The sequence below is a fragment of the Amycolatopsis sp. WAC 01376 genome, from assembly GCF_003947415.1.
Classification (GTDB): Bacteria; Actinomycetota; Actinomycetes; order Mycobacteriales; family Pseudonocardiaceae; genus Amycolatopsis.
Genome location: NZ_QHKL01000002.1, coordinates 280874 through 337763, shown reverse-complemented (window position 1 = coordinate 337763; position 56890 = coordinate 280874). Strand labels below are relative to the sequence as shown.

The window sequence follows — 56890 nt, the reverse complement described above, 5'->3', positions numbered from 1 at the left end:
CGCGGCCCCGGCCAGTGCGGCGACCTTGACGTACGGACGCATGGATTCCCTTTCCGCAAATAATGTGAGAGTGTTTCGGAAAATCCCCATCCGGAATTCCCGGACGCCGATGACGTTAAAGGCGCCCGAAGCCACTCGGGAAGCGATTCACGGCCGCGAAATGGCCATGGCCGGGGAATCGATGTCCACGCAGGTCAGCGCTTTGGCCACCGGGCCGGAAGGTCAAATCACGCGGACCGAGAAGAACACGGCGCGGGTGTTCGGCAGCAGGATGTGGCCCTGTTCGTCGGCCATCTTCCAGTACACCTGACAGTGCCCGGGCTTGTCGGGCGCGCGCACCTCGACGGAGACCCGGACACGCTCGCCGGGCGCGGTCTGCGGGACGGGTACGCGTTCGGGCGTGCCGCATTCGCCCGGGTTCCCGAAGGAACCGGCGCGGACCAGGTAGCGGCCGACCCATCCGACCGTTCCCGCGTTGCGGAACTCCCAGGTCTTCACGAAGGTCGACCCGGCCGCGACCTCGCTGCCGTCGGGCACGGTCACGTCGGCGACGAACTCCGACGCGTCGCCTGCCGGAGCGGCGGGCTCGGCACCGAACGGGGCGGCGAAGACGAACACGAGCGCCGCGACGAGGACGAGTGCCACGGCTCCGGCGAGGATGAACGCCGTCCGGCGCGAACGCTCCGGAGCGGGGGCGGGTCCGGGTCCGGCGGTCAGCGCGTCCCGCGCGCGTTCCCATTCGCCGCGCCACTCGTGGCGGACCTCTTCCTCGTCACGGCCGAGCACCCCGGCGGCGAGCACACGGACGAACTCCCACGACGTTTCCCAGCTGGGCAGCCGCTCTCCGCGGGCGGCGGCCGAAAGCGCCGACTTCGAAGCGAGCGCGCCGTACTCGTCGCGCATCCGATCGTAGGAAGGGTCACCGGCGGCCCGTTTCAGCTCCCACAGCCGTCGCGCGAACTCGGCGACGGGTCCGCTGTCCTCCGCCGGACCCCGCGCGACCCGGCCGCGGCGTCCGGGCCTCCGCTCGACGTCCATCGGTTCCCACGATATGACCCACCGGCCGGGAAGTCCCGGCGGCGTTCCGCCCCCGATCGAGTGGCGGCGTGCGGTGGTGACGGGACGTCTCCACCCGATCACCCATAAGGTAGGTGGAATGCAGGCTTCCAAGATCGCGCGTGCCTGGTTCGGCGCGACGGCGCTGGTGGTGTTCGCCGGTCTCGCCGCCCAGATCCCGGTGTCCGCGGGCACCACCGGCGGCACCTTCCACACCCCGGCCGGGCGGGTGGCCAACCTGCTGGCCTTCTTCACCATCGACTCGAACATCCTGGTCGGCGTCGGCAGCCTGCTGCTCGCGCTCGGCGTCGCGGGCCGGTCGACCCTGTTCGGCGTGCTGCGGCTCACCGGCCTCGTCGGCATCACCGTGACCGGGGTCGTCTTCCAGGTCGCGCTCGCCGATCTCTACGAACTGCACGGCTGGGCCGTCTTCGCCGACACGATGCTGCACAAGGTGTCACCGCTGATGTGCGTCGCGGGCTGGCTGCTGTTCGGCCCGCGCGGCCAGTTGTCGTGGCGGGTCCTGTCGTGGTCGCTGCTGTACCCGCTGGGCTGGCTCGCGGTCACGCTGGTGCGCGGCGCGATCATCGGGTTCTATCCGTACCCGTTCGTCGACCCGGGCATCAACAGCTACGGCGGTGTCGCGTTCAACTGCGTGCTGATCGGCGTGCTGTTCATCGGCCTCGCCGCGGCCGCGGTCGGCTTCGACCGCACGTTCAGCCGCAAGGACGAAGTGGACGACTATCTAGCCCCGGACCCGCCGGAAGGCGTTGAGCGGATCCGCGACGCCGGCACGTACTAGCGTCCGGACCGCGCCGAGCCGCCGGTCCACCGGTTTCCCGGCGGCCACCCGGTGCATCTGCTGGGTGTGCCACTGGACTTCGAGCAGGCTGTCGGCCAGCCGGATGCCGGTCTTCGGGGCCGTGCGCTGGGCGCGGACGTCCTCGCCGCCCAGCAGGCGGCCGGGCAGTGCCGGGTCGACGATCAGCGGCCTGCCGAGACCGATGACGTCCAGCGAGCCGGAGCGCAGCGCGTCCGCCATTCCCTCCGGGCTGGTGAAGCCACCGGTGACCATCAACGCGACGTCGGTGATCTGCCGCGCTTTCGCGGCGTAGTCGAGGAAGTAAGCCTCGCGGCTTGCGGTGCTCGACTTGGCCGACCCCATCATGGCGGCCTTCTCGTAGGTGCCGCCGGAGACTTCCAGCAGGTCGATACCGGCTTCCCCCAGTTCGCGGACGACTTCGAGCGATTCCTCCTCGCTGAATCCGCCGCGCTGGAAGTCCGCGCTGTTGAGTTTGACCGCGATCGGCACGGCCTCGCCGACCTCGGCGCGCACGCGGGCGACCACTTCCAGCAGGAACCGCCGCCGCCGGAGGGCGTCGCCGCCCCAGCCGTCGGTGCGCTGGTTGGTCAGCGGAGAAAGGAACTGCGAGACGAGGTAGCCGTGCGCGCCGTGGATCTGGACACCGGCGAATCCGGCGTCGACGACGGTCCGCGCGGCCACGCCGAACCGGTCGATGATCGCCTCGATCTCGTCGCCGGTCAGTGCCCGCGGCGTCGCGAACACCGAGCGGATGCCGCGGTCGCCGAACGGCACCGCCGACGGCGCGACCGGCTGACGGGTGAGGAAGCGCGGGCTCTGCCTGCCGGGATGATTGAGCTGGACCCACAACCGGGCCTCGGTCCCGTCCGCCGACCGTGCCCATGGTTTGAATTCGGTGGCGTCCGGCTCCCGGGGCACCGCGACGTTGCGCGGTTCGCCGAGCGCGGTCGGATCGACCTGGACGTTGCCGGTGATCAGCGTGCCGGCGCCGCCGCGCGACCACGTCCGGTACAGCTCGGTCAGTTCGGCGGTGGGCCGGTTACGGCGGTCGCCGAGCTGCTCACTCAAGGCGGCCTTGGCCAGCCGGTTCGGCAGGATCGCGCCGCACCGCAGTTTCAGCGGCTCGGCCAGCAGTTCCTTGGGCTCGCTCATCGCGCTTTCTCCCGCCGTTACCTACTGGGCAGTATCCCTACTCGAAGTAACATACTCGCGGTATGTCGAGTACTCAAGGTGCGCCGACTCCGAAGGGATTGTCGATCACGTAGCGCCAGAACCCGTCCTCGCCACGTCGAGCGACGTCGGTGGCCGTCGCCGCGAGATGCCCTTCGATGACCCAGTCGACGATCAGTAAGGCCAGGTCACCGGCCACGTGCACCTGGCGCGGAGCGACCTTGATGGGCTGCCCGAGCGCGAGGATCCCGCCGTTCGCGGCCCGGCGTTCCGCGCCGGTCACCCGCACCCCGTCCCGGCGGACGAACACGGCGTCCGGCTCGTAGACCGCGTCGAGGATTTCGGCGGATCCGGTGTTGAAGGCGGCCTGGAAGACGAAGGGATGTTCGGCCGCGTCAGTGGTCAAAGGCACACTGGGGGAATGCGTCATGCGGACAGCGAAACCGACCGCGAAGCAGGTCACCAAACGGAAACCTTCGACGGCGAACTCGTCCCGGACGCCCGCGGCCGCACCCGGAGGCCCGAGCCGGACTGTCCCGTCGAGGTCGCGCTCGCCGCGATCTCGGGCCGTTGGACGACGCTGGTGCTGCGGGAACTCATGGGCGGGGCGCGGTCCTTCAGCGTCCTTCGCGCGGCGTTGCCCGACCTGTCCGCGAAAGTGCTGACAGAACGTCTCGGCGACCTGACCGCGCGACGCCTCGCCGTCCGCGAGGAACTGCCGGGCTTCCCGAGCCGGACCAGCTACCGGCTCACCCCGGCGGGACTGGCGCTACGGCCGCTGCTGATCGAGCTGTATCGCTCGGGCTCGGCGCTCCAGAGTCTGATCAGTCAGGCGAAGCCTGGCCGTTGAGGGTGGTGGTGGGGCGGGGTCCGGGGAGTAGACGCGGCGCGACTGGCTCCACCTGGGCACGCGCCTTCACCGCTTCGGCCATCTCCCGCGCCCAAACCTGCAGGCCGGGGATGTCGATCCCGTGCGGGCAGGCGTCGCGGAACGGCTCGATGTTGTCCGCGCCACGCTCCAGCAGCGAGGCCGCGCCGTTCCCGTTCCCCCTGGCCACGTGGGTCAGGCCCACGGCGAGCTGCGCGAGGCCGCGCCAAAGCTCCCGTTCCGGCCCATCGGTGGTCTTCCAAGCGTCCTCGAACACCTCGTGCGCGTGGAACGGGCGGCCCGCGTCGAGCAGGCGCTGGGCCTCGGAGATGGTGTCCTCGGGGCTCCGTTCGATGCCCTCGGGCTGGCGCTCGACACCGTCGGCGCCGTACGGAAGCGGCCTGCCGAGGCCGTCTCGCGGGCGCGCGTTACGGGCTCGTCCGGTTTCGTCACGGTCCCGGTCGGTCATGCCGACATTGTCCCACGCGGGTATCCTGGGGCCTCGTGCGCTTTCTCGACGGGCATCGGCCCGCTCACGACCTGACCTACGACGACGTGTTCCTCTTGCCGAACCGGTCGGACGTGGAGTCCCGCTTCGACGTCGACCTGTCCACTGTGGACGGCACCGGCGCGACGATCCCGATCGTGGTGGCCAATATGACCGCCGTCGCCGGTCGCCGGATGGCCGAAACGGTCGCCCGGCGCGGCGGGCTCGTGGTCCTGCCGCAGGACGTCGACGTGGCCGCGGTCGCCGACATCGTCACCTGGGTCAAGGGCCGTCACACCGTGTGGGACACCCCGCTCGTGCTGACCGGCGGGGACGCGGTGGCCGACGCGCTGAACCTGGTCGGCAAACGCGCCCACGGCGCCGTCGTCGTGGTGGACGAGGACGGCAAGCCCGTCGGCGTCGTCGACGAAGCGGCCTGCGCCGGTGTCGACCGCTTCGCGCGGCTGGCCGACGTCGCGGAGCCCGCGGTCGTCACGGTGCCCCTGAACACTCCGCCACGTGAGGTGTTCGAGCGCCTGCACGATCACGGCGGCCGTCTCGCGCTCGGCATCGACGAGAACGGCAGGCTCGCCGGCGTCCTGACCGAGATCGCGGCGCTGCGTGCGGAGATCTACACCCCGGCCGTCGACGGCAACGGCAGCCTGCGCGTCGCCGCCGCGATCGGCGTGAACGGCGACGTCGCGGCGAAGGCCGAGGCCGTCCTCGCGGCGGGCGTCGACGTGCTGGTCGTCGACACCGCGCACGGCCACCAGGAGAAGATGATCTCCGCGCTCAAGGCCGTCCGTTCGGTGAACCCGCGGGTCCCGGTGGTCGCCGGGAACGTGGTCACCGCGGAGGGCACCCGCGACCTGATCCACGCGGGCGCGGACGTCGTCAAGGTCGGCGTCGGCCCCGGCGCCATGTGCACCACCCGGATGATGACCGGCGTCGGCCGCCCGCAGTTCTCCGCCGTCGCCGAATGCGCGGCCGCTGCCCGTGAACTGGGTAAACACGTCTGGGCGGACGGCGGCGTGCGGCATCCGCGCGACGTCGCGCTCGCGCTGGCCGCCGGCGCGTCCGCGGCCATGGTCGGCTCGTGGTTCGCCGGCACCCACGAATCCCCCGGCGACCTGCGCTACGACGAGCAGGGCAAGCCGTACAAGGAATCGTTCGGCATGGCGTCGAAGCGCGCCGTCGGCGCCCGCACGCGCACGGACAACATCTTCGAACGCGCCAAGAAGGGCCTGTTCGAAGAGGGCATCTCAGCGTCACGGATGGCGCTGGACCCGGCCCGCCCCGGCGTCGAAGACCTGCTCGACTCCATCGGCTCCGGTGTCCGGTCGGCCTGCACGTACGCGGGCGCGCGGACGCTGGAGGAATTCCACGAGCGCGCGCTGCTCGGGATCCAGTCCGCCGCGGGCTTCGCGGAAGGACGGCCGCTGCCGTCGGGCTGGTGATCCGAAGCACCTGAAGTACTAGGGTGCACCGGGTGAGACGCCTGAGACGGATCGTGGCGGCGGCACTGGATCGCCGCCACGCGGAAAACGGGGAAATCGCCGCACTACGGTCCGCGATCGCGGACCAGGCCGCGGAAATCCAGCGGCTGCGCGCGGTGCTGGAACAACACAACGCCTGGCTCGAGGATCACGGCGGGGCCTTGCGCGACGGCGACGCGCGCGCCACCACCGTCGAAGCCAGGCAAGCCGCCCTCGACGCGAGGCAGGAAACGCTCGACGGCTGGTTGAAAAGCCATGACACCGCTTTCGAAGGCCTGCATCTCCGGGCCGAAAGTCTCGAAGCCGCCCGCGACGTCCGCACGTTCACGCACTGGCTCGATCAGCACGAACTCCGGGCCACACCGAAGATTTCGATCGTCCTGCCGACGCACGACCGGGCCGCGCTGCTGCCCCGCGCCGTCGCTTCGGTGCGGGCGCAACGTTATCCGCACTGGGAACTGGTGATCGTCGACGACGCCAGTTCGGATTCCACACCCAAGGTGATCGCCGGTTTCGAAGACCCGCGGATCCGGTCGATCCGGGTCGAACACGGCGGCGTCTGTGCCGCCCGCAACGCCGGGCTCGCCGAGGTCACCGGGGACGTCGTCGCCTACCTCGACGACGACAACACCCTGCATCCGTTGTGGCTCAAGGCCTTGGCCTGGGCGTTCGGTGAGCATCCGGAGATCACGGCGGCCTACGGCGGCTTCGTCATCGACGACATCGGCGGCCTGCCGGAGCTGTTCTTGCGGCGCTACGACCGGGAAACGCTACTGCGGGAGAACCTCTCCGACATCGGCGCCGTCGCGCACCGGGCCGGTCTTCCCGAGGCCCGGTTCGACGAGTCGCTGGTCGAGATGGGCGACTGGGACCTGCTCCTGGCGCTGACCGCGGATCGCGAACCTTTGGTCGTCCCGGCGATCTCCTGCTACTACACGACGACTTCCGGGGACCGGCTCTCCCACGGGCCGACCTACGACGACGACTTCGCCGCCATCCGCCGCAAGCATTCAGGACCGGAGCACCGATCATGACCGAACCCGCCAAGATCCTGGTGGTCGCGCTCGACGCCTGTGACCCCGGCACGATCCGCGATCTCGCCGCGGCGGGTGAGGTGCCGACGTTGGCGCGACTGCTCGAAACCAGCGCATTGGCGACCACGCACAATCCCTACGGCCTGTTCGTCGGCTCGCTGTGGAGCAGTTTCTTCACCGCGCGCACCGCCGCGCGGACCGGATTCCACTGCTGGGAAGAGGTCGACACCAAGACCTACGAACGGCGGCTGACCAGCCCGCTGGAAATCCGGGGCACGCCGTTCTGGGAGACGCTTTCCGAAGCCGGGAAACGCGTCGCCGTACTCGACGTCCCGCATTCCCGTGCGGACAAACCGCTCAACGGGGTCATGGTGAGCGAGTACGCCTGCCACGACCGGCATTTCGGCTTCCACACTTCACCGCCGGAGCTGGCGAAGGAGATCGAAGCCGACATCGGGCTCACTCCCATCCTCACCGCCGAGCCCGATTTGGTCCGCGACTGGGCACCGGACGACTACCTCCACCGCGAAGGTCCACATCGGACACCCGAGGAGGAGCGCGCGCTGACCCACGGCCTCGTCGCCGGGATCGGGCAGAAGACGCAGGTGTCGACCAAGCTGCTCGCCGAAGGTGACTGGGATCTTTTCCTTTCGGTGTACGGGGAATCCCACAGCATCGGCCATCAGCAATGGCATCTGCACGACCCCGCGCACCGCGACCACGACTTCACGCTCGCGACCGAACTGGACCCGATCCGCTCGGTCTACCGGAGTCTCGACGAAGCGATCGGCGGGCATCTCGCACTGGCCGGACCGGACACGACGGTCTTCGTGCTGCTGAGCCACGGCATGGGACCGCGGTACGAGGGAAGCCATCTGCTGCACGAAATCCTGCGGCTTCTCGACACGGTGGAAACCGAAGGACTGCGTGGCGGCGGCGCGATGACGCTGGCCAAACGCGCCTATTCCGCGCTCCCCGGTCCTTTTCGGACGAAACTGGCGTCGGCCGCGATGCCGCTGCTGCGCAAGCGGTTGGCGTCGGCCCCGCTGCCCGCGGTGCCGAACTGGGCGACCGCCGAACAGCGGTCGAAGCAGCGGTTCTACCTGTCCCCCAACAACTTCGTCTTCGGCGGGGTGCGGATCAACCTGGCGGGCCGCGAACCGCACGGCGTCGTCCAGCCCGGCGCGGAGTACGAGGCCGTGTGCGAGCAGCTGACCGAAGACCTGCTCTCACTGGTGAACGTCGCGACCGGGAAGCCGGTCGTGCGCGAGGTTTCCCCCACGAGCGACCACTACGACCGCGAGGCCGACGACACCCTGCCGGATCTGCTGATCGACTGGGCCCGCACCGGTCCGATCGAGACGGTCTGGTCGCCCAAGACCGGCGTCGTCTACGGCCCGGACGAGCACTGGCGCACGGGAGACCACCGGCCCGACGGGCTCCTCCTCGCCAGCGGACCTGGTTTCGAACCGGGCGCGAAACTGCCGGACCTGGACGTCGTCGACCTGGGCGCGACGCTTTCGGCCATGCTCGGCGTCGAACTCACCGACGACGTGGACGGACGGCCGCTCCCCTGGGCGAAACCGGTCACCTAGCCGCCATGAACGGTCCGTTACTTGCAAATTTTGCAAGTAACGGACCGTTCATGGCACGCGCTAGCCGTGATCCTCCAGCATCTCGGTGACGAGTGCCGCGATCGGCGACCGCTCGGACCGGGTCAGCGTGACATGCGCGAACAGCGGGTGACCCTTGAGCTTCTCGATCACCGCCGAAACGCCGTCGTGCCGCCCGACCCGCAGGTTGTCGCGCTGCGCGACGTCATGCGTGAGCACGACCCGCGAGGCCGTGCCGAGCCGCGAAAGCACGGTGAGGAGCACGTTGCGCTCCAAGGACTGCGCCTCGTCGACGATGACGAACGTGTCGTGCAGCGACCGGCCGCGGATGTGGGTCAGCGGGAGCACTTCGAGCATGCCGCGGTCGAAGACCTCGTCGAGGACGTCTTGGCTGACCAGGCCACCGAGGGTGTCGAACACCGCCTGCGCCCACGGCTGCATCTTCTCCGACTCGGAACCGGGCAGGTAGCCCAGCTCCTGGCCGCCGACCGCGTACACCGGCCGGAACACCACGACCTTGCGGTGCTGGCGGCGTTCCATCACCGATTCCAGGCCCGCGCAGAGCGCGAGCGCCGACTTGCCGGTGCCGGCGCGTCCGCCCAGCGAGACGATGCCGACATCGGAGTCCAGCAGGAGATCCAGCGCCACCCGCTGCTCGGCGGAGCGGCCGTGCAGGCCGAAAGCCTCCTTGTCACCCCGCACGAGCCGGATCCGCTTGTCCGCGGTGACCCGGCCCAGCGCGCTCGAACTGCCCGCGAGCAACCGCAAACCGGTGTGACAGGGCAGTTCACCGACTTCGGGCATCCCGAATTCCGCCGGATCCGCGGACGACGCGCCGAACAGCGCGTCGAGCAGGGTCTGCGGGACGTCCACGTCCGCCATCCCCGTCCAGCCCGAGGGCGTCACCTCCTGCGCGCGGTACTCGTCGGCTTCGAGACCGACGGCGCCCGCCTTGACACGCAGGGGGATGTCCTTGGTCACCAGCGTGACCGACGCGCGTTCCGCCGCCAGGTTGAGCGCACAGGCGAGGATGCGGTGGTCGTTGGAGTCGGTGCGGAAGCCGACCGGGAGCACCGTGGGATCGGAGTGGTTCAACTCCACCTGCAGGGTGCCGCCGTGCTCACCGATCGGGAGCGGCGCGTCGAGCCTGCCGTGCTGACGACGCAGGTCGTCGAGCATGCGAAGCGCTTCGCGCGCGAACCACCCCAGTTCGGGATGGTGACGTTTCGCCTCCAGTTCACTGATGACGACCAGCGGAAGCACGACCGCGTGTTCGGCGAAACGAGTCACCGACCAGGGGTCAGAGAGCAGGACCGACGTGTCGAGCACGTAAGTGGACCGCTGGGATTCGGGCGAGATCGAGGCTTTCTCCGGGCCAGGGGCACCGGTCGAAGAACGGCCAGAGGCCTTGCGGGGTGAACGCTGCGCAGTCACGACGGCATCTCCCTCGTGGGCGTGGCACCACGCCCGCACTCGCTGGGCCGGGCACTTCCCTGGCTAACCGTTCCTTCCGACGCTCACCGCGTCAGTCGGCACGGCCACGAGGGCCGGGTGCCGGCCCCCTCGTGCATCCACTGGGCGGCTGTGCCGCCCTGTCGACTACCGCCACGACCAGGGCCTCCCGTGAGAGTCCGCATGGGACGCGAACCCTCACTTCCGGAAGGTACCTGCGTCCGGCCGATCGCGCAGGCAGCCACCACGGTGATTCGCCAAACCGTCATCTCACTGTCGGTCGCGTGACATCAACGCCTCGTCACCGTCACGGTGAGTAGTGATGATCTCCATTCAGGGACGCTCGTAGATGTGACCCGGATGGATTAACGCGACAGAGGGCGTTCACCTGATGGGATCGAGGGTTCTACCACGCTTGGTAGCGGTCCGCATTTTGTGTCCGAGACAGAGAACCGGACCGAGTGAAACGCGCCTTTTTCGCCTCACACAATGGGCTTACGAGACGGTCACAACTCCGGAATAGCGAGTAATTTTCTCACTGCGGGACACCCCCACCGGATTTCGGTGCCCCCCATCCCTGAATATCTCTACCAAGGAGTGCGAAGTGCTGAAGAAGGCTGGTTTCGTTTCCGCCGTCGCCGCGGGCATCATGATGGTCGGCGGGACCGCGTTCGCCGCCACCGGTGACACCACCGGCACCCCGGACCCCACGTTCGGCGACGCCTACAACACGTTCATCGAGGGCGGTGGCGCGCTGGGTTACGGCGCTGCCTCGCTGGTCGCCGGTGCCTACACGGGCGTCGCCACCACCCCGGCCCTGATCCTCCACTCGCTGGAGCACAACCACTGATCTTCAGTGACGACGTCGAAGGCCCCGGAGTGCACGCCGGGGCCTTCGTCATGTCACCGGTCAGGAACCTCAGGAACCGAAGCGCCGGTGCCGCCACGCGTAATCGCGCATGGCCCGCAGGAAATCGACCCGGCGGAACGCGGGCCAATAAGCTTCGGTGAACCAGAATTCCGAATGCGCCGATTGCCAGAGCAGAAATCCGGAAAGCCGCTGCTCACCCGAGGTGCGGATAATCAGATCCGGATCCGGCTGGCCCGAGGTGTACATGTGTTCGGAAATGTGGTCGACGTCCAGTATCTTCGCGAGCTCGCGGATCGACGTGCCCTCGTCGGCGTGCTGGAGCAGCAGCTTGCGGACCGCGTCGGCGATCTCCTGACGCCCTCCGTAACCGACCGCGACGTTGACCTCCATCCCGGAGCGCCCCTCCGTGCGCTCCGCGGCCGCGCTGAGGGCCTTCGCGACCTCAGGGGGCAGCAGATCGAGGGCTCCCACGATGCGGAGCCGCCAGGGCGTGTGCGGCGCGGCGAGCTCGTCTGTGACGTCGGTGATGATCTTCAGCAACGGGCTCAGTTCCTCGGCCGCGCGGCCGAGGTTGTCGGTCGAGAGCAGCCACATGGTGACGACCTCGACGTCGGCCTCGTTGCACCAGCTCAGGAAGTCGGCGATCTTCTTGGCGCCCGCGCGGTGCCCGTCGGCGACGTCGGTGAAGCCCGCTTCGCGCGCCCAGCGGCGGTTGCCGTCCAGCATGATGGCGATGTGGCGTGGATGGCGCCCCTTGGCCTGCTGGATCAGGCGCCTGCCGTAGGCGCTGTATACGACGTCTGACAAGAAGGACCGAAGACTCACGCCACTGGAGAGTAGTCACCCCGCGGGCCCCAGTGGGACGCGCCACGGACACTGGCGAAAAACCTACGGTGCCGTAACCTGGGAAGAGTGAGCGTAGAGTCCGAACAGCAGCCGTCCGGCCCCGCGCCCTTGGTGGACACACGTCCTCGGTTGCGTGGGCACATCCACTTCTGGTCCTTCTTCGTCGCAGTCGCCGGAGCCGTGACCCTCATCAGTCTAGCCGCGTCCACTGTGTCGCCTATAGCCGCTTTGTCCACCTCGGTCTATGGGCTGACCGTGCTCGGCCTTTTCGGTGTCAGCGCGCTCTATCACCGTCGCTTGTGGAGCCCACGAGCATACGAATGGATGAAGCGCGCCGACCATTCGATGATCTTCCTGTTCATCGCCGGCACCTACACGCCATTCACCCTTCTGGCGATGTCTCAGCCGACCGGGTACATCGTGCTGGCGATCGTCTGGGGCGGCGCGATCGGCGGCGTCACCCTGAAGATGCTGTGGCCGAACGCGCCCCGCTGGCTGGGCGTGCCGATCTACATCGCACTGGGCTGGGTCGCCGTCTTCGTCCTGCCCGAGCTGGGCGCCCACGCAGGTGTCGCGGCACTCGTCCTGCTCTGCGTCGGCGGGCTGTTCTACACGCTGGGCGCGGTGTTCTACGCGGTCAAGTGGCCGAACCACTTCCCGGAGACCTTCGGGTACCACGAGTACTTCCACGCCTGCACGGTTCTTGCGGCGACGTCGCACTACGTGGCGATCTGGCTGGCAATGTACTCCTAGCAGGGCTTGAAGGGGTCGTGAGTGGCAATGGTCGTTCTAACGATCATTGCCACTCACGACCCCCCCACCGAGAACCGCACATCTAGCCATCAATCAGACATTTCACCGCTCGAAAGTGTCCCTTGTGGACGCTCAGGGGCTTGACGCGTGCCTCGAGTAGCTCACGCCCCTGAACCGAACAGCGGTGATGCGACTTTGCCGAGACCCTGACCCTGACGGTAAGGAAGGGGCCCTTCACCTCTTCCCCAATACATGAAGCGCAGCAGGTACCTCAGAGGAAGCTCGCCAGAACCGTCCTAGCCACTCACGACCACGGTGACCAGGACGGACACACGCGTGTTCCCTCTGGCACAAGAAAGTGCCTTCTTCCGCGCCCCCACCCGCACGAGCCATGATCACCACCATGGCCAAGAACGCACCGCCCCGCCCTCTCGACGACGCGGCTCTCAGCGACTTCCTCGCCGAGCACGCCTTCGGCGCCCTCGCGACCCTCAAGCGCGACGGCCGCCCTCACCTCTCCACGGTCGTCTACACGTGGGACCCCGAAGCCCGCACGGTCCGGATCAGCACGACCGAAGACCGCCTCAAGGTCAAGCAGCTCCGCAACAACCCCACCGCCTCGCTCTATGTCTCCAGCGCCGACCACTGGAAATTCGCGGTCGCGGAAGGGAAAGCGGAACTCTCCGAGGTCACCCGGACACCCGGTGACACGGCCGGGCTCGAATATCTCGCCGCCCAGAGCCAAAAGCCGGAGGACGAGGCCGAGTTCCTCGAGACCATCGCGGCCGAACGAAGGCTCTACATCACCCTCAAAACCGACAAACTCTATGGAACGGCCCTCGACATCGCTTAACGTGCACCTGGAAAAGGCCAGGTGAGGAGACGCCCGATGTGGGAAAAGCGGATGGAGTGGCCGCTCAACGCCGCCGCCGTACTGTTCCTGGCGGCCTACGCGTGGCCGATCCTCCAGCCCTCGCTCGGCCACACCGGCCGGGTCTGGTGCGAGGTCGTCACCTGGGTCGCGTGGGCGGTCTTCGCCCTGGATTACGTCGTCCGCCTGAAGCACGCCAAGGACAAGCGGGACTTCCTCAAGAAGAACCTCTTCGATCTGCTGATCATCGTGCTCCCGCTCATCCGGCAGCTGCGGCTGCTCCGGCTGGTCACGGTGCTCAACGTCCTCAACCGCAACGCCGGCCTGTCGTTGCGCGGCCGCGTCGTGGTCTACACGGTGGGCGCGACGGCGCTCGTCGTGTTCTGTTCGGCGCTCGCCGTACTCGACGCCGAACGCACTCAGACCGACCCGCCGATCACCGACTTCCCGGACGCGGTGTGGTGGTCGATCACGACGATCACCACGGTCGGTTACGGCGACCGCTATCCCATCAGCGGCACCGGCCGGATCGTCGCGGTCGGGCTGATGGTGGCCGGGATCGCGCTGCTCGGTGTGGTCACCGCGACGCTGGCGTCGTGGCTGATCCGCCGCGTGACCGAGGCCGACGAGAACGCGCAGGCCGTGACACGCGAGCACCTCGACGAGCTGACCCGCGAGGTCAAGGCGTTGCGGGCCGAGCTCGCCGAGCAGCGTGCCGTGGTCAGTCCCGCAGCATCGGAGCCGCTAGGTACTGCTCGGGGATAGCGAAGGCGTCCACGAGTGTCCGCGCGTGCGGGCGCAGGTCGGCGCACAGGGCGTTCACCGCGGCGGTGACGGCCTTCGAGCGCCCGGAGGTCAGGCGTCCGTGTTCGAGGAACCAGCCACGATCCGCTTCGATGTTCGCGAGCGCGTAGAGGTCGCACACCCGCTCCAGCAGTTCGCGGGCCTCGGCGTCGGCGCAGCGCTCGATGGCGTCGACGAACGCTTCCAGCACCACCCGGTCGACGTGCGCGCGTCCGGCACGGAGCACGTGGTCCTGGGCGTCATTGAAGACACCGAAGACGCCGGAGGGGTCCGAGCTACCTTTACGCAGGCGCTGCGCGACGCCGCCGAGTACGTGTTCTTCGCGGTCTTCGAACAGCTTCAGGTGCCACTCGCGCGAGTACAGCACGTCGCCGTCGTCGGCCTCGGTGAGCCGTTCGACCACCTTGCGCGCGGACGTCCGTTCGATCACGGCTTCGACGAGCTGCTCCGCCACGAAACGCGCGGTCGCGAGCGGGCTGAGGTCCTCGAATTGGTCCTTGTAGCTGGTCAGAAGGCCCTTCGCGACCAGCTGCAGCAACACGGTGTTGTCACCCTCGAAGGTGGTGAAGACGTCTGTGTCGGCCTTCAACCCGGGAAGCAGGTTCTCCGAGAGGTAGCCCGAACCACCGCACGCCTCACGGGCGGCCTGGATGGTCGCCGTCGCGTGCCAGGTCGAGACGGCCTTGATCCCGGCAGCGCGCGATTCCAGCTCTCGTTGCTCTTCCTCCGGCGCGTCCTCGGCGATGTCGTTCAGCTTCGACACGAGTGCTTCCTGCGCGAAGTGCAGGGCATACGACGTCGCCAGCGCGGGCAGCAGTTTCCGTTGGTGGGCGCGGTAGTCGAGGATCACGACCTCCTCGCCGCCGGGGCGCGCGAACTGCCGCCGCTGCTCGCCGTACCGGACGGCCAGCGCGAGCGCGCGCTTCGTCGCGCTGCCGGCGCTGCCCGCGACGCTGACCCGGCCGCGGATGAGGGTGCCGAGCATCGTGAAGAACCGGCGGCCGTCGCTTTCGATCGGGCTGCTGTACGTGCCGTCCTCGGCGACGTCACCGAACCGGTTGAGGAGTGCCTCGCGCGGAACCCTCACCTGGGTGAAAGTGAGCCGTCCGTTGTCGACGCCGTTGAGGCCCGCCTTGCGGCCGCAGTCCTCGATTTCGACGCCGCTCACGTTCTCGCCGCGGATCGGCACCAGGAACGCGTGCACGCCGCGTGATTCGCCGCCCGTGATCAGCTGTGCGAACACCACCGCGAGTTCGCCGTCGCGGGCGGCGTTGCCGATGTACTCCTTCATCGCGCCCCGGTCCGGTGTGTGCACGACGAATTCGCGGGTGGCCGGATCGTAGGTCGCGGTGGTGCGCAGATGCTGGACGTCCGAGCCGTGGCCGTGCTCGGTCATCGCGAAGCAGCCCAGCAGCTCCAAATCCTTGATCTTCCGCAGGTAGCGCTCGTGGTGGCGTTCGGTGCCGAGCAGTTGCACCGCGCCGCCGAACAGACCCCATTGGACACCGGCCTTGACCATCAGCGAGAGGTCGCCGAAACCCAGCATCTCGAACGACATCACCGAGCCGCCGACGTCGCCGCCACCACCGTGCGCCGGGTCGAACCCGAGCCCCGGCCGGTCGGTGCGGGCGAGCAGCCGCAGCCATTCGAGCACCTGGGCGCGGTGCGCTTCGACATCCAAGTCGACGGGGTCCTTGAAGTCTTCCGCGGCCATCTGCGCGCGCACCGCGCGACGGAGCCCGGCCCACCGTCCATCGAGGACGGTGGTCAGCGCGTCCGGGTCGATCTTCGCGGGAAGTCCTGGTGTGTCCACGATTCCTCCGATGCGGTGCGGTCTGCGTTCAGCCTGCCGCACCGCATCCGGGGACGCAGCACGAATCCCGGTCGATCGTCGTGACCCCGGCCTCAGGAAAGGTCCGGTCCCTGAGAACGGAGATCGTCCACCTTGGTCATCGCCTCCCGGAGCTCGGCGAGCCAGTCGTCCGCGTGTTCCCCGACCAGCCGGACGGCCCACGCGAGCGCCTCCGACCGCGACCGCGCGACGCCCGCGTCGACGAGGGTGTCGAGGACCAGGCGTTCCGGCTGCCGCAGCCTGGTCATGACCGGCGCCGAATGCGTGGTGAACAGGTGCCTCGTGCCGCCGAGGCTCGCGCCCCAGGCGACCTTGCGCTGATACCGGTGCTCGGCCTGGCGCGCGATCTCGATCCGCTCGTCGCGGGTCTCCTCGCGGAACCGGCTGATCCGGCCGTCCTCGGCCGCCGCGCGGGCGGCAGCGTCGGCGTACTCACCGGTGAGCGGCTGAAGTTCGCCGACGATGACGATCTCCTCGCGATCCACCGTGACCTCGGGATCTCCGGTGAACCAGCCCTCCGGGAGCCGTCCGCCGAACCACGCGGCCGCGTCGTCCGCCGAGGGGATGTCCGCCTGCTGCCAGCCGCCCCGGCCCTTCCAGCCACTTCGTCCCATCTGCCTCGCCGCCTTGAAGTAGGTGTGCATGCTCGCCTCCGCGATTACATGATTACAACGCTATCGACGCTACGCCCGCAATGGCCGAGATTCACTCGTGTTCTCCCCCGGCGAAACCCGAGGCAACCTGATGACCTGCGCCGACGTGTTCCCACCAGCAGATGACGGAAAGGGGAACCTCATGCTGAAAAAGGCCATGATCGGCGCTCTGATGCTCGGAGCGGCCCAGCTGGCGGTGATCGCGCCCGCCACGGCGACCACCGATCCCAGCTGGTACCTCGGCCCGAGTGAAATCGGGCCCGGGGAGCAGATCTACGCCGAGACCAGAGCCGGAGCGGGCGGCTGTACCCCGAAGGGACCGGTGACCTCGCCGGGTCTCGCCGAGCCGATCACGTGGACCATCGGCGGGAACTTCGGGAAATACGGCGGCTACGGGCGGGTGGTGAAGACTCCCGGCAAGTACGTCGCGACCCTCACCTGCTCCGACGGCCGGAAGTCGACCCGGCCGTTCACGGTGACCGGTGTTCCGCCGAGCACCACTACCAAGCCGCCGACCTCCACGAAGCCGCCGAAGCCGACGAAGTCCACCACGACGAAACCGAAGGCGCCGCAGGTCGCGGTGAAGCCGGCGGGGGCTCCGCAGACGGGCGGCGGCGCCTTCGGCCCTATGGCGTGGGATTGGTGAGCTGAGCGCGCAGATCCTCGGCGGTGGTGACCGGGCGTTCGCAGACATAGCCGCGGCATACGTACGCGGCGGCGGCGCCCTCCACCAGCGGCCGGTCGGCGAGCAGTGGCACTCCCTCGGCGTCCGGGACACCACTCACGACGACGGCGCCGTCCGGTGCCGACGCGACGGCCGCGGCCAGCAAGTCCTTGCGTGAAGCGGCATCCGTCCCGACGACCGCCACCTGCACCGGACCGGCGGCCGCGGCTTCGGCGACCGTGAGCCAATGCCCGGCGAACCGCGGCGCGTGGGCGGCGAGCCGTCCCGCGCGCGCCAGCGCCTGTTCGGCCGCCTCGCGGTAGCGGCCCACCTGGTCGTGTCCCGCCAGCACGGACGCGGTCAGCAATGCGTTCGCCAGTGCCGAAGCCCCCGCCGGGCTCGCGTTGTCGGTCGGGTCGGAGGGCCGCTGCACCAGCACTTCCGCGTCGTCGGCCGTGTCGTAGTAGGCACCCGTCGAGTCCGGGACGCCGAAATGGGCCAGCGCGAGGTCCAGCAAGGTGACCGCGTCGGCCAGCCAACGCGGCTCGCCGGTCGCCTGGTGGAGTTCGAGCAGCCCCTCGGCGAGACACGCGTAGTCCTCCAGCACGCCCGCCGTCGTGCCGACGACGCCGTCGCGCGAGGTCCGGCGCAGCCGTCCGTCCACGAAATGGTTGTCCATCAGGAAAGCCGCGGCACGAGCCGCCGCGTCGATCCACTGTGGACGGTTCAGCCGTGAACCAGCTTTGGCGAGCGCGCCGATCGCGAGCCCGTTCCACGCGGCGATGACCTTGTCGTCGCGGGCGGGCTGAGGACGCTCGTTTCGCGCGGTCAGCAGCGTGCGGCGAACTCGCGCATAACGCGTTTCGTCCTCTGGATGCGGCTCACGCAGCCGCAGCGTCGACGCGCCGTGCTCGAAGTTGCCCCGTTCGTTCACCTGGAACAGTTCGGCGGCCCAAGCGCCGTCCTCCTCGCCGAGCACTTCGGCGAGTTGCGCGGGAGTCCAGACATACGTGAGGCCCTCGACGCCGTCGGTGTCCGCGTCGAGCGAAGCGGCGAAGCCTCCCTCAGCCGTCCCGAGGTCGCGCAGTAGGAACTCCGCGGTCTCTTCGACCGTCCGCCGCGCGTACTCGAGGCCGGTCACGCCGTGGAACTGCGCGTAGAAACGCAGGAGTAAACCGTTGTCGTACAGCATCTTCTCGAAGTGCGGCACTTCCCAGCGCGGGTCGACGGAGTAACGCGCGAACCCGCCGGCCAGCTGATCGTTGAGCCCGCCGAGCGCCATCGCCTCCGCTGTGTGCTCGACCGGGGAGAGATCGGAGCCGGTGCGCTCGTGGTGCCGGAGCAGGAAGTTCAACGCCATCGTCGGCGGGAACTTGGGTGCTCCGCCGAATCCGCCGCTCGCGCCGTCGTATTCCTTGCGCAGTGAAGCGACCGCGGACTCCAGCGCCGCACCGTCCACAACGGACTCGGGCAGCGGCCCGCTCTTCTCCGTGAGGTGGGCGATGATCTGCCGGGCGCCGGAACGCAGTTCGTCCGGGCGCTCACCCCAGGCTTCGGCGACCGCGACGAGCAGCTGCGGGAACGACGGCATCCCCGGCCGCGGCGACGGCGGGTAGTAGGTGCCGCAATGGAACGGCTCACCCTCCGGGGTCAGGAAACACGTCATCGGCCAGCCGCCCTGCCCGGTCATCGCCTGGGTGGCCGCCATGTACACCGAGTCGATGTCCGGCCGCTCCTCACGGTCCACCTTGATGTTGACGAAGTTCGCGTTCATCAGCGTCGCGGTGGCTTCGTCCTCGAAGGACTCGTGCGCCATGACATGGCACCAGTGACAGGCCGCGTAGCCGACCGAAAGCAGGATCGGCACGTTCCGCCGTTTCGCCTCGGCCAGCGCCTCTTCACCCCAGGGCCACCAGTCCACCGGGTTCTCGGCGTGCTGCAGCAGGTACGGACTGGTCGCGGCCTTCAGGCGATTCGACATGTCACCAGGGTCGCACGCGGAAAAGCGGGCGCGCAGAACGGCCGTCTGCGCGACACTCATCCGGTGCTCCTGACCATGACGACCACCCGGAACCCAGCCACCGACCTGGGCTTTCTCCTGCACAAGCATCCGGAGAAGGCACAGTCGTTCACGCTATCGGCCGGGAAGGCGCACGTCTTCTACCCCGAGGCGGCCGAGGAGCGCTGCACGGTGGCGCTGCTGGTCGAGATCGACCCGGTCGACCTCGTGCGCGGCGGCGGGACGTCGTTGACCCAGTACGTCAACGACCGGCCGTACGCGGGCGGCTCGTATCTGGCGGTGGCGCTGCGCGCGGTCTTCACCACGGCGCTGGCCGGGCGGTGCGCGAACCGGCCGGAACTGGTCGACGAGGCGTTCCCGCTGGAGATCCGCATGCCGTCGCTGACCGCGCGCGGCGGCGCGGAGGTCGTCCACAAGCTGTTCGAACCCCTCGGCTGGCAGGTCGAGGCCAAAGCCATCCCGCTCGATCCCGAATTCCCGCAGTGGGGCGATTCCCGCTACGTCGACCTCCGGCTGACCGGGACCCAGCGCGTCGTCGACGCGTTGCGGCACCTGTACGTCCTGCTGCCCGCTCTCGACGGCGACAAGCACTACTGGATCGGCCAGGACGAGGCCGACAAGTTGCTGCGCGTCGGCGAAGGGTGGCTCGCGGGACATCCGGAACGGGAGCTGATCACCAACCGGTACCTCGAACGCCGTCGTCCGATCGTTTCGTACGCGCTCACCCGGCTGGCGGAAGCGGACGACGTGCCCGCGGAGGCCGAAGCGCGGGTCACCGAACTACCGGACCGGCCCGAACCGCTGGCCGTCCAACGGCACGGGAGCGTGCTCGCGGCGCTCCGGGCGGCGGGCGCGCGGCGGGTGCTCGACCTCGGCTGCGGCGGTGGCGCGCTGCTGCGCGTGCTCCAGAAGGAACCGTCGTTCACCGAAATCGTCGGAGTCGACGTCTCCGCGAGCGCGCTCGACATCGCAGACAAGCGGCTGAAGGACAAAACGCGGATCACCCTGAAGCAGTCCGCGCTGACCTACGCGGATCCGTCGCTGGCCGGATACGACGCGGCCGTGCTGATGGAGGTGATCGAGCACGTCGACGAGGAGCGCCTGCCCGCGCTGGAGCACGCCGTGTTCGGTGTCGCCGCGCCGCGGACCGTGCTCGTCACGACGCCGAACGCCGAATACAACCGGCACTTCGAATTCCTCGGAGAAGGCCGGTTCCGGCACGCCGACCACCGTTTCGAATGGACACGCGAGCAGTTCCGCGCGTGGGCCGACGGCGTCGCCTCCCGGCGCGGCTACGACGTCCGCCACCTGCCAGTGGGACCCGAGTCCCAAGAATCAGGACCGCCGACCCAAATGGCGGTCTTCACGTCTCGGAAGGAGGCCGTGGCATGAAACTGACCATTCCCGACATGTCCCTCGTCGTGCTCGTCGGGGCCTCCGGCTCCGGCAAGTCGACCTTCGCGCGGACGCATTTCGCGCCGACACAGGTGCTGTCCAGCGACTACTTCCGCGGCTTGGTGGCCGACGACGAGAACGACCAGAGCGCGTCGGCCGCCGCTTTCGACGTGCTCCACTACGTCGCGGCGAAACGGCTCGAAGCGGGCCGGATCACGGTGATCGACGCGACGAACGTCCAGCGCGCTTCCCGGGCCGGTCTTTTGAAGCTGACCAAGGAGTACGACGTCCTGCCGACGGCGATCGTCCTCGACCTGCCGGTGAAGGTCTGCCAGGAACGCAACGAGTCCCGACCCGATCGTGACTTCGGCGAGCACGTCGTCCGGCGTCAGCGCGGCGAGCTGCACCGCTCGCTGAAGTCGTTGGAACGCGAGGGTTTCCGGCGCGTGCACGTGTTGCGGAGCGAGGCCGAGGTCGCCGAAGCGGAGATCGTCGTCGAGCCGCTGCGCAACGACCGGCGTGAGCTGACCGGACCGTTCGACGTCATCGGCGACGTCCACGGCTGCCGCGAGGAACTGGAGGAACTGCTCACCGAACTGGGTTACGCCGACGGCGTGCATCCCGAAGGCCGCACCGCGGTCTTCGTCGGCGACCTCGTCGACCGCGGACCTGACACGCCCGGCGTGCTGCGCCGCGTGATGGCGATGGCCGAGGCCGGCAACGCGCTGGTCGTCTGCGGGAACCACGAACAGAAGTTGGTCCGCGCGCTCGACGGGCGCAAGGTCAGGACGGCGCACGGACTCGCGGAGTCGCTTGAACAGCTTTCCGCGCAGGACGAGGACTTCCGCGCGAAGGCGCACGCGTTCTGCGAAGGACTCATCGCGCACTACGTCCTCGATGGCGGCAAGCTCGTCGTCGCGCACGCGGGCCTGCCCGAGAAGTTCCACGGGCGCGCGTCCGGCCGGGTGCGGAGCACCGCGCTCTACGGCGACACCACCGGCGAGACCGACGAGTACGGCCTGCCGGTGCGGCTGCCGTGGGCGCGCGACTACCGCGGCAAGGCGATGGTCCTCTATGGACACACGCCGACACTGGAGCCGGAATGGGTCAACGGGACCATGTGTCTCGACACGGGCTGCGTCTTCGGCGGCAAGCTGACCGCTTTGCGTTACCCGGAGCGGGAAGTCGTCTCGGTGAAGGCGAAGAAGGTCTGGTACGAGCCGTCACGTCCGCTCGAAGCAGCGCGGCCGCTGGGCGGACGTGAGCCGGCGATCCTGGAACTGGGCGACGTCACCGGGAAGCGGATCGTCGAGACACGGCACCACGGCCGGGTCGGCGTGTCCGCCGAACAGTCGGCGGCGGCGCTCGAGGTGATGAGCCGCTTCGCCGTCGACCCGCGCTGGCTGCCGTACCTGCCGCCGACGATGGCGCCGTGTTCGACGTCCGCCATGGACGACTACCTCGAACACCCCGTGGAGGCCTTCGCCGAGTTCCGCGCGGCAGGTGTCGATCACGTCGTGTGCGAAGAGAAGCACATGGGCTCACGTGCCGTCGTGCTCGTGTGCCGCGACGACGGCGTGGCTCCCGCGCGATTCGGGATCCAGGGTCCGGGCGCGGTGTACACGCGCACCGGGCGGCCGTTCTTCACCCCGGAACAGAACGCGCGGCTGCTCGCCGGTGTGCGGGAAGCGTCGTCGGAGCTGTTCGAGGAGCTGGACACCGGCTGGCTGCTGCTCGACACGGAACTGCTGCCGTGGAGCGCGAAAGCGGGCTCGCTGATCTCGGGACAGTACGCGGCCGTGGGCGCGGCGGCCCAGGCCGTGCTGCCCGCCGCCGTCGCTTCACTGGACGCCGCCGCGGCTCGCGGGGCCGACGTGGCGGAACTGTTGGAGCGGACGCGGGTACGCGAGTCCACTGTGGATGCGTACCGGCAGGCGTACCGGCGTTACTGCTGGCCGACCGACGGCCTCGACGGCGTCCGGCTGGCGCCGTTCCAGGTGCTGGCTTCGGAAGGGCACGCGTACCACGACCGGCCGCACGCCTGGCACCTTTCGCTGCTGGACCGGCTCACCGGCGACCTGTTCACCCGCACGCGGACCCTCGCCGTCGACACCACCGACCCGGCGTCGGTGGCGCGCGGCGTCGACTGGTGGCTGGACCTGACCGGCGCGGGCGGCGAGGGCATGGTCGTCAAACCGGCGGCGAACCTGACCCGCGGCGCGCGTGGGCTGGTGCAGCCAGGAGTGAAGGTGCGCGGGCGGGAATACCTGCGGATCATCTACGGGCCCGACTACACGCTGCCGGAGAACCTCACGCGGCTCCGCAAACGCGGGCTGAACCGGAAGCGGGCACTGGCGTTGCGCGAGTACGCGCTGGGGCTGGAGGCGCTGGAGCGGCTGGCCCGCGCGGAACCGCTGTGGCGGGTGCACGAGTGCGTGTTCGCGGTGCTGGCGCTGGAGTCGGATCCGGTCGACCCTCGCCTTTGACGCGCTTCGGGAATGCTATGAAAGGTCCTTTCCTTGCAAAATTTGCAAGGAAAGGACCTTTCATAGCAGCGCTCAGTCGGACTTGGCGGTCGGCTTCTCCGTCTTGGCGACGGGCTCGGCGTCAGCCTTCGAAGCCTCGGGAGCCTCTTCCGAAGAAGAGGAGGCGGCCGGCTCGTCGAAGCTCTCCGGAAGCCGCTTCAAGTGCTTGGTCATCGACCGCACCAGCAGCGCGACGGCGATCAAGAACAGGATCAGGATCAGGAACCCCACCGGCGACGACTTGCCGAAGTCCTCACCTTGGCCGCCGTTGTCGCCGTTGCCGGGCTGCTGTGCCAGGAACTGCGACGTCGCCGTCACCGGAACGACGGCGAACGCCGGCACCACGAAACTCATTAGCCCTCCTTCAAACCGGCGAACAGATCGTCCTCCGGCAGGGTGCTGTCCACCAGTGAGCGGACCAGCTCGTACTCCTCGGTCGGCCAGACCTCGCGCTGCAGATCGCGCGGGACGGCGAACCAGCGGCTGTTCGGGTCGATCTGGGTGGCGTGCGCCTTCAGCGCGTCGTCACGCTGCTCGAAGTAGTCGCCGCATTCGACGCGGGTGGTCACCCGCTCCATGACGTCCGCCTTCTCCGGGTCCCACGACTTGAGCCACTCCTCGTACGGCGACTCCAGGCCGCGCGCGAGCAGGGCCTCGTGGAACACGGTCATCCTGGCGCGTGAGAACCCGTGCACGTAGTACAGCTTCATCGGCTGCCACGGCTCGCCCGCGTCCGGGTAGCGCTCGGCCTCGCCCGCCGCGTCGAAGGCCGCGACCGAGATCTCGTGCGTGCGGATGTGGTCGGGATGCGGGTACCCGCCGTTCTCGTCGTAGGTGACGATCACGTGCGGACGGAACTCGCGGATGACCTTCACCAGGGCACCGGTGGACTCCTCGAGCGGGATGACCGCGAACGAGCCCTCCGGGACCGGGGGCAGCGGGTCGCCCTCGGGCAGGCCAGAGTCGACGAAGCCGAGCCAGGCGTGGCTCACCCCGAGGATCTTGGCCGCGCGGGCCATCTCCTCGCGGCGGACCTCGGTCATGTTGGCCACTACTTCGGGACGGTCCATGGCCGGGTTCAGCACACTGCCCGCTTCGCCGCCGGTGCAGGTCACGACCATGACCTCGTGCCCTTCGGCGGCGTACCTGGCCATGGTGGCCGCGCCCTTGCTCGACTCGTCGTCGGGGTGCGCGTGCACCGCCATCAGGCGGAGGCGTGACTTCGGCGGTTCATTGGCTAGCACCATGCTCCGAACGTCCCCTTCTCGTTCCCTATTCCCCTGCGACCCTGCCTGACGGCCCGCGCTGCCGGGCGCGGATACTCGAGGGGACCACTCGCATACGACCCCATTGTCCCTGCGAGCACGACGACACCGACCGGGAGGCCCGGGTTGAGCACGGGACAGGACGCTCCCTCCGCGGAAAGCACCCGGATGGACGTGCCGGAAGGCCGGTACGGCAAACCCCGTGCCGCGAAGCCCGCCCGCTGGCGGCGCCTGGTGTTCGTGGTGATCGCACTGCTGGTCAGCGGCGGTATCGCCTACGCCGCGTACGCGAACTTCGGCAGCGCGCCCATCGAAGGCGAACGCGTCTTGTTCGAGGAGAAGCCGGGCGACGCGATGGAGATCACCATCAACGTGACCAGGGACGACGTGAACCGTCCAGGGGTGTGCGTCGTCCGCGTCCGTGACAAGGCCGGGGCCGAGAGCGGGCGTAAAGAGGTCCTGATTCAACCCGGTTCGAAGAACAGCAGGGTGACTACCACCATCAAGAGCATCGGAAAGCCGGTCACGGCTGATATCTTCGGATGCTCATACGACGTACCACGGTACCTGTCAAGGCCATAGCGGCCAACGGGGTGAAACGGGCGCCCAACGCCGAGGCGCGACCGAATTCGACCGGCGGCGATGCCTCGCGCCGTGTTACTCTGATCTACCGGCACGGCCCAAGACGGGCCGTGTTTTTCCTTTATCTCAGCCAGGCCGGCGCGCCATGCCGGCCCGGTGGCCGGCTTGTACACCCAAGCCTGGCAGGCCCTACTAGGAGATGGTGACCGTGAGCGACACAAAGGTGACCTGGCTGACCCAGGATGCCTACGACAGGCTCAAGCAGGAACTCGACCACTACATCGAGCTCCGCCCGGTCATCGCTGCGAAGATCAACGATAGCCGGGAAGAGGGCGACCTCAAGGAGAACGGCGGTTACCACGCCGCCCGCGAAGAGCAGGGCCAGCACGAGGCCCGCATCCGCCACCTCCAGGAGCTCCTCCGTTCGGCCAAGGTGGGCGAGCCGCCCGCCAATGACGGCAGCGCGGGACCGGGCAAGGTCCTCACCGTGCGTTACGACGGTGACGACCAGGACGAGAACTTCCTCTTGGCGACTCGCGAAGAGGGCACCGAGGGCGGCCTGGACGTCTACTCGCCGGAGTCCCCCCTCGGCAAGGCGCTGCTCGGCGCCAAAGAGGGCGAGACCCGCGAGTACGAGCTGCCCAACGGCAGCATCCAGAAGGTGACGCTCGTCAAGGCCGTGCCGTACACCGCCAAGTAAGCCCCCGCGCGCCCGGCCCGATATGGCCGGGCGCGCATATGAGCCGTTAGCGTGACTTCCGGAGAAATCTGGAGGGAAACGATGAGCGAGCTACCGATCTGCGTCGCCTGCGGCATGCAGTACGCGGAACCCCGGTCCGACTGCCCGATCTGCGACGACGAACGTCAGTACGTCCCGCAGGCCGGACAGCGGTGGACCGATCTGAACACCGTCCGCGCGAGCGGGACGTACCGAGCGCGTGTCGAGGAGCAGGGACCCGGCCTCATCGGAGTCGGGTCCACCCCCAACTTCGCCATCGGCGAGCGCGCGCTGCTGGTCAAGGCCGAATCCGGCAACTTCCTGTGGGACTGCGCGGGCTATCTCGACGACGAGCTGATCGCCGAGGTCCGCGGACTCGGCGGGCTCACCGGCATCGCGATCAGCCATCCGCACTACTACACCACCATGGTCGAATGGGCCCACGCCTTCGACGTGCCCGTGTACCTGCACGAAGGCGACCGGCAGTGGATCGGCAGGCCGGATCCGGCGATCAAGCTGTGGAGCGGCGCGACCCTCGACGTCGCCCCCGACCTGCGGCTGATCAACCTCGGCGTGCATTTCGACGGCGGCACCGTGCTGCACTGGCCCGCCGGGGAGAACGGCCGCGGAGCACTGCTCTCGGGCGACATCCTGCAGGTCATCCCGGACCGGCGCTTCGTCGGCATGATGTACAGCTACCCGAATCTGATCCCGGAACGCCCGGAGGTCGTCCGCCGCGCCGCCGAGATGCTCGAACCGTACGAGTTCGAGGCGATCTACGGCGCCTGGTGGGACGCGATCATCCGCACCGACGGGCACGAAGCGGTCCAGCGGTCGGCGAAGCGGTACCTCGGCCAGGCCGGCTAGCTCCGCGCCAGCCGTTCCAGCAGCGGCCGTACGCGCGGCGGAACCGGCGTCGACAACGCGATCGACGTCGACGTCCGCCGCACGTACGGCGCGCCGACCACCTCGTCCACCACCCGCTGCAGGTCGTCGTTGTTGCGCGCCACCATCCGCACGAAGAGGTCGCCCTGACCGGTCGTCGCGTAGACCTCGCACACCTCGTCGATCGCGGACAGCGCCTCCGCGACCTCGGCCCGGCGGCCCTGCGCGATCTCCAGTACGGCGAACGCGGTGAGGCCGTATCCCATCGCCGCGAGGTCGAGTTCGGGCGGGAACCCGCCGAGGATCCCGCGTTCGGTCAGCCGGTCCAGCCGGGCCTGCACCGTGCCCCGCGCGACGCCGAGACGGCGGGCGCATTCGAGGACCCCGAGCCGAGGCGAATCGGTGAGCAACAGCAGCAGCCGCGCGTCCAGCGCGTCGAGTGCTTCCGACATCGGGCCTACTTCCTACACAGGTTGTCCACTTTGACCGCGCCCCCGCAGCCATCACTGGTCATAGTGCACAGCGAAATCTTTGACCATTGCGCATTTTGTCACGCGTTCGGATCCTTCATGACATGACGCACACAGTGGAACCCCAGGGTGCTCTTGACGACGTGAGCTACGACCAGCTGCGTCAGCTCGTCGGCCTCGTCGACCACGACTCTTCGACCGACCCCTTCCCGGTGAAGTCGATGGACGCGGTGGTGTTCATCGCGGGCAACGCCACGCAGACCGCGTGGTTCTACCAGGTCGCGTTCGGCATGCGGCTCGTCGCGTACTCCGGCCCCGAGACCGGGAACTTCGAGCGCAAGTCGTTCGTGCTGAAGTCCGGCTCGGCGCGCTTCGTGATCACCGGCGGCGTCAAGCCCGACTCCCCGCTGCTCGACCACCACCGCCGCCACGGCGACGGCGTCATCGACCTCGCGCTCGAGGTCGCCGACGTCGACCGGTGCATCGAGCACGCCCGCTCGCAGGGCGCCACCGTCCTCGAGGAGCCGCACGACGTCTCCGACGAGCACGGCACCGTGCGCATCGCCGCGATCGCGACCTATGGCGAGACCCGCCACACGCTGGTCGACCGGTCGAAGTACACCGGCGTGTACCTGCCCGGTTACGAGCCGCGCGAGAGCAGCGTCGTCCGCCCCGAAGGCGCGCCGAAGCGGCTGTTCCAGGCCGTCGACCACTGCGTCGGCAACGTCGAACTCGGCAAGATGGACTACTGGGTCGACTGGTACCACCGCGTCATGGGCTTCGTGAACATGGCGGAGTTCGTCGGCGACGACATCGCGACCGAGTACTCGGCGCTGATGAGCAAGGTGGTCTCCAACGGCAATCACCGCGTCAAGTTCCCGCTCAACGAGCCGGCGATCGCGAAGAAGAAGTCGCAGATCGACGAGTACCTCGAGTTCTACGGCGGCGCGGGCTGCCAGCACATCGCGCTGGCCACCAACGACATCGTCGCGACGGTGAAGGCGATGCGCGCGGCGGGCGTCGAGTTCCTCGACACCCCGGACTCCTACTACGACGACCCGGAGCTGCGCGCCCGGATCGGCGAGGTCCGGGTGCCGATCGAGAAGCTCAAGGAGCACCGCATCCTGGTCGACCGCGACGAGGACGGCTACCTGCTGCAGATCTTCACCAAGCCGATCGGCGACCGGCCGACGGTGTTCTACGAGCTCATCGAGCGGCACGGTTCGCTCGGTTTCGGCAAGGGCAACTTCAAGGCCCTGTTCGAGGCCATCGAGCGTGAGCAGGAGCGTCGCGGCAACCTCTGACCCCGGCAGTTCGCAGGGCGTGAAAGGGCTCTTCATCGCACTTTGTGCGGTGAGGGGCCCTTTCGCTGCGTGACGGGGCCGACTTTGTCGTCCCGGAGTGGTACACCGGATGAGCACTAAACTTCGAACACACCGGAACCGGTGGCGTCTTCGGACCGTCAGTGTGAAGACGTCAGCACACAGCTTTTGGAAGGGTCCCGATGCCGGACAACGTCGACGCCAGCGAACGAATGGTGGACGACTGGACGAAGCAGATCCAGGAGACCGCCGCGCGCTATCAGGCGATGGCCGCCCGCATGCAGGGCCAGACCGTGACGGAGCGGTCGAAGGACAACACCATCGAGGTCACGATCGACTCGAAGGGCCTGCTCACCAACCTCGTCATCGCCGAAGCCGCGAGCGGCAAACGGATGGCCGAGGTCTCGTCGCAGGTCATGCGCCTCGTCCAGCTCGCGCAGTCCCGCATCCCGGAACTGCTGCAGCAGGCGATGGCCGAGACCGTCGGAACCACCGACGAGACCGCGAGCCGGGTGATCGCGGAAGCGCAGAGCACCTTCCCGGAGGCTCCTCCGGAGGACGACATCGCCCCGCCCGAGCCCGAGCGGCACCTCCGCTTCGGCCCGGAAGACGAAGAGCCCCCGCCGCCGCCCGCGCAGGCGAATCCGCCCCAGAATCCACCACAGCCGAAGCCGATCCCGCGCCGCCGCCGCACGCAGGACGACGATGACGACGAATTCGGCGGCAGCATCCTTTCGTAGACGTTCATCCGGCCTGGTAGAGGGGAGAAACCATGGCAGGCAAGGGTTATGAGCTCGGCGCCGACCTCGACGCGCACTCGAAGCAGATCGACGGCATCGCCGACGGGCTGCGCACGGCGGTCGACGCCGCGCAACAGGTGAGCATGCCGACGGACGCGTACGGGATCATCTGCCAGCCGTTCCGGATGATGCTCGACCCGGTCGAGCAGTTCGGCATCGACGCGCTGAACAAGGCCGTCGAGGCCGCGACGACGGTGGCGAACAACGTGCGGTCCGCTTCCAACGCCTACCGGACGCAGGACGAAAACTTCGCCGCCGAGTTCAAGAACGCGCAGGTGCCTGACTGATGCCCGAGGGGAACCCGCTCGTCGCGAAGGCGCCGACGGATGGCGACGGCCCCGGACCGCTGACGGCCGGGAACAGCGATTACGGCTACGCGGCGGGCATCGGTGTCGCCGAGTCGGCCATGGACGCCTTCAACGGCATCTCGAACGGCGACTGGATCGGCGGTGGGCTCGGCGTCCTGAGCCTCGCGGGCGAGATCGCCAGTGCCGCGATCGACCCGTTCGGCTATCTGATGTCGTCGGTGGCGTCGTTCCTGATGGAACACATGCAGCCGCTGAAGGACATGCTGGACGCCGTGGCAGGCGATCCGCCGGTCATCCAGTCGTACTCGGAGACCTGGGGCAACGTCGCCAAGAAGCTGGAAGACACCCAGGTCGACCTGGCGAACAAGGTCAAGAACGGCACTTCCGGCTGGACCGGCGAGGCCGCCGACCAGTACCGCAAGCAGGCCGCGGAGCAGGCAGAGGCGATCAGCGCGGCGCCGACGGTCGCGGGCGGGATCAGCACCGTCGTGATGATCTTCGGCGAGATCGTCGCGTTCGTCCGTGAGTTCATCCGCCAGCTGATCGCGGACGCCGTCGGCAAGCTCATCGCGTGGGTCATGGAGACGGTGTTCTCCCTCGGTTTCGGCACGCCGATCGTGGTCGCGCAGGCCGTCACCGCGATCGCCAAGTGGGCCGCGAAGATCGCCGACAAGCTCAAGGAACTGTGCGACGCGATGCGGCGGGTCTCGCCGCTGCTCGGCAAGCTGGCCGACGTCTTCGAGAAGATCATCAAGATCTTCGGCAAGATCGCGGGCAAGGTCACCGGTCTGGACGTGATCAACACCAGGAACATCAAGCCGGGCGGCTTCGTCCAGCGCGGCGGCAGCGGCGGTGGGTCCGGCGGATCCGGCGGCGGCACGGGCTCCGGCGACGGCCCGGACGGCGACGGTTCCGGCAGCGGCTCGGGCGACGGCTCCAACGGTTCGAACGGCTCCGACGGCGACTCGGGTTCTTCCGGCGACTCCGGTTCTTCCGGCGACTCGGGTCGCTCGGGTGATTCCGGCGGCGACAACCCGTCGAACACCACGCGAGCAGGCGACGGCGGCGGTTCACCGTCCACAAGGGACGGTGGCGGTTCCTCCCGCTCCGACGGCGGCTCTCCCAGCCGTGCGGGCGATGGCGATGGACCGTCCACTTCGGACGGTAACTCCGGCGGCACGCCGGACGGGGGCTCTCCCAACGCCGCCCGCTCCGGCAACGGGTCTCCCGGCGATTCCGGCACCCCGAACCGCACGCCCGACAACGGCTCCCCGAGCCCGAACCGCGCGGACACCGGCGGTTCGCCGAGCAACACACCCGACGCCGCCCCTCACACCCGTACCGACAGTGGCGGCTCTCCCGCTCCGCACACCCGCACGGACAGCGGCGGCTCACCCAGCAACACACCCGACGCGCCGAACACCCGCGCCGACACCGGCGGCTCACCCAGCAACACACCCGACGCACCGAACACCCGCGCCGACACCGGCGGCTCACCCAGCAACACACCCGACGCACCGAACACCCGCCCCGACACCGGCGGCTCACCCAGCAACACACCCGACGCACCGAACACCCGCCCCGACACCGGCGGCTCACCCAGCAACACACCCGACGCACCGCACACCCGCCCCGACACCGGCGGCTCCCCCAGCCACACCGGCGACGGCGGCGGCTCGCCCCGGACGCACGGCGGCGACGGCGGCGGCTCACCCACGCCCCGTTCCGACCCGTCGCCCGGCCAGCACGGCGGTGGTAACGCCGGTGACGGCGGCAGCCCCACCCGGCCGACCGACAGCGGCACGACGACCAGCGGTACCGCGCCCACGGCACCACGTCTCGGCGACGCAGGCCCGTCACACGTGCCTTCGCAGCGTGGCGGTACCGGGGGCGACGGTTCGCCCGGCGTCCCGCCGCAGGGTCAGCCGATGGCCGGCGGCATGCCGCCCCAAGGCGCGCCGGGTGGTACTCCCGGCGGCACCCCGGGTTCGCCCGGCGGCAGGCCGCAGGGCGGCGGCTGGACGGGCACGCCCGGTTCGCCGCGCACCCCGGACACGCACGCCCCGCGTACTCCCGACACCCACACCGGCCCCGGCCGCGGTCCTGGCCAGACCGGCCCCGGCGGACGGCCGAACCAGCCGCAGCCCGTCGCCCGTGGCAACGACTTCGGCCCCGGCGCCCAGCCGCACACCGGCACGCACGGCCCCGGCAACCGGCCCGGTGGCACCGGTCCCGGCAACACCGGACCGGGCGGCCGCGGCCCCGGCGGACAGCCGCATTCGCCGGACGGTCACGGCCCCGACGGGCACGGCCCGCGTCAGGACCCGAACGGCCATCCCGACGGTTCACCGCACGACCGCGGCCCCGACGCAGAGCCGGATCGTCCGCTGACGCCCGACGAGGTCAACCAGCGGCATTCCGAAGGCACCCCCGCGGGTAGCTCGTACCACCGCGGGGATCCGGACATGGGCGACCTGCCACACCGGGTCCAGCCGGATCCGGACGGCCGCTACACGGTCGACGTCCACGTCACCCCGGACGGGCACGCCCGGATCGGCAACCGCACCTACACCCCGGAAGAGTTCGCGGACATCCTGCGGCGCAACGGGGATTACGACGGCCGCCCGATCCGGCTGATCGGCTGCGACGCCGGCTCGAACGACTTCGCGCGCCGTCTGTCGCGTGAACTCGACACCGAGGTGATGGCGCCGAGCAAGCCGGCGTGGACCGACTCGAACGGGCGCGTCTTCTCGTCCGACTACGAGATCGGCCCCGACGGCCGCACCCGGCCCCGGATCCCGCCGAACGGTGAATGGGACGTCCACAGCCCCGACGGCACCGCCCGCCGGGCGAGCGACGACGGCTTCACCCCGGACACCTCGCACGCGGACAAGCAGGACGTGGACGCCGACAGCGCCCGCGACCGCGGCCAGGGCGACGACCTCAACCCCCAGCACCAGATCGAAGGGCGCTGGGACGAGCCCGATTTCACGCCGCCCGCCCGTCCCGTCCAGCTACGCGACGATCAGTCGTTCTTCGACCCGACGACGCCTCCGCGCAGGCTCGACCCGGACACGCGGTACGACGTCACCGACGCGGACGGCAACGTGCGCAGCCGGGTCTACACCGACGCGAACCGCAACGTGACGCACGTCGACGCCGTCGCGCCGAACAGGCTGCACGGCCCCGGTAACCCGGAGATCATGCGCCCGGCGCCGAACTCCGACTACCGCGTGCAGGTCGGTCATCGGCACGACACCTTCCCGACCGACGCGGACGGCAACGTCCGGACGGTGACGCACACCGACGTGAAGACCACGCAAGGCACCCGGGACGTCACGCGGATCGGTGACATCGAGTCCCCGCCGAAGCCCCGTGACCAGGTGCGGATCGAGGCGGACGACCCGCGGGCGCCGGGTGCGAACGACGCGTTCAGCCACCGGACCGATCTGGACGCGAACACCCGCTACCACGTCACGGACGCGGACGGGAACTCGCGCGGCAGTTTCCAGACCGACGAGCACGGCAAGGTCAAGTGGGTCGACACCCCCGAGGGCGCGAACAACCCGGAGCTGAGGGATCCGCTGCCCGACAGCAACTACCGGGTCGACCGCGGCCCGCTTCACCAGGAGTACCACGTCGGTCCTGATGGCAGGCCGGAGCACGGTCAGGGCTACAACCCGCCGCAGGCGACAGGGACCCCGGTCGATCACCCGAACGCGGTCAAGCAGGACGAGGCCTTCAACCGCCAGCACACCGACGAAAACGGGAACCCCAGGCTCGACGCGAACGACAGGCCGACGCTGACGCCGAACAGCGTCCACCGGCCGACCGACGAGTTCGGCCACCCGCGGGGTGAGTTCCAGACCGACGGGACCGGGCACATCAGCCACGTCGACACCACCAGTGGCCAGCGAGCCAGGACCAACCCGGAGGTCGGGGCCGCACCGGACGGCGCGAACATCACCCAGGACGGGCACTACGGAACCAGGAACGCCAAGAACGTCCAGGATTCGTGGCCCGCACCCGACCGCGAAGTCACCTACTCGCACCAGGTTCCGCCCAAGAGCGAGAACGCGGTCGCCCACCAGAACAAGGACCCGCGCGGATTCACCGACGGTGATCCGAGCTCGATGTCCGACGCCCAGCAAAAGGCGATCAGCGACAAGCTCGCGCACAAGGATCCGATCGCGGGCCGGGACAATCTGCCGCCCAACACCCGGATCCACGTGGTGGACAAGGACGGCCTGCCGTACGGGTCGTTCCAGACCGGGCCGGACGGCAAGATCACCCACATGCACACCGGGCAGCCGTTCAACGCGGATATGAACAACCCGCCGCCGAACGCGGTGGTCCGGGTCGACCACGGCCTGGAAATGCACGACGCCGACGGCAACCCGCTGGGCAGGCAGTCACCCGGCGAGATCCACCGGACGGACGCGCGAGGCAACACCGTGGTGACATCGGCTCCCCCGGACCCGGGTGGTGCCAGCAACATCCGGCGTGACGGCTCGGCGCAGAGCCAGGTCGGCGGGATGGGCGGCAAGGACGCGTCCGGGAAGAACATCGACGACGGCGGCCACCACCGTGGCACGTCCGTCGGCGGCTCCGGCGAAGCGCTCAACCAGGGCTCGCAAGGCCGTGTGGACAACAGCAACGCGGGCGCCAAGGAGCTCAAGGAGACCTACGACGCGGACGACAGCTGGTACCGGATGGAGCGGGATCGGGACGACAGCGGCCTCGCGGGTAGGTTGGAGAACGAGGACACGTTCGAACTTCGGGATGCCGGTGTCGACGACGCGCACACCCGTCAATACCGGGCTTACGGCCCGGACACCGAAGGCCGGATCTCGGTAATCGTCAGGAGTTTCCCCAATGACCACAACAACCCACTCTGGCCCGATGACTTCCGGGGGTGAGAGTCACGAGGACCTGATCCAGCAGATCGGCATCGCGCTGCTCAACCTCGTTCCGGAAGAAGGCTGGCGGCGCATCGACCTGGTCAGCTCGATGACCGTGCCCGTACAGGATCTCGGCCTGACCGTGATCATGGACGACGGCTCCCGTCCGGAGATCGCGCCGCCCACCGAGCTCAACGTGATCCTCGCGAAGCTGCGCACGCTGCTGTACGAGCCCGGCCGCGGAACCTGGTTCTCGGCACGGATTTCGCTGAACCCGCCGGGGCAGATCTTCTTCAACTACAACAACGACTACGAACCGGTCCTCACGCCGCCGATGGAACCGGGACACTACGTCGAAGACCTGAAGAAGTTCCCCAGGGATCCTGAGCACATCCCGGGCTGGCTCGGCGCGAAGCTCGCGGCGGCGGAAGAGAAGGAGCAGAACTGATGCCGATGCCCGTTGTGCCCACGAGCGCGGCACAGGCGAACGAGCTGTTCAAGGACTTCACCACCTGGATGGTGCATTCCGTACCCGCGGACTGGGAGCAGCTGTTCATCATCTTCCGTTCCGTCGGTGACTACTACGAAATCTCCGCCCAGGTCCTGACCGTGATGGGCACCGGAACCCCGTGGACACCGCCGGAGGGCGTCGCGGACTTCTTCGTGGAACTGCGCGACAGCATGGCGAAGCCGGGCGAAGGCGCGTGGAGTTCGGTCCGCTATCACCTCGTACACCCGGGCGGGTACTCGGCCGAGTACAACTGGGACAACGAACCCGTTTGGGATCACGTCCCGCCCGCCGAGTTCTTCGCGCAGGAGCTGGAGCGCTACCCGCGGACCGGTGAACGCGCGGAATGGCTTCAGCGACGTGCCGCCGGCCAGGCGGACTGACGATCGGTGAGCGAGGGCAGATGAGCCGACCACAACAACCGGTGAACCAGCAGCAGCAACAGCAGCTCGTCTGGCAGATCGGTCACGCCCTCGCGACGCCGCTGCCGCCCGGCTGGCAGCAGATGCGCGTCGAGTACCGGGCGGCGGGCAGGCATGTCGAGGTCGACCTGCTCGTCACCGGTCAGGACGGTCTGCCGCGCCCGGTGCCGCCGAACCCGGAAGCCGTACGACTGATCGGGAACCTGCGGTCGGGGATGTACCAGCCCGGCCGAGGGACCTGGCTGAGCGCGATCCTGGTCTACGGTTCGGCGACCGTGCTCAGTACGGACTTCCTCGCCGATGTGGAGCCGCCGTGGCGGCAGGCGCCGCCATCGATCGGTTTCCAGGACGAGCTGCGCTTCTTCCCGCGTGCCGAACAGAACATCCCGCCGTGGCTGCGGCAGCGAGCGGGGCTCGACGCCGCGCCGCGGGCCGAGGCGCCGGTGGCCACTCCGCCCGCGGAAGCGCCGGAAGACCTGAAGTCGCCGCGGGTCTACGACGGGCTCGACGAGTCCGGTCGTCCGGTGGTGAACCGCGAGCCGCTGCCCCCCGCCGAACGGGATCGCGTGCTGGAGTACCTCGACGGCGCCCCGGTCGTGCTGGCGTCGCGGACTTACGAGGCCGATGCCTTCGATCCCGACAGGGAACCGTTGGTGCCCTTGAACTTCCGTACGGACGGCCGCTGGTACTGGCCGGGCGCGGTCGCCTACTACCTGCGCGAGCACGACGTGGCGCCCGACCCCGAACTGCTCGGCCACATCCGGGCGTCGCGGTTCACCCTGCCCGAGGTCGGCGAGCCCGAACGCGAACTCGCGGTCGCCGCCATCACCGGTCAACCGTCCACTTAGGACTACGTGTTTCGCGGGCACCCGGACGGCCGGATGATGCCACCTGACGGATACGTCACGTGACAAGTTCACCGTCCGGGTACTCTTGACGATGGCGGCGAAGGCGACCAGGGAGCGCGCATGGCACGGGGGAACATCGGCAGGGTCCGGGCGACCCGTTCCGCCGGGATGCTCCCGGTCGTGCTGGCCCTCACTTCGGCCGCGCTGCTGACCGGCGCCGCCGTCTACACGGTCGACCGCGCCGGTTGCGTGGATCCGGGCCAGTACATCCGGCACGACAACCACATCGAACTCGTCGGCGGCTGCATCGACGGTTCCGAGCTGCCTGCCGCACCTAAGGGCACTTCGCACGAGGCGGACGCGAAGAGCGGCATCGCACCCAGCAACTTCCGCCCGTAACCCGGGCGCTTCCTCCCACCACACCGCGCTGACCAGCGCGAACGGAGGAAGGGACCTTTGCTGTCACTCATTGAGGGGTAAGGCAAACGTGTCGTGTCTCGGGTGAGACGGTGGGCTGGGTGACGCGGCACCGCACTCGCGAGTGCGGCATCCAGGCACGCGAGTCACGCCTTGCCGACCGGCCGCCGAGGTCACAGCCGTCCCACGGGTCACCAGGGCCACATCTGAAAGTAGCGAAAGCCTCCTTCACTACCGTCAGAGTAGGCAAAGAGGCCCTCACTACCAGAAGAACGCCTACGCAGGAGCGACACCGGCCCCACGCCACGTTTGACCTGCGGCTCAATAGTTAGCGTGGGTACGCTAACGATAGCAAGGGTCCCTTGCTATCGCCTGGGTTCGGCGGCGGTCAGCCCAGGGCCTTGGCCAGATCGGCGACCAGGTCGCTGCCGTCCTCGATGCCGACGGAGAGGCGCACCAGGTTGTCCGGCACTTCCAGGGTGGATCCGGCGGTGCTCGCGTGCGTCATCCGGCCCGGGTGCTCGATGAGCGATTCGATCCCGCCCAGCGACTCGGCGAGGATGAACAGCTTCGTCTTCGCCGCGACGTCGAGCGCGGCCTGCTCGCCGTCGATGTGGGTGAACGAGATCATCCCGCCGAAGCGCCGCATCTGCTTCGAAGCGACCTCGTGGCCGGGGTGCTCCGGCAGGCCCGGGTAGTAGACACGCTCGACCTTCGGGTGCTTCAGCAGCATCCGGGCGATCAGTTCGGCGTTGTCGCTGTGCCGCTCCATCCGCAGCGCGAGGGTCTTGATCCCGCGCAGGGTCAGCCACGCGTCGAACGGACCGGGCACCGCACCCGCCGCGTTGCGCAGGTAGAACAGCTGCTCGCGCAGTTCGTCCTCGTTCGTCAGGATCGCGCCGCCGACGACGTCGGAGTGCCCGCCGAGGTACTTGGTCGTCGAGTGCAGGACGACGTCGGCACCCAGCGAAAGCGGGTTCTGCAGGTACGGAGTGGCGAAGGTGTTGTCGACGACCAGGCGCCCGCCGGCGCCGTGCGCGGCTTCGGCCAGCGCGGCGATGTCGGCGATCCCCAGCATCGGGTTCGTCGGCGACTCGCACCAGATCAGCTTCGTCTCCGGCCGGATCGCGGCGCGGACCTCGGCGATGTTGCCGAGATCGGCGACCGTGTGCTCGACGCCCCACAGGCTGAGCACCTTGTCGATCAGCCGGAATGTGCCGCCGTACGCGTCGTTGCCGAGCACGAGGTGGTCACCGGGCCGCAGGGTCGCCCGCAGCAGGACGTCACTGGCCGCCATCCCCGACGCGTAGGCCAGACCGTGCCGGGCGCCTTCGAGCGCCGCGAGCGCGACCTCCAGCGCGGTGCGCGTGGGGTTCGCGGTGCGGGAGTACTCGTAGTCGCCTTCGCGCGTGCCGCCGACGCCGTCCTGCGCGTAAGTCGAGGTCTGATAGATCGGCACGATGACCGCGCCGGTCCGGGGATCAGGGGTCTGCCCGGCGTGGATCGCGCGCGTCTCGAAGCCCAGCAGAGAGTAGTCGTCGGCCATACGGTCCAGGGTACGACCACCCGCTCGAGATCCCATGGTCTGGGACCGAATTCACCACTGCCCGGGTGGTGGTCCACCCTGCTGCGGCCCACCGGGGGCGGGTGGATAGCCGGGCTGCGGGGGCGGGTAGCCGAAGTTCGGCGGCGGCCCGGCGAGGGCGGGCTGCTTCTTGGCCGCCAGCCAGCGCGCCGTCGGCGGGATCAGCGCCAGCACGAGGGTCGCGATCGCCGGGATCGGCACCACGATGAGTAGCAAGCCGACGCCGAAGTGCGAGGTCACTCCGCTGTACGAGAAGAAGAAATGGGAGCCGATCGCCTCCATCAGGAAGATCGACGCCACGAGAAGGATCGTGGCGCCGGCCCCGATCACGGTGAGCACTCGCCCGGCTTTCTTGCGCAGGAGCAGCAGGATCCCGCCGCTCAAGAGCAAGGCCGCGGAGAGGAAGTCGAGCACCGCGCCGATCACGAGGAACGAAACCGTGAAATCGACGAGTTCGATGACGTGGAACGCGAGCCCGGCGAGAAACCAGAGCCCGCCGAGGATCGCGAGGATCCCGGCGATCATCCCGGTGGCACCGCTCGGCTCCCGTGCCACTCCCTGCTGCGGGTAGGCGCCCGGTGGCGGATATCCGCCCTGCGGCGGGTACTGCTGATAAGTCATTTCTCCCCCTGTCGAAAACTCTCGCCTCATCCTGCCAGCCGGACGGCTCACCAACCGCCTTGCTGGGGAAACTGATTCTGCGGCCGATAGGACTGGGCCGGGGCAGGCCGCCGGCGCAGGTACTTCCACGTCGGCGGGAGGATCGCCAGCAGCAGGGCCAGCAGGCCGAACACGATCATGGCCAGGCGGAGAACGCCGTCGAAGGTCGCGAACCGGAGCAGGATGTCGAGGTGGATCCGGTACGGCACGCGGAACGCGATCGGCTCCAGCACGACGGCCACGATGGCGAGCAGTGAGCCGAGGATCAGCAGGACGGCGCCGATCACCGAACGGAAGAACGTCGTCAACGCGCCGATCAGCAAGAACAACGCGGCGAGCAGGTAGAGCACCAGTTCGATGAGCGCGAAGGCGGGCAGGTTCGAGAGGCTGAAACCCGACGGGAGTCCGATGAAGTAGCGGATCGGAATGAAGCCGGACGCGAGGGCCCCGAGTAGCCCGAGCACCGCGGCGATGATCGCCGTCGCGCCGGAGGGCCGGGCCTGTTGCGCGGGATAGCCGAAACCTGCCGGTCCGGGCTGCTGTGCGGGATATCCGTACGGACCGGTCACGTCGCTCCCGTCGGCAAGGGGTGAGTCAACGGCGCTCACCCTAGCCCCGCGAACCTGGCCGCGGCAGGCGAATCCGGAAACGCGGGACGCCCCCGGCGATGGGCCGGGGGCGTCCTGAGCGAAACCGTTCAGCGGTGGTGGATCACCACTGCTGCGGCGGCTGACCGGGCTGCTGGCCCGGCTGACCGAACCCGCCGCTGGGCGGGCCCTGCTGACCGGGCTGCTGCCCGAAACCGCCGGGCTGCTGCTGTTGCTGCTGGGGCTGGCCGAAGCCGCCCTGCGGCGACTGACCCGGCTGGCCGAAGCTACCGCTGGGCGGACCCTGCTGGCCCTGCTGCTGCCCGAAACCGCCAGGCTGCCCCTGCTGCGGGAAACCACCCGAAGGCGGACCGGCCTGGCCGGGCTGACCGTACTGACCGGGCTGCGGCTGGCCGTATTGACCCGGCTGCTGCTGGCCGAACTGACCAGGCTGGCCGGGCTGCCCCGGCTGACCGAAGCCGCCCTGCGGCGGTCCGCCGAATCCGCCGGGCTGACCGCTCTGCGGGGCACCGAGCACCGAACCGCCGCCACCGAGACCGACGAACTGCGCGGTCGCCGGGATCAGGCCCAGCACACCCACGATCAGGATCAGGATGCCGAAGATCAGGTGCGGCAGGCCGATCCCGATGCTGACCCCGCTCGGGACACCGTCGCCCGACGCGGTCGTGGCGCCGAGGAGCAGGATGCCGAAGAGGAGCAGCAGCGCGCCGCCCGCGGTGACCGCGATCGGCACGATCTTCTTGAGCGAGGCCGGGAGCTTGCCCGCCAGTGCGAGACCGGCACCGGCCGCGGTCGCGACGATCGAAGCGACCAGCAGCAGGATCACGTAGAGCCAGACAGTGCCGGGCGAAGCCAGGCCGAACTGGTCCAGGGCCTTGTTGATGGCCTCTTCGCTCATCCTGGAGGCCTGGGCGTCGACACCCTTGGAGAAGTCGCTCGCGTCACCGAAGTAGACGAAGCTGAAGACGAGCGCGAGAAGACCGAGAAGGCCGACGAGGCCACCGGCGATGAACCCGAACAGCGGGTTCCCGCCGGCACCACCACCGGCGGCGGGGCTGTAGCCCTGCGGCGGTCCGCCGAAACCGGGCTGCTGGCCGAAGCCGCCCTGCGGCGGTCCGCCGAAGCCCTGCTGCGGCTGGCCGTAACCAGGCTGCTGCTGGCCCTGCGACGGGTCGAACCCGCCCTGCTGGGGCCCGCCGAAGCCCTGCTGCTGACCGAAACCGCCACCCTGGGCGCCGTAGGCACCGGCGGCCGGGTTGTCGGCCGCGCTCGGCGGCGGGGCGTACGGGATGGCGGGCGGCTGCGAACCCGGCGGCACGAGCTGGGTGGACTCGGCGGTGGGGGATTCCCCGCCGCCGCTCACCGGCTGCACGACCTGGGTCGCGTTCGCGTCGCCGGAACCGGGCTGGACCGGCTGCACGACCTGTGTGGGCTCCGGCGTGTCGCCGAACCCGCCGCCCTGGGGCTGCTCATAGGAGGGCTGCTGCCCGTACTGTTGTTGCCCGTAGTCGGGCTGGGGCGGCTGGCCGGGCTGGACCACCTGAGTCGGTTCCGGGGAACCGAACGGGTTGTCTTGCTGCGGCTGGGGGCCACTCGGGGGTCCCTGCGGTGGCTGGGCGCCACCCCAAGGCTGATTCGGTGGCTGCGGAGCACTCATTTGGGTCTTGAACCCCCTTGACGAGGACATAGAAGTTCAACTCACCCGACACGCTATCGGATAGCCGGGTGGGCCGCTCGTAACGCCCCGGCCCGACCATCCGATGAAATGCCTCTTTACCGTCCCGCGAGAAACGCGAGCAGGTCATGGCGGGTCACGACACCCGCCGGCTTGCCGTCGACCAGCACCAACGCGCCGTCCGCGCCCGAGAGCGCGTTCATCGCCACGCTGACCTGTTCACCGGCGCCGATGGTCGGCAGCGGCGGCGACATGTGCTGCTCGAGCCGGTCGGCCAGCTGAGCCTTGCCGGTGAAGAGCGCCTCGAGCAGGTCGCGTTCGTTGACCGCGCCGACGACCTCGGCCGCCATGACCGGGGGCTCCGCGCTGACCACGGGCATCTGGCTGACGCCGAACTCGGAGAGGATCGCCACCGCTTCGGCGACGGTCTCGTTCGGGTGACTGTGCACGAGACTGGGCAGCGAGCCGCTCTTCTTCATCAGGACGTCGCCGACGGTGGCGCCGCTGGAGTCCGGCGGCAGGAAGCCGTAGGAGGACATCCAGTCGTCGTTGAACACCTTGGTGAGGTAGCCGCGGCCGACGTCGGGCAGGAGCACGACGACGACGTCGTCCGGGCCGAGGCCCTCGGCGAGCTTGAGCGCGGCGGCGACGGCCATCCCGCACGAGCCGCCGACGAGCAGTCCCTCTTCTAGCGCGAGGCGACGGGTGATGTCGAAGGAGTTCGCGTCCGACACCGCGATGATCCGGTCGGCGATGCCCCGGTCGTAGGTGTCCGGCCAGAAGTCCTCACCGACGCCCTCGACGAGGTACGGCCGCCCGGTCCCGCCGGAGTACACCGAGCCTTCGGGGTCCGCGCCGATGACCTGCACGCGGCCGTCGCTGACCTCCTTCAGGTACTTGCCGGTGCCCGAGATCGTGCCGCCCGTGCCGACGCCCGCGACGAAGTGCGTGATCTTGCCTTCGGTCTGGCGCCAGAGCTCCGGGCCGGTCGAGTGGTAGTGGCTGGCGGGGTTCTCCGGGTTGGCGTACTGGTTCGGCTTCCAGGCGCCCTCGATCTCGCGGACGAGGCGATCGGAAACGTTGTAGTAGGAGTCCGGGTGCTCCGGCGCCACAGCGGTCGGGCAGACGACGACGCGGGCGCCGTAGGCCTTGAGCACGTTGCGCTTGTCCTCGCTGACCTTGTCCGGGCAGACGAACACGCACTTGTACCCCTTGCGCTGCGCCACCATGGCCAGCCCGACGCCGGTGTTGCCGGAGGTCGGTTCGACGATGGTGCCGCCGGGCTTCAGCGCGCCCGAACGCTCCGCGGCTTCGATCATCCGAAGCGCGATGCGGTCCTTGACGCTGCCGCCGGGGTTGACGTACTCGACCTTGGCCAGGATGAGCGGTTGCAGCCCTTCGGCCAGTGCGTTCAGCTTGACCAGAGGGGTGTTGCCCACGAGGTCCACGATGTGCTCGACGTATTCCACTCCGACAGCCTAAACGCCGCAGGTCGTGCTGTGTCCACTCAACCGGGCGGGGTGAAGACCGCAGGATAAAAGAGTGGCGTGGGTCGCGTTCGCCTTTGACCCGCACCTCCCTCCGGTGGAGGATGCGAGGTGAGCAACCGCTTAGCGCGTCTGGATCGAGAACAAGGGAGTGTCGTTCCATGCCCGAAGCCGTCATCGTCTCCACCGCCCGATCCCCGATCGGCCGCGCCGGCAAGGGATCGCTGGTGAGCATCCGCCCGGACGACCTCACCGCGCAGATGGTCCGCGCCGCGCTCGACAAGGTCCCCGAACTCGACCCGGCGCAGATCGAAGACCTCATGCTCGGCTGTGGTCTCCCCGGCGGCGAGCAGGGCTTCAACATGGGCCGCGCGGTCGCCGTCGAACTCGGCTACGACCACCTTCCCGGCTGCACGATCACCCGGTACTGCTCCTCCAGCCTCCAGACCACCCGCATGGCACTGCACGCGATCAAGGCGGGCGAAGGCGACGTGTTCATCTCCGCCGGCGTCGAGACCGTGTCCCGCTTCGCCAACGGCAGCTCCGACTCCTGGCCGAACACGCACAACCCGCTCTTCGCCGACGCCGAGGCTCGCACCGCACAGGTCGCGGCCGAAGGCGCCGACAGCTGGACCGACCCGCGCGAGAACGGCACCCTGCCCGACGTCTACATCGCGATGGGCCAGACCGCCGAAAACCTGGCGCGGCTGAAGAACGTCTCTCGTGAGGAGATGGACGAGTTCGGCGTCCGCTCGCAGAACCTCGCCGAAAAGGCCATCGCGGACGGCTTCTGGGCCAACGACATCACCCCGGTCACCCTGCCGGACGGCACCGTCGTCTCGAAGGACGACGGCCCGCGCGCCGGCGTCACCCTCGAAGGCGTCTCCGGCCTCAAGCCGGTCTTCCGCCCCGACGGCCGGATCACCGCGGGCAACTGCTGCGCGCTCAACGACGGCGCCGCCGCCGTGATCATCATGTCCGACACCAAGGCGAAGGAACTGGGTCTGACGCCGCTGGCCCGCGTCGTCTCGACCGGTGTTTCCGGGCTGTCGCCGGAGATCATGGGCTACGGCCCGGTCGAGGCGTCGAAGCGCGCGCTCGCCCGCGCCGGGATGTCCATCGACGACATCGACCTCGTCGAGATCAACGAGGCGTTCGCCGCGCAGGTCATCCCGTCCTACAAGGACCTCGGGATCGACCTCGACAAGCTGAACGTCAACGGTGGCGCGATCGCCGTCGGCCACCCGTTCGGCATGACCGGCGCGCGGATCACCTCCACGCTCATCAACTCGCTGCGCCACCACGACAAGCAGTTCGGCCTCGAGACCATGTGCGTCGGTGGCGGCCAGGGCATGGCGATGGTCCTGGAGCGCCTCTCCTGACCCCCTGACCTGCGAAAAGGGAGCAAGGGACCTTTGCTACCGCTTGTCTCGACGTCGAGAGAAGCGGTAGCAAAGGTCCCTTGCTCCCTTCCGGGCCTAGCTGATCATGCTCAGTGGGTCATGATCGGCGGGGCCGCGGAGACCTCGCCGTCCGCGCCCTCCGGCAGGGCGGGCTTGGTCTTCGGCAGAAACGCCGCCGGGATCAGGCACAGCGCGAGCAGGATCAACGACCACAGGAACGTCGTCGAGAACGCGTCCGCGGTCAGCCCCGAAGCCGCTTCGTGCGTCGCCGGGTTCATCACCGCGGCCGTCGCGGCCAACTGTCCCTGCGCGGTCGGCACGCCGAACTTCCCGGCGAGCAACGCCGCCAGGATGATCGACAGCACCGCCGCCCCGATCGCGCCCGCGGTCTGCTGAAGGATGTTCGTCGCCGTCGATGCCTTCGCCATGTCCTGCGGCTTGAGCGTCTGCAACGCGGCCGAGGTGATCGGCATCATCGTCGCGCCCATGCCGAGCCCCATCACGAACAGCGCCGAAAGCAGCAGCCAGTACGGCGTCGCAGCGGTGACCTGGGTGAAGGCGATCAGCCCGGCGAGCATCAGCACGAGACCGGGCAGCACGATCTGCCGCGCGCCGATCTTGTCCGCGAGCCTGCCCGCGATCGGCATGGTCAGCATCGCGCCGACCCCCTGCGGGGCGAGCAGCAGACCGGCGTTCATCGCCGATTCACCGCGCGCCAGCACAAAATACGTGGGCAGCAACAGCATCGCGCCGAAGAACGCGACACAGAAGAAGGTCATCGTCACCATGGCGACGGAGAACGACCGGTTCTTGAACAACTTCAGATCGAGCAGCGGGTTCGTGACCCGATTCGCCCGGAACACGAACGCCACCAGCAGCGCGACCCCGGCCAGCGCGGGCAGCCAGACTTCCACCGCGCCGATCCCGCCTGCCGACGGGATGTTCGAAACACCGAAGATCAGCGCCGCCAGCCCCGGCGACACCATCAGCATGCCGAGGAAGTCGAAGCGCTCGCTGGGCTCCGGCCGGTCCTTCGGCAGCACGCGCCAGGCCAGCACCATGGTGATGAGGCCGATCGGCACGTTGATGTAGAAGATCCAGCGCCAGCTCACCGCGTCGACCAGCCAGCCGCCGAGGATCGGGCCACCGATCGGGCCGAGCAGCATCGGCACGCCGAGCACGCCCATCACGCGCCCGATCCGGTGCGGTCCCGCGGCCCTGGTCAGGATCGTCATGCCGGCGGGCATCAGCATGCCGCCGCCGAAGCCCTGCAGGACCCGGAAGATGATCAGCGATTCGACGTCCCAGGCCATGCCGGCGAGCATCGAGCCGATCAGGAACAGCCCGATCGCGGTCAGGTAGAGCCGTTTGGTGCCGAACCGGTCCGAGGCCCAGCCGGTGACCGGGATGACCGTCGCCAGCGCCAGCATGTAGCCGGTCGCGATCCACTGGATGGTGTCGAACGAGGTCTGGAACTCGATGGTCAGTTTCTGGAGCGCGACATTGACGACCGTCGTGTCGAGGATCGCCATGATCGCGCCGAGGATGACGACGCCGGCGACCTTGAGCACGCCGGCGTCGAGTTTGTCGCCGCCCGGTGCGGCCGGGCTTTGCGTTGACATGAAAAGTCCGTCCCTGTTACTGAGTGGACGCGACGACCCCCGTGGTCGCGACTACGGAATCGACGCCCGGCACCAGGCCGAGCCTTCCCCAGCCGAGCTTGTGCCTTAATGCGCAAGCTCGGACATGTAGCCGAGCGTAGCCGAACACGGGTTTTACCTGCCAACTTTTTCCCCGTATGCGGGCCGAAAGGGCAGGCCCGCATACGGGTTGTCACGAAGAGTGATCAGCAGACGCTGTCCGTCGGAACCGGGTTGCCCAGTCCGAACAGCGGTCGCAGCTTGAGCCCGATCCAGGTGCCGCCGAGCGCGAAAACACCCCACAGCCAGCCGTGCAGGCTGCCGACCGAGATACCGCCGAGGTAGGCGCCGATGTTGCAGCCACCCGCCATCCGCGCGCCGACGCCCATCAGGATCCCGCCGAGCACCGCGGCGACCGCGGTCCGCCACGGGATCGAGCTGTGGATCTTCCACGCACCCGCCGCCGCGGCCGCGACCCCCGCACCGATCATGATGCCGATGTCGGTGAGGCTGTTCTTGTCCTTCCAGATCGGCCCGGCCAGCGAAGCCGCGTTCGCCTTGAGCCGCCAGAATTCCCAGGTCTCCGGGTGCAGGCCGAACACCTGCAGGATCTTGGCGCCCCACAGGCTGAACGCGCTCGTCACACCCCAGATCCCGCCGGAAACCAGGAAGACGGCGCCCGCCAGCACCCCGAGGACGACGGCGCCGACGAGGATCGGCCAGGAGCCGCGGTAGATCCGGGCGAAGCCGCGCGCGGTCGGGACGACGTCGACCGGCGGCGGGTTGCGGCGCTTCTGCACGAACCGCGTCCCCAGCACGATCGCGGCGAGGACGGCGACGGTGATCGCCCACGAACCGAACCAGCCGACGTGGTCCGCGAGCAGGACGCCCTTGAACTCGGGCCAGCCCGACAACAGCGGATACGCCCACGTGTAGAGGACGGAGCCGGTGATGAAGCCGCCGAGGGTCAGGACGATCGTCGACTGGCCGGAACCGACCGCGAACAACGTTCCCGACGCGCAGGCGCCGCCCAGTTGCATGCCGATGGCGAAGATCGTCGCGCCGACGAACAGCGCGAGTCCCAGCCCGCCCGCGGTCGGGTTCGGCGTGCTGCCGAAGAGGCCGGAACCGGTGCCCACGATCAGCGCGATCAACGTCGCGGCCGTTCCGAGCAGCAGCGTGTGCGCCCGCAGCCCCTGGCCGTTCCCGACCGCGATCAGCTGGCGCCAGGCCGAGGTGAAACCGAACCGGGAGTGGAACAGCGCGAGCCCGAGCAGGAGGCCGAGGATCAGCAGGACGCCGAACTTCGCCCCGTGCTCCGCCCAGACGTACCAGGTCAGTCCGATCGCGAGGGCACCCGCGACCGCCAGCGGGACGATCTTGACCGGCTCCTCCGGTCGCGGGACCGGGGCGGCGCAGGAGGTCGGGAAGTCGAGGAGCTTCTTCTCACCGGCTTGGGTTTCTGTCGTCGCCACCAGGACTCCAGGTCGATCGGCGGGGTGGGGGACGAGCAACGTTAGGACCGGTGACCGCCCGGTCGCAGCCCGTCCCACACTGTGCGACGAATGGCGGCGCGCGGGGCCGGATGGCGGCGGCGACACCAAAGGTCCCTTGCTCCCCCGGCACGCACGAAGGCCCCTTCCCCTCAGCTGAGCCGAGGGAAAGGGGCCTTCACGTGCTTGTGGTTACGGCGCCGTCTTGATGCAGACCGTGGTCGGCGGCGTCGAGTACACCGCCACTCGCGTCGCTTCGGTGCCCTCACAGGACGCCTGATCCGCGACGTTGGCGATCTTCACCAATTCCGCGTCCTTGGCGGGATCGGTGCAGGCCACCTTCTGATATCCGGCGGTCTTCGACATGTAGCCCTTGAGGCAGTCGCCCTGCTTGGCGTTGGCCATCAGGCACAGCTTGTACGAGATCCGGCCGGACATCGAGATGCTGTCGTAGTCGCCCTCCGGGCAGGCCTCGTCGCCGCCCACGCGGGCGGCGATCTTGACGTTCGCCTCCTGAGCGCCGCAATCGGCCTTCTTCGGCTCGTCGGCCGTCCGGGAGAACTCGGTCACGCTGAGGCACTCACCGGCCTGGGCGTTGCCCGTCCCGGTGAAGTGGTTGACCAGGAAGAGACCGCCGCCGATCACGACGACGAGCACCGGGATGGCGAAACGCAGCCAGCCGAGCTTGGATTTTTTGGGCGCTTCCGGCTGGCCGAAAGCGTCGGGCTGTCCCACCGGCATTTGGCCCCCAGGGGCCGGCTGGGAAGTGGTCACCGAGAAACCTCACAGTTGTGAAGAGGAATGAGAACCTCGGTATCCAACACTTATCGTGATCGACCCTCTGCAGCGGCCCCCCGAACGGGTGAAAGCCGCTGGCCGAGGCCGCTATTTGGTGCTCTTCACGCAGACCGTCGAAGGCGGGGTCGAGTAGCTCTTGAGATGCGTCGCTTCCGTGTCGTCACAGGTCGCGACACCGTCGACCACCTTCAGGACCTCCGCGTCCCGCGCGGGGTCCGAGCAGGGGACCTTCTGATACGCAACGCTGTCGGCGAGGAAGTTCTCGAGGCAGTCGCCCTGCTTCGCGTTGAGCATCATGCAGAGCTTGTACGAGGCGAACGTCTTGTCGACGGTCAGCTGGTCGTACTCGCCCTCCGGGCACGCGCCGCCGGCGTCGGTCTTCGCCGCCGCCTTCGCGTTGGCCTCGGCCGAGCCGCAGTCCGCCTTGACCGGATCGTCATCGACGTCGCCGAACCTGGTGACCGCGTAGCAGCCGCCCGGCTGGACGTCGTCCGTGCTGGAGAGATAGCCGATGATCCACGAAGACGCGCTGAGCACCACGATCGCGACCGGCACCAGGATGCCAACCCAAAACCATTTGGAACGCCTGTGTTCGGTCATGCCAGCAGGGTATTCGCCACCACGGAAAAGGGCGCCCCGATCGCTCGGGGCGCCCTTTCGCGGAGAGACTCCGGTCAGTCGTTTTGGAAGTACGACAGCAACCGCAGGATCTCGAGGTACAGCCAGACCAGCGTGGTCATCAGGCCGAAGGCGACGTACCAGGACCACTTCGAGGGCGTGCCTTCGCGGATCATCCGGTCGGCCTGGTCGAAGTCGAGCAGGAAGCTGAACGCCGCGACACCGATCACCACGAGGCTGAAGATGATCGCGATCGGACCGCCGTCACGCAGCGGGTTGAAACCGAAGAAGAGGCTGGTGACGAGGTTGACCAGCATCATGATCGCCACGCCGACCACGGCGCCGATGATCCACTTCGTCAACTTCGGGGTGACCTTGACGGCACCCGTCTTGTAGACGACCAGCATCGCGAGGAAGACACCGGCGGTGCCGACGATCGCCTGCAGCGCGATACCGGGGTACAGCGCTTCGAACAGACCGCTGATCGCACCGAGGAAGACACCCTCGACGGCCGAGTAGGCCAGCGTGAGCGGGCCGCTCGGCATCTTCTTGAAGATGATCACCAGCGAAATCACGAGGCCGACGATCATCGAGCCGACGAGCACGCCGATCACGGCGCTGGGGATGCCCAGGATCTTGCCGGACCCCGACAGCGGGATCTGGCTGATCGCCCAGATCGCTGTGAGCACACCGGTCACCAGCGCGGTGCCGAGGCTCAGCGCCGTCTTGATCACGACGTCGTCGACGGTCATCGGACGGTCGCCGGCGCCGGCGGAGGTCTGCGGAGGACCGTAGCCGGGCACGCCGCCCTGGGGTTGGTTGAAGCCTACGTTGGGTCCGTACTCCGCCGCGCCACGCGGCAGGTTCCGGAACGCCGGGTTGCTACTGGATCGCACCTGATCCTCCTGGATCTACTGGCACCTGCATCGGGTTCAACGACCGCGTGGGCCGCCCGGTTCCCGTCGAAGTAAAGACGACTTTACTCACAATCGGCGCGACGCCCATCCCCCACACCGTATGCGGCGGAGATCACCGACCGTTCACCGATACCCCACCTGATGACCTCTTGCCAAAACCGCTGATCACACGCGATTCTCCACGGTGCGTGTTCGGATAAACACCGAAGGCGTGTCGGGGAACCTATCGATCGTGTGACCTGCGTCGATGTAAAGGCGTCGAAGGCAGAGCACGGCCAAAGGAGTCAACACACCATGGGGTGGACCACACGCCCGAGCGTGCGTTCGCGCGCCTTGACCAGCCTGATCGCGACGTGCCTGCTCGGCGCTTTGTCCGCCACCGTCGCGGCGACACCGGCCTCGGCCGTCGAAAACGAAGGTGTCGGCTACAAGATCACGCCCGGCCAGACGGTCGACAGCAAGCCAAGAGACCGCGACTGGCTCGGTTCCTACGTCGTCAACGGCAAGCACGTGTTCTGCGTCAGCTTCCAGCTGAAGGCGCCGGACTCGGCGGAGAAGTACAAGCCCGGCGACGAGCTCCTCGACAAGTGGGGCGCGAAGCTCCCCGAGGACACCGCCGCCAACATCTCCTACCTGCTGCTCCGCTACGGCGGCACGAAGGACAACGCCGAGGCCGCCGCGCTCGCGCACCTGCTGCACTCATGGACGTCGAAGCCTCGTTCCGACGCCGACCTCAAGCCGGACCTCGAGCCGGAGAAGATCGGTTACGACATCCAGGGCGCCCTCGGCAAGCTGAAGGCGCAGCACGCCGATGCCGCCACGGCCCTCGAGAAGATGACCAAGGACGCCGAGGCCAACCGCGGCCCGTGGACCACCGCGATCGCGCCGCCGAAGGAAGACCAGCACATCGGCACCGCGGGCGAGTGGACGATCAGCGTCAAGAACGCCAAGGGCAAGGGCATCTCCGGGGTGCCCGTTCAGCTCACGCCGTCGAACGCGACCGTGGACAGCGGCGAGACCACCAAGCCCGCGTCGACCTCGAACGCGAAGGCCGCGAAGACCACGACGGTGAAGACCGGCGAGGACGGCACCGTCACGGTCAAGGTGACGCCGACCGGTGACCAGCCGAAGCTGGCCAGCACGCTGTCCGCCCCCGCGGACCGGCCGTACGTGCAGTTCCCGGTCCAGACCGGCGTGCAGAACGTCGTCTCGACCGGCGGTGAGAAGGAACTGAAGGCCCAGGGTGTCGCGGTCGTCTCGAAACCGGGCAAGGTCCAGGTGACCAAGGTCGACGCGAAGACCGGCAAGGGCATCGCCGGCGCCGCGCTGCGGATCACCGCCAAGGACAAGGCCACCGCCGCCGTCGGCCACGACGGCAAGCCGCTCAACGGCGCCGACGGCAAACCCGCCGTCGTCACCACCGAGGGTGAGACCGGCACGGTCACCGTGGAGAACCTGCGGACCCCGCAGGAGATCTGCGTGGTCGAGGTCAGCGCGCCGCCGGGCTACACCAACGCGTTCGACCCGAAGAATCCGCCGTCCGCCTGCGGCGAGCTCAAACCGGGTGAGACGCTGGCGCTCAAGGTCGCCAACACGCCCAACGAGGTACCGCGCACCATTCCCGCCGGCGACCGGCCGGTGGCGATGATGCAGGGCACCGTCGAGAACTCGGCGTCGACCGCCGGCATCCTCGGTGTCGGCGCGCTCGCGCTGCTCGGTTCGGTGCTGGTGGGCGTGGCCGCGCGGCGGTCTTCGCGACGCTAAGGATTCGGGAATGTCAGTACGACGCGGGTTCGCGCTGGGAGCCGTCACGGTCCTGTGCGCGGACCTCGTCGCGGCCTTGATCATCTGGCCGCCGACGACCGTGGTGGCGGGGACGGCTCAGCCCGTCTCCGTCTCCGTCGCGGGCGGCGCCCCGGCCGCGCCCGCGCAGCAGGAGGTGCCGCCTCCACCGGACATCGTTCCCACGACGCCGCCGGCCGCCCCACCGCCGTCGTCTTCTAAACAACCCGAGGCTCCGAAACCCCAGGGTCCGGGGACGATCCAGCTGCCCGCGGGCGGCGCGGCGAAACTCGTGCGCAAGGAACTCGGACCGGGCGCGGAGCTTCCGGTGCCGGAGAACCTCGGCGAGGTGACCTGGTGGGGCGCCGAACTGAGCGCGGCCACCGGCGCGAGCGTGTTCGCCGGGCACGTGAACTGGAGGGGCGCGACGGGTCCGTTCGCGGAGCTGTGGACCGAGCGGATCGGCGGCGCCGTCACCGTGGTCGACAAGGCCGGGAAGTCTTGGCGGTACAAGGTTTCCCAGCTGATCACACTGAAGAAGAACGAACTGCCGCAGCGGGCGGACGAGCTGTTCGGCCAGTCCGGTCCACATCGGATAGTCCTCGTGACCTGCGGCGGCCGCTGGGTCGGCGGGGAGACCGGCTACGCCGAAAACCGGGTCGTCATCGCCGACCCAGCGTAGTTACCCGTGAGTAACTTCACCGGTGTCATAGTGGTCCTCGCCGTCGTCATGCAGCACAATGCCGGTGGACGCGGGCGAGCACGGTGAAGGGTGAAGCGAATGGCGACTTTTCTGGTGACCGGGGCGACCGGACTGATCGGGCGCCACTTCACCCGGCTGCTGCTCACCAGGGACGACGTCGAGAAGGTCGCGCTCGTCGTCCGCGCGTCCTCACGGGACAAACTCGCGAAACTCGTGAACGCCTGGCCGCATCCCGAACGCGTCACCCTCGTCACCGGTGACCTCGGCGAACCACTGCTCGGCGTCGGCGAAGACGACCGAGAGATGCTTCGCGGCGTCGATCACGTCGTCCACCTCGCCGCCCTTTACGACCTCACCGCCGACGACGAAGCCAGCATCAAGGCCAACGTCGAAGGCACCGCGCAGGTGATCGCGCTCGCCGCCGGACTGGACGCGGGCTGCCTGCACCACGTGTCCTCGGTCGCCGTCGCCGGTGACCACGAGGGCATGTTCACCGAGGAGATGTTCGACGTCGGCCAGCGGCTCCTCACGCCGTACCACCGCACGAAGTTCGAGGCGGAGCGCCTCGTGCGCGAACAGCAGGACGTGCCGTGGCGGGTGTACCGGCCCGCGGTCGTCGTCGGGGACTCCGAGACCGGCGAGATGGACAAGATCGACGGCCCGTACTACCTGTTCCCCGCGATCAGCAGGCTCGCCGGGCTGCCCGATGTGCCGATCGTCGGCCCCGACCTCGGCGACACCAACGTCGTCCCGGTCGACTACGTCGCCGAATCGCTGAACGCCCTGGTCACCACGAAGGGGCTCGACGGGCGCGCGTTCCACCTGGTCAACCCGGAACCCCAGCCGGTCGTCTCGGTCTACAACGCCTTCGCGAAGGCGGCGGGCGCGCCGACGATCTCCGTGCAGCTCAACGACCGCTTGTCCAAGGGCATCGTCAACCTGGTGAAACTGAGCGAGCACATCCCCGGCTTCACGATCGCGCGCGACGCCGTGCTGGAACGGCTCGGCATCCCGCCGGTGCTGCTGGACACCATGGCGTTCCCGTCGGTGTTCTCGTCGGCGTCGACGCGCAAGGCGCTCATCGGCTCGGGCGTCGAGGTGCCCCGGATCGAGGACTACGCGCCCACGCTGTGGCGCTACTGGCGTGAGCACCTCGACCCGTTCCGCGCCCGCAAGCACGGTCCACGCGGTGAACTGGACGGCCGCCGCGTGATCATCACCGGCGCGTCCTCCGGCATCGGCCGGGCGACCGCGATCAAGGTCGCGGCCGCGGGCGGGGTGCCGCTGCTCGTGGCGCGGCGCCGTCACGAACTCGAAGAAGTGCGGGACGAGATCATCGCCGCCGGCGGCACGGCGTCGGTGTACCCGGCCGACCTGACCGACGAGGACTCGGTGCACAAGGCCGTCGACGCGATGCTCGCCGAGCACGGCCGGGTCGACATGCTCGTGAACAACGCCGGCCGGTCGATCCGGCGATCGATCAAACTGTCGTACGACCGGTTCCACGACTACGAACGCGCGATGGCGATCAACTACTTCGGCGCGGTGCGGCTGATCCTCGCGGTGCTGCCGCATATGTCCGAGCGGAAATTCGGGCATATCGTCAACGTGTCGTCGATCGGCGTGCAGGGAATCGCGCCGCGCTTTTCGGCATATGCGGCTTCGAAGGCCGCTTTGGACTATTTCTCGCGGATCGCCGCGACCGAGACCCACGGTGACGGAATCACCTTCACGACCATCCACATGCCACTCGTGCGCACGCCGATGATCCGGCCGACGAAGATCTATGACGCGTTTCCGACCAAATCCCCGGATCAGGCCGCGGACATGGTGATGAAGGCGCTGAAGGACCGCCCGAAGCACATCGGCACGCCTGCCGGACAAGCGATCGGGCTCGCGTACACGCTCACGCCGGGGCTGACGGATGCCGTGGCCTACCAAGGGTTCCGCGTGTTCCCGGACTCCGCGGCCGCGGGCGGCGAGGGCGGTCTCAAAATCGGGAAGGGCGAGCAGCATCTGTCCCGTGCGGCGATGGCGCTCGCCCGGCTCAGCCGCGGCTTCCATTGGTGACACTGCGCACACGGGTGGCGGCCGTTCAGGTGAGGGATCGCAGCTGAGAGCCGACACACGTCGGTGAATCACCAAGCCTGACAACGGCGACGCCGGGTACGCAGGTACCGTCGTGACCATGGTTCCCGAGCGAGACAACGGCCTGTTGCCCCTGCGGCGCGAGTACACCCAGGCCTGGCACGGCTTCGACCGGAACGAAGTGCGCCAGTATCTGGATCATCTCGAATCCCAGCTGCATCGCGTGATCACCGACCGCGACGCCGCGATCGCGCAGGCGACCTCGGCCACCCGCGAACTCGAAACCGTCCGCCACGAGGTGGCGAAGCTGAACGCCAGGATCGAGGAGCTGAAGAAGCCGCCGGAGCGGCTCGAAGACCTCGACGAGCGGATGCAGCGCACCGTCACGCTCGCTCAGGCGCGCGCGGACGAGATCACGAAGCGTGCCGAGGTCGCGGCCGAGAAGCACTGGGCGTCCTCGAGCGAGGCTTCGAAGAAGCTCCGTGAGCGGTACACGCGGCTCGTCGCCGAGCTGGACAAGCAGGCGGACGCGCTGCACTCCGAACATGAATCCGCGCTCGCCGAAACGCGGGCCGAGGTCCACCGGCTGACCGTCGAGGCCGCCCAGCGCCGGGAACTGCTGGACAACGAGGCCGAGCGCAAGCGCCGCAAGATCGAGCGCGAGTTCGAGCAGACCATCGCGGCTCAGCGCGCCTCGCACGAGAAGCACATCACCGACCAGCAGACGGCCAGCAAGAACCAGGCCGAACGCCGGATCGCGGAGGCCACCGCGGAGGCCAAGCGCCGCATCGACGAGGCCACGGCCGAGGCCAAGCGCCGTCTCGACGAGGCCACGACGACAGCCGCCCAGCGCACGACCGCCGCCCAGCGGAAGGTCGAGCGGCTGGCGGAGATCCGCGAGCAGGCCCGCAAGAGCCTGATGCAGGCCGACGAGGTCCTGAAGGGCAGCGAGGCGATGCTCGCGGCGCTGCCCGAGGAGTCGGTGATCCCGCACGCTTCGAAGCTCGTCGGCGGCGACAGCAAGGCCGCGGAGACGAAGCCTGCCGGCAAGCCCGCCGAGCCGCCCGCGTCGAAGGCCCCGGCTCCCGCCAAATCCGCTCCCGCCAAGCCCGCTTCTTCGGCGCCTGCCGCCGCTGCGCCGAAGAACGGACAGAACGAGCAGGGCGGCCCGAAGGCGAACGGCCAGAAGCCGTCACCGGCCAAAACCGGCTCCTGACCTGCGCGAAGTAGCAAGGGACCTTTGCTGTCACTCTCTTTTGGAGAGCGATAGCAAAGGTCCCTTGCTCTCTTTTCGGGCGCTGTCAGGAGGCGGTGGTGCGAGGCCAGGGATTGGCCGCTTCGAGCTGGGCGGCTAGGCCGAGGAGGAGTGCTTCCCCGCCGGGCGCGGCGACGAGCTGGACGCAGGCCGGGATGCCCGAAGGATGTACGCCGACCGGAATCGACATCGCCGGGTAGCCCGCGAGATTCCAGAAGCCCGCGAAGCCCGCCACGCGTACGGACGGCAGGACGTTGGCGATCCATCGGGCTTCGTGCCACTTGCGCGCCTTGAGCGGAAGGGTCGCCAGCATGGGCGTCACCAGGACGTCGTGGTCGGCGAAGAACTCCTCGGCACGCTCCAGCCAGCGCTCGCGGGTGCTGTCCTGCACATGCTTGGCCAACAGCCGCCCAAGCCGGACGTGTGTGCGCGTCCGAGGCTGGAGCGCACCGAGATCGAAGCCCTCGGCCTGCTCGGCAGGGCCCGCGACCCAGCGCGCGAAGAGACCACCGACGGCTCCGGCGCTGTATCGGGGCGCGCCGGGCGCCACGGTGTGCCCGGCCTCGCGGAACAGCTCTCCGGCCCTCGTGACGGCTCGGCCGAACGCGCGCGGCAACGGCGCCCTCGTCAACGGGACCTGAGTCGACAGAGCGATGCGGGACCGCTTCGGTTCGGCGAGGTCCGCCAGGCCGGGCTCTTCGGCGAGGACCGACATCAGCACGGCCGCGTCGGCCACGGTGGTCGTCATCGGACCGTGTGTGGACAGGCCGAACCAGCCACTCTCCCCCGGTACGCGGACCACGTCCTTACCCGGTTTGAGACCGACGAGCCCGCACATGGCGGACGGCAGCCGGATCGAGCCCAGACCATCGGTGCCGTGCGCGATGGGCACCAGCCCGGCCGCGACGGCCGCCGCACTCCCGCCCGACGAACCGCCCGCGGCGTAGGCCGGGTTGCGCGGATTGCGCGCCACTCCGTCCGGACCGTCGCTCGACGGCCAGACACACAGCTCCGGCACCCGGGTCAGGCCGACGATCACCGCACCGGCGGCCCGCAGCCGCCGCGCTATCTCACCGTCCTCTGTGGACAGCGCGGACGAGCCCGCACGCGAACCCCACGAGGCATACTCGCCCTCGACCGGCGCGACGTCCTTGACCGCGATCGGCACGCCGGCCAAGGGCAGGTCGGCCAGGTCCGCGCGTTCGGCGACGGCGGCCGCCTCGGCGAGTGCCTCCTCATGCCTGACCCGGCGGAACGCGCCGACCACCCCGTCCGCCGCCGCGATCCGGGCCAACGCCTCTCGCGTCACCTCGACCGGGTCGAGCTCCTTGGCACGCACAGCCGCCGCGATTTCCACTGCCGTCTTGACCATCCCCGCACTGTAGAGCCGCCGGAGAAGATCAGCTGCGCGCCGAACAGGCGAACTTGGCCGAGTCCGGTTCGTACGCCGGGAAGTCGGTGTAGCCGTCGAGCCGGGCG

53 protein-coding genes (2 of these 53 cut by a window edge) are annotated in these 56890 nt (G+C 68.9%); 28 read left to right on the top strand and 25 right to left on the bottom strand.

Going from position 1 to position 56890, the window contains the following annotated elements:
* Both DMH03_RS10875 and DMH03_RS10870 read right to left on the bottom strand, forming a co-directional pair.
* Positions 1 to 42 carry the beginning of a hypothetical protein gene (locus tag DMH03_RS10875; RefSeq protein ID WP_125789456.1) on the bottom strand. Its footprint begins 300 nt before the window's first position, so the window shows 42 of its 342 coding nt (coding positions 1–42); its start codon is at positions 40 to 42; its stop codon lies beyond the left edge, outside the window.
* Between the two features lie 180 nt (positions 43 to 222).
* Positions 223 to 1038: an NBR1-Ig-like domain-containing protein gene (locus DMH03_RS10870; protein WP_125791893.1), complete on the bottom strand. Its 816-nt coding sequence runs from the start codon at positions 1036 to 1038 to the stop codon at positions 223 to 225.
* Between the two features lie 118 nt (positions 1039 to 1156).
* Here DMH03_RS10870 and DMH03_RS10865 point away from each other — a divergent pair, with 118 nt between their 5' ends.
* A complete protein-coding gene (locus DMH03_RS10865) occupies positions 1157 to 1858 on the top strand; it encodes a Pr6Pr family membrane protein (RefSeq protein WP_125791892.1) in 702 nt (233 codons plus the stop codon).
* Here DMH03_RS10865 and DMH03_RS10860 read toward each other — a convergent pair.
* Positions 1802 to 3031, bottom strand: coding sequence for an NADH:flavin oxidoreductase/NADH oxidase family protein (locus tag DMH03_RS10860; protein WP_125791891.1), 1230 nt, complete (start codon positions 3029 to 3031; stop codon positions 1802 to 1804). The genes DMH03_RS10865 and DMH03_RS10860 overlap by 57 nt on opposite strands.
* Positions 3032 to 3104: 73 nt before the next feature.
* On the bottom strand, positions 3105 to 3479 hold the full coding sequence (locus DMH03_RS10855) for a DUF4440 domain-containing protein (RefSeq protein ID WP_233611417.1): 375 nt from the start codon (positions 3477 to 3479) through the stop codon (positions 3105 to 3107).
* On the opposite strand from DMH03_RS10855, the gene DMH03_RS10850 reads away from it, so the two are divergent.
* Positions 3471 to 3899 carry a helix-turn-helix domain-containing protein gene (locus tag DMH03_RS10850; protein ID WP_125791889.1) on the top strand — a complete coding sequence of 143 codons (429 nt, stop codon included), beginning with the start codon at positions 3471 to 3473 and terminating at the stop codon, positions 3897 to 3899. The genes DMH03_RS10855 and DMH03_RS10850 overlap by 9 nt on opposite strands.
* Here the strand turns inward: DMH03_RS10850 and DMH03_RS10845 are convergent.
* On the bottom strand, positions 3874 to 4386 hold the full coding sequence (locus tag DMH03_RS10845; RefSeq protein ID WP_125791888.1) for a DUF309 domain-containing protein: 513 nt from the start codon (positions 4384 to 4386) through the stop codon (positions 3874 to 3876). The genes DMH03_RS10850 and DMH03_RS10845 overlap by 26 nt on opposite strands.
* Before the next feature lie 35 nt (positions 4387 to 4421).
* On the opposite strand from DMH03_RS10845, the gene DMH03_RS10840 reads away from it, so the two are divergent.
* The 3 genes from DMH03_RS10840 to DMH03_RS10830 are packed head-to-tail and all read left to right on the top strand — an operon-like array spanning position 4422 to position 8529.
* Positions 4422 to 5861 carry a GuaB1 family IMP dehydrogenase-related protein gene (locus tag DMH03_RS10840; RefSeq protein WP_125791887.1) on the top strand — a complete coding sequence of 480 codons (1440 nt, stop codon included), beginning with the start codon at positions 4422 to 4424 and terminating at the stop codon, positions 5859 to 5861.
* A gap of 32 nt (positions 5862 to 5893) precedes the next feature.
* Positions 5894 to 6934: a glycosyltransferase family A protein gene (locus DMH03_RS10835; RefSeq protein WP_125791886.1), complete on the top strand. Its 1041-nt coding sequence runs from the start codon at positions 5894 to 5896 to the stop codon at positions 6932 to 6934.
* Positions 6931 to 8529 carry an alkaline phosphatase family protein gene (locus DMH03_RS10830; protein ID WP_125791885.1) on the top strand — a complete coding sequence of 533 codons (1599 nt, stop codon included), beginning with the start codon at positions 6931 to 6933 and terminating at the stop codon, positions 8527 to 8529. Before DMH03_RS10835 ends, DMH03_RS10830 begins: the two co-directional genes overlap by 4 nt.
* Positions 8530 to 8589: 60 nt before the next feature.
* On the opposite strand, the gene DMH03_RS10825 is transcribed toward DMH03_RS10830, so the two are convergent.
* A complete protein-coding gene (locus tag DMH03_RS10825) occupies positions 8590 to 9876 on the bottom strand; it encodes a PhoH family protein (RefSeq protein WP_125792871.1) in 1287 nt (428 codons plus the stop codon).
* A gap of 727 nt (positions 9877 to 10603) precedes the next feature.
* On the opposite strand from DMH03_RS10825, the gene DMH03_RS10820 reads away from it, so the two are divergent.
* Positions 10604 to 10849, top strand: a complete 246-nt coding sequence (locus DMH03_RS10820; protein ID WP_125791884.1) for a hypothetical protein — start codon at positions 10604 to 10606, stop codon at positions 10847 to 10849.
* 69 nt (positions 10850 to 10918) lie between these two features.
* Here the strand turns inward: DMH03_RS10820 and DMH03_RS10815 are convergent, their stop codons facing one another.
* Complete coding sequence (locus DMH03_RS10815; RefSeq protein WP_037306485.1) at positions 10919 to 11695, bottom strand: isoprenyl transferase; 777 nt, start codon at positions 11693 to 11695, stop codon at positions 10919 to 10921.
* A 132-nt stretch (positions 11696 to 11827) separates the two neighbouring features.
* On the opposite strand from DMH03_RS10815, the gene DMH03_RS10810 reads away from it, so the two are divergent.
* The 3 genes from DMH03_RS10810 to DMH03_RS10800 all read left to right on the top strand — a co-directional run bounded on the left by DMH03_RS10810 (position 11828) and on the right by DMH03_RS10800 (position 14105).
* Entirely contained in the window at positions 11828 to 12469 is a 642-nt protein-coding gene (locus DMH03_RS10810) for a hemolysin III family protein (protein ID WP_125792870.1), read from the top strand.
* Between the two features lie 403 nt (positions 12470 to 12872).
* The gene (locus DMH03_RS10805) at positions 12873 to 13322 is read left to right on the top strand and encodes a pyridoxamine 5'-phosphate oxidase family protein (protein WP_125791883.1); all 450 of its coding nucleotides are present in this window, start codon (positions 12873 to 12875) and stop codon (positions 13320 to 13322) included.
* Between the two features lie 36 nt (positions 13323 to 13358).
* Positions 13359 to 14105, top strand: coding sequence for a potassium channel family protein (locus DMH03_RS10800; protein WP_125791882.1), 747 nt, complete (start codon positions 13359 to 13361; stop codon positions 14103 to 14105).
* On the opposite strand, the gene DMH03_RS10795 is transcribed toward DMH03_RS10800, so the two are convergent.
* Positions 14062 to 15957 (bottom strand): acyl-CoA dehydrogenase, encoded by a 1896-nt coding sequence (locus DMH03_RS10795; RefSeq protein ID WP_125791881.1) that lies wholly within the window; start codon positions 15955 to 15957, stop codon positions 14062 to 14064. The two genes, DMH03_RS10800 and DMH03_RS10795, sit on opposite strands and share 44 nt — an antisense overlap.
* A gap of 92 nt (positions 15958 to 16049) precedes the next feature.
* Positions 16050 to 16610: a hypothetical protein gene (locus tag DMH03_RS10790; protein ID WP_125792869.1), complete on the bottom strand. Its 561-nt coding sequence runs from the start codon at positions 16608 to 16610 to the stop codon at positions 16050 to 16052.
* A 181-nt stretch (positions 16611 to 16791) separates the two neighbouring features.
* Between DMH03_RS10790 and DMH03_RS10785 the strand changes: the two genes are divergently transcribed.
* The gene (locus tag DMH03_RS10785) at positions 16792 to 17295 is read left to right on the top strand and encodes a hypothetical protein (RefSeq protein ID WP_233611414.1); all 504 of its coding nucleotides are present in this window, start codon (positions 16792 to 16794) and stop codon (positions 17293 to 17295) included.
* Here DMH03_RS10785 and DMH03_RS10780 read toward each other — a convergent pair.
* Positions 17276 to 19294, bottom strand: a complete 2019-nt coding sequence (locus DMH03_RS10780) for a thioredoxin domain-containing protein (RefSeq protein ID WP_125791879.1) — start codon at positions 19292 to 19294, stop codon at positions 17276 to 17278. The two genes, DMH03_RS10785 and DMH03_RS10780, sit on opposite strands and share 20 nt — an antisense overlap.
* Before the next feature lie 63 nt (positions 19295 to 19357).
* Here DMH03_RS10780 and DMH03_RS10775 point away from each other — a divergent pair, with 63 nt between their 5' ends.
* Both DMH03_RS10775 and DMH03_RS10770 read left to right on the top strand, forming a co-directional pair.
* A complete protein-coding gene (locus DMH03_RS10775) occupies positions 19358 to 20725 on the top strand; it encodes a 3' terminal RNA ribose 2'-O-methyltransferase Hen1 (RefSeq protein WP_125791878.1) in 1368 nt (455 codons plus the stop codon).
* Positions 20722 to 23214, top strand: coding sequence for a polynucleotide kinase-phosphatase (locus tag DMH03_RS10770; RefSeq protein ID WP_125791877.1), 2493 nt, complete (start codon positions 20722 to 20724; stop codon positions 23212 to 23214). Before DMH03_RS10775 ends, DMH03_RS10770 begins: the two co-directional genes overlap by 4 nt.
* A 72-nt stretch (positions 23215 to 23286) precedes the next feature.
* On the opposite strand, the gene DMH03_RS10765 is transcribed toward DMH03_RS10770, so the two are convergent.
* Both DMH03_RS10765 and mca read right to left on the bottom strand, forming a co-directional pair.
* Positions 23287 to 23607, bottom strand: coding sequence for a hypothetical protein (locus tag DMH03_RS10765; protein ID WP_125791876.1), 321 nt, complete (start codon positions 23605 to 23607; stop codon positions 23287 to 23289).
* Positions 23607 to 24500: a mycothiol conjugate amidase Mca gene (gene mca, locus DMH03_RS10760; protein ID WP_125791875.1), complete on the bottom strand. Its 894-nt coding sequence runs from the start codon at positions 24498 to 24500 to the stop codon at positions 23607 to 23609. The genes DMH03_RS10765 and mca overlap by 1 nt, the downstream gene beginning before the upstream one ends.
* 144 nt (positions 24501 to 24644) lie before the next feature.
* Here mca and DMH03_RS10755 point away from each other — a divergent pair, with 144 nt between their 5' ends.
* The 3 genes from DMH03_RS10755 (at position 24645) to DMH03_RS10745 (ending at position 26685) form a co-directional block, all read left to right on the top strand.
* Positions 24645 to 25100 (top strand): DUF4307 domain-containing protein, encoded by a 456-nt coding sequence (locus DMH03_RS10755; protein ID WP_125791874.1) that lies wholly within the window; start codon positions 24645 to 24647, stop codon positions 25098 to 25100.
* 199 nt (positions 25101 to 25299) lie between these two features.
* Positions 25300 to 25800 carry a transcription elongation factor GreA gene (greA, locus tag DMH03_RS10750; RefSeq protein ID WP_125789446.1) on the top strand — a complete coding sequence of 167 codons (501 nt, stop codon included), beginning with the start codon at positions 25300 to 25302 and terminating at the stop codon, positions 25798 to 25800.
* Between the two features lie 81 nt (positions 25801 to 25881).
* Positions 25882 to 26685: an MBL fold metallo-hydrolase gene (locus DMH03_RS10745; protein ID WP_125791873.1), complete on the top strand. Its 804-nt coding sequence runs from the start codon at positions 25882 to 25884 to the stop codon at positions 26683 to 26685.
* On the opposite strand, the gene DMH03_RS10740 is transcribed toward DMH03_RS10745, so the two are convergent.
* Positions 26682 to 27155 (bottom strand): Lrp/AsnC family transcriptional regulator, encoded by a 474-nt coding sequence (locus DMH03_RS10740; RefSeq protein ID WP_034305441.1) that lies wholly within the window; start codon positions 27153 to 27155, stop codon positions 26682 to 26684. The genes DMH03_RS10745 and DMH03_RS10740 overlap by 4 nt on opposite strands.
* A gap of 122 nt (positions 27156 to 27277) precedes the next feature.
* Here DMH03_RS10740 and hppD point away from each other — a divergent pair, with 122 nt between their 5' ends.
* The 8 genes from hppD to DMH03_RS10700 all read left to right on the top strand — a co-directional run bounded on the left by hppD (position 27278) and on the right by DMH03_RS10700 (position 36681).
* Complete coding sequence (hppD, locus tag DMH03_RS10735; protein ID WP_125791872.1) at positions 27278 to 28477, top strand: 4-hydroxyphenylpyruvate dioxygenase; 1200 nt, start codon at positions 27278 to 27280, stop codon at positions 28475 to 28477.
* Positions 28478 to 28677: 200 nt separating this feature from the next.
* On the top strand, positions 28678 to 29235 hold the full coding sequence (locus tag DMH03_RS10730; RefSeq protein ID WP_125791871.1) for a YbaB/EbfC family nucleoid-associated protein: 558 nt from the start codon (positions 28678 to 28680) through the stop codon (positions 29233 to 29235).
* Positions 29236 to 29267: 32 nt separating this feature from the next.
* Positions 29268 to 29582, top strand: coding sequence for a type VII secretion target (locus DMH03_RS10725; RefSeq protein WP_125791870.1), 315 nt, complete (start codon positions 29268 to 29270; stop codon positions 29580 to 29582).
* Positions 29582 to 34522 carry a hypothetical protein gene (locus DMH03_RS10720; RefSeq protein ID WP_125791869.1) on the top strand — a complete coding sequence of 1647 codons (4941 nt, stop codon included), beginning with the start codon at positions 29582 to 29584 and terminating at the stop codon, positions 34520 to 34522. The genes DMH03_RS10725 and DMH03_RS10720 overlap by 1 nt, the downstream gene beginning before the upstream one ends.
* Positions 34506 to 34952: a hypothetical protein gene (locus tag DMH03_RS10715; RefSeq protein ID WP_125791868.1), complete on the top strand. Its 447-nt coding sequence runs from the start codon at positions 34506 to 34508 to the stop codon at positions 34950 to 34952. The genes DMH03_RS10720 and DMH03_RS10715 overlap by 17 nt, the downstream gene beginning before the upstream one ends.
* On the top strand, positions 34952 to 35395 hold the full coding sequence (locus tag DMH03_RS10710; RefSeq protein ID WP_125791867.1) for a hypothetical protein: 444 nt from the start codon (positions 34952 to 34954) through the stop codon (positions 35393 to 35395). The genes DMH03_RS10715 and DMH03_RS10710 overlap by 1 nt, the downstream gene beginning before the upstream one ends.
* A gap of 20 nt (positions 35396 to 35415) precedes the next feature.
* Positions 35416 to 36282 carry a ferredoxin gene (locus DMH03_RS10705; protein ID WP_125791866.1) on the top strand — a complete coding sequence of 289 codons (867 nt, stop codon included), beginning with the start codon at positions 35416 to 35418 and terminating at the stop codon, positions 36280 to 36282.
* 120 nt (positions 36283 to 36402) lie between these two features.
* A complete protein-coding gene (locus DMH03_RS10700; protein ID WP_125791865.1) occupies positions 36403 to 36681 on the top strand; it encodes a hypothetical protein in 279 nt (92 codons plus the stop codon).
* Positions 36682 to 37087: 406 nt separating this feature from the next.
* Here DMH03_RS10700 and DMH03_RS10695 read toward each other — a convergent pair whose 3' ends face one another.
* The 5 genes from DMH03_RS10695 to DMH03_RS10675 form a co-directional block, all read right to left on the bottom strand.
* Positions 37088 to 38245 (bottom strand): cystathionine gamma-synthase, encoded by a 1158-nt coding sequence (locus tag DMH03_RS10695; protein ID WP_125791864.1) that lies wholly within the window; start codon positions 38243 to 38245, stop codon positions 37088 to 37090.
* 51 nt (positions 38246 to 38296) lie between these two features.
* Positions 38297 to 38905, bottom strand: a complete 609-nt coding sequence (locus tag DMH03_RS10690; RefSeq protein ID WP_125791863.1) for a hypothetical protein — start codon at positions 38903 to 38905, stop codon at positions 38297 to 38299.
* Between the two features lie 47 nt (positions 38906 to 38952).
* Positions 38953 to 39513 carry a hypothetical protein gene (locus DMH03_RS10685; RefSeq protein WP_125791862.1) on the bottom strand — a complete coding sequence of 187 codons (561 nt, stop codon included), beginning with the start codon at positions 39511 to 39513 and terminating at the stop codon, positions 38953 to 38955.
* 142 nt (positions 39514 to 39655) lie between these two features.
* Positions 39656 to 41092, bottom strand: a complete 1437-nt coding sequence (locus DMH03_RS10680) for a hypothetical protein (RefSeq protein WP_125791861.1) — start codon at positions 41090 to 41092, stop codon at positions 39656 to 39658.
* 233 nt (positions 41093 to 41325) lie between these two features.
* Entirely contained in the window at positions 41326 to 42696 is a 1371-nt protein-coding gene (locus DMH03_RS10675) for a cystathionine beta-synthase (protein WP_125791860.1), read from the bottom strand.
* Between the two features lie 179 nt (positions 42697 to 42875).
* On the opposite strand from DMH03_RS10675, the gene DMH03_RS10670 reads away from it, so the two are divergent.
* A complete protein-coding gene (locus DMH03_RS10670; protein WP_125791859.1) occupies positions 42876 to 44096 on the top strand; it encodes an acetyl-CoA C-acetyltransferase in 1221 nt (406 codons plus the stop codon).
* 110 nt (positions 44097 to 44206) lie between these two features.
* Here DMH03_RS10670 and DMH03_RS10665 read toward each other — a convergent pair whose 3' ends face one another.
* The 5 genes from DMH03_RS10665 to DMH03_RS10645 all read right to left on the bottom strand — a co-directional run bounded on the left by DMH03_RS10665 (position 44207) and on the right by DMH03_RS10645 (position 49562).
* Positions 44207 to 45739 carry a DHA2 family efflux MFS transporter permease subunit gene (locus DMH03_RS10665; protein ID WP_125791858.1) on the bottom strand — a complete coding sequence of 511 codons (1533 nt, stop codon included), beginning with the start codon at positions 45737 to 45739 and terminating at the stop codon, positions 44207 to 44209.
* Between the two features lie 224 nt (positions 45740 to 45963).
* Positions 45964 to 47232 carry a YeeE/YedE family protein gene (locus DMH03_RS10660; protein ID WP_125791857.1) on the bottom strand — a complete coding sequence of 423 codons (1269 nt, stop codon included), beginning with the start codon at positions 47230 to 47232 and terminating at the stop codon, positions 45964 to 45966.
* A gap of 210 nt (positions 47233 to 47442) precedes the next feature.
* The gene (locus DMH03_RS10655) at positions 47443 to 47991 is read right to left on the bottom strand and encodes a hypothetical protein (RefSeq protein WP_125791856.1); all 549 of its coding nucleotides are present in this window, start codon (positions 47989 to 47991) and stop codon (positions 47443 to 47445) included.
* 144 nt (positions 47992 to 48135) lie between these two features.
* On the bottom strand, positions 48136 to 48648 hold the full coding sequence (locus DMH03_RS10650; protein WP_125791855.1) for a hypothetical protein: 513 nt from the start codon (positions 48646 to 48648) through the stop codon (positions 48136 to 48138).
* A 74-nt stretch (positions 48649 to 48722) separates the two neighbouring features.
* A complete protein-coding gene (locus tag DMH03_RS10645) occupies positions 48723 to 49562 on the bottom strand; it encodes a Bax inhibitor-1/YccA family protein (protein ID WP_125791854.1) in 840 nt (279 codons plus the stop codon).
* Positions 49563 to 49877: 315 nt separating this feature from the next.
* On the opposite strand from DMH03_RS10645, the gene DMH03_RS10640 reads away from it, so the two are divergent.
* The 4 genes from DMH03_RS10640 (at position 49878) to DMH03_RS10625 (ending at position 55372) form a co-directional block, all read left to right on the top strand.
* Positions 49878 to 51347 carry a SpaA isopeptide-forming pilin-related protein gene (locus tag DMH03_RS10640; RefSeq protein ID WP_125791853.1) on the top strand — a complete coding sequence of 490 codons (1470 nt, stop codon included), beginning with the start codon at positions 49878 to 49880 and terminating at the stop codon, positions 51345 to 51347.
* Between the two features lie 10 nt (positions 51348 to 51357).
* The gene (locus tag DMH03_RS10635; RefSeq protein ID WP_125791852.1) at positions 51358 to 52047 is read left to right on the top strand and encodes a class F sortase; all 690 of its coding nucleotides are present in this window, start codon (positions 51358 to 51360) and stop codon (positions 52045 to 52047) included.
* A gap of 99 nt (positions 52048 to 52146) precedes the next feature.
* Positions 52147 to 54138 carry an SDR family oxidoreductase gene (locus DMH03_RS10630; RefSeq protein ID WP_125791851.1) on the top strand — a complete coding sequence of 664 codons (1992 nt, stop codon included), beginning with the start codon at positions 52147 to 52149 and terminating at the stop codon, positions 54136 to 54138.
* 118 nt (positions 54139 to 54256) lie between these two features.
* Positions 54257 to 55372 (top strand): cell division protein DivIVA, encoded by a 1116-nt coding sequence (locus DMH03_RS10625; RefSeq protein WP_125791850.1) that lies wholly within the window; start codon positions 54257 to 54259, stop codon positions 55370 to 55372.
* 85 nt (positions 55373 to 55457) lie between these two features.
* On the opposite strand, the gene DMH03_RS10620 is transcribed toward DMH03_RS10625, so the two are convergent.
* Both DMH03_RS10620 and DMH03_RS10615 read right to left on the bottom strand, forming a co-directional pair.
* Entirely contained in the window at positions 55458 to 56783 is a 1326-nt protein-coding gene (locus DMH03_RS10620; protein WP_125791849.1) for an amidase, read from the bottom strand.
* A gap of 28 nt (positions 56784 to 56811) precedes the next feature.
* Positions 56812 to 56890 carry the 3' portion of an alkene reductase gene (locus DMH03_RS10615; RefSeq protein WP_125791848.1) on the bottom strand. 1016 nt of this gene lie beyond the right edge of the window, so only the last 79 of its 1095 coding nucleotides appear in the window; its start codon lies off the right edge, out of view — the gene reads right to left on this strand; the stop codon is at positions 56812 to 56814.

Bases quoted from the DNA above. Each gene is read 5' to 3' on its own strand.
- DMH03_RS10740 (WP_034305441.1), bottom strand. From the start codon at position 27,155: ATGTCGGAAGCACTCGACGCGCTGGACGCGCGGCTGCTGCTGTTGCTC.
- DMH03_RS10650 (WP_125791855.1), bottom strand. From the start codon at position 48,648: ATGACCGAACACAGGCGTTCCAAATGGTTTTGGGTTGGCATCCTGGTG.
- DMH03_RS10830 (WP_125791885.1), top strand. From the start codon at position 6,931: ATGACCGAACCCGCCAAGATCCTGGTGGTCGCGCTCGACGCCTGTGAC.
- DMH03_RS10710 (WP_125791867.1), top strand. From the start codon at position 34,952: ATGCCGATGCCCGTTGTGCCCACGAGCGCGGCACAGGCGAACGAGCTG.
- DMH03_RS10635 (WP_125791852.1), top strand. From the start codon at position 51,358: ATGTCAGTACGACGCGGGTTCGCGCTGGGAGCCGTCACGGTCCTGTGC.
- DMH03_RS10790 (WP_125792869.1), bottom strand. From the start codon at position 16,610: ATGGGACGAAGTGGCTGGAAGGGCCGGGGCGGCTGGCAGCAGGCGGAC.
- DMH03_RS10800 (WP_125791882.1), top strand. From the start codon at position 13,359: ATGTGGGAAAAGCGGATGGAGTGGCCGCTCAACGCCGCCGCCGTACTG.
- mca (WP_125791875.1), bottom strand. From the start codon at position 24,500: ATGGTGCTAGCCAATGAACCGCCGAAGTCACGCCTCCGCCTGATGGCG.
- DMH03_RS10725 (WP_125791870.1), top strand. From the start codon at position 29,268: ATGGCAGGCAAGGGTTATGAGCTCGGCGCCGACCTCGACGCGCACTCG.
- DMH03_RS10850 (WP_125791889.1), top strand. From the start codon at position 3,471: ATGCGTCATGCGGACAGCGAAACCGACCGCGAAGCAGGTCACCAAACG.
- DMH03_RS10690 (WP_125791863.1), bottom strand. From the start codon at position 38,905: ATGACTTATCAGCAGTACCCGCCGCAGGGCGGATATCCGCCACCGGGC.
- DMH03_RS10805 (WP_125791883.1), top strand. From the start codon at position 12,873: ATGGCCAAGAACGCACCGCCCCGCCCTCTCGACGACGCGGCTCTCAGC.
- DMH03_RS10730 (WP_125791871.1), top strand. From the start codon at position 28,678: ATGCCGGACAACGTCGACGCCAGCGAACGAATGGTGGACGACTGGACG.
- DMH03_RS10780 (WP_125791879.1), bottom strand. From the start codon at position 19,294: ATGTCGAATCGCCTGAAGGCCGCGACCAGTCCGTACCTGCTGCAGCAC.
- DMH03_RS10855 (WP_233611417.1), bottom strand. From the start codon at position 3,479: ATGACGCATTCCCCCAGTGTGCCTTTGACCACTGACGCGGCCGAACAT.
- DMH03_RS10770 (WP_125791877.1), top strand. From the start codon at position 20,722: ATGAAACTGACCATTCCCGACATGTCCCTCGTCGTGCTCGTCGGGGCC.
- DMH03_RS10695 (WP_125791864.1), bottom strand. From the start codon at position 38,245: ATGGCCGACGACTACTCTCTGCTGGGCTTCGAGACGCGCGCGATCCAC.
- greA (WP_125789446.1), top strand. From the start codon at position 25,300: ATGGTGACCGTGAGCGACACAAAGGTGACCTGGCTGACCCAGGATGCC.
- DMH03_RS10700 (WP_125791865.1), top strand. From the start codon at position 36,403: ATGGCACGGGGGAACATCGGCAGGGTCCGGGCGACCCGTTCCGCCGGG.
- DMH03_RS10860 (WP_125791891.1), bottom strand. From the start codon at position 3,031: ATGAGCGAGCCCAAGGAACTGCTGGCCGAGCCGCTGAAACTGCGGTGC.
- DMH03_RS10745 (WP_125791873.1), top strand. From the start codon at position 25,882: ATGAGCGAGCTACCGATCTGCGTCGCCTGCGGCATGCAGTACGCGGAA.
- DMH03_RS10870 (WP_125791893.1), bottom strand. From the start codon at position 1,038: ATGGACGTCGAGCGGAGGCCCGGACGCCGCGGCCGGGTCGCGCGGGGT.
- DMH03_RS10665 (WP_125791858.1), bottom strand. From the start codon at position 45,739: ATGTCAACGCAAAGCCCGGCCGCACCGGGCGGCGACAAACTCGACGCC.
- hppD (WP_125791872.1), top strand. From the start codon at position 27,278: ATGACGCACACAGTGGAACCCCAGGGTGCTCTTGACGACGTGAGCTAC.
- DMH03_RS10765 (WP_125791876.1), bottom strand. From the start codon at position 23,607: ATGAGTTTCGTGGTGCCGGCGTTCGCCGTCGTTCCGGTGACGGCGACG.
- DMH03_RS10630 (WP_125791851.1), top strand. From the start codon at position 52,147: ATGGCGACTTTTCTGGTGACCGGGGCGACCGGACTGATCGGGCGCCAC.
- DMH03_RS10845 (WP_125791888.1), bottom strand. From the start codon at position 4,386: ATGACCGACCGGGACCGTGACGAAACCGGACGAGCCCGTAACGCGCGC.
- DMH03_RS10655 (WP_125791856.1), bottom strand. From the start codon at position 47,991: ATGCCGGTGGGACAGCCCGACGCTTTCGGCCAGCCGGAAGCGCCCAAA.
- DMH03_RS10715 (WP_125791868.1), top strand. From the start codon at position 34,506: ATGACTTCCGGGGGTGAGAGTCACGAGGACCTGATCCAGCAGATCGGC.
- DMH03_RS10625 (WP_125791850.1), top strand. From the start codon at position 54,257: ATGGTTCCCGAGCGAGACAACGGCCTGTTGCCCCTGCGGCGCGAGTAC.
- DMH03_RS10785 (WP_233611414.1), top strand. From the start codon at position 16,792: ATGCTGAAAAAGGCCATGATCGGCGCTCTGATGCTCGGAGCGGCCCAG.
- DMH03_RS10865 (WP_125791892.1), top strand. From the start codon at position 1,157: ATGCAGGCTTCCAAGATCGCGCGTGCCTGGTTCGGCGCGACGGCGCTG.
- DMH03_RS10720 (WP_125791869.1), top strand. From the start codon at position 29,582: ATGCCCGAGGGGAACCCGCTCGTCGCGAAGGCGCCGACGGATGGCGAC.
- DMH03_RS10670 (WP_125791859.1), top strand. From the start codon at position 42,876: ATGCCCGAAGCCGTCATCGTCTCCACCGCCCGATCCCCGATCGGCCGC.
- DMH03_RS10620 (WP_125791849.1), bottom strand. From the start codon at position 56,783: ATGGTCAAGACGGCAGTGGAAATCGCGGCGGCTGTGCGTGCCAAGGAG.
- DMH03_RS10640 (WP_125791853.1), top strand. From the start codon at position 49,878: ATGGGGTGGACCACACGCCCGAGCGTGCGTTCGCGCGCCTTGACCAGC.
- DMH03_RS10705 (WP_125791866.1), top strand. From the start codon at position 35,416: ATGAGCCGACCACAACAACCGGTGAACCAGCAGCAGCAACAGCAGCTC.